36 protein-coding genes, 1 pseudogene and 1 riboswitch are annotated in these 47556 nt (G+C 59.6%); of the genes and pseudogenes, 27 read left to right on the top strand and 10 right to left on the bottom strand.

From position 1 onward, the window contains the following. The first annotated feature begins 164 nt into the window (after positions 1–164). The 3 genes from AC6I6H_RS17210 to AC6I6H_RS17200 are packed head-to-tail and all read left to right on the top strand — an operon-like array spanning position 165 to position 2619. On the top strand, positions 165–881 hold the full coding sequence (locus AC6I6H_RS17210) for an ABC transporter ATP-binding protein (protein WP_497955218.1): 717 nt from the start codon (positions 165–167) through the stop codon (positions 879–881). Continuing rightward, on the top strand, positions 878–2146 hold the full coding sequence (locus AC6I6H_RS17205; RefSeq protein WP_497955217.1) for an ABC transporter permease: 1269 nt from the start codon (positions 878–880) through the stop codon (positions 2144–2146). Before AC6I6H_RS17210 ends, AC6I6H_RS17205 begins: the two co-directional genes overlap by 4 nt. 47 nt (positions 2147–2193) lie before the next feature. Next, entirely contained in the window at positions 2194–2619 is a 426-nt protein-coding gene (locus AC6I6H_RS17200; protein WP_497955216.1) for an HIT family protein, read from the top strand. An 82-nt stretch (positions 2620–2701) separates the two neighbouring features. On the opposite strand, the gene AC6I6H_RS17195 is transcribed toward AC6I6H_RS17200, so the two are convergent. Continuing rightward, positions 2702–3967, bottom strand: coding sequence for a BaiN/RdsA family NAD(P)/FAD-dependent oxidoreductase (locus tag AC6I6H_RS17195; RefSeq protein ID WP_497955215.1), 1266 nt, complete (start codon positions 3965–3967; stop codon positions 2702–2704). A gap of 240 nt (positions 3968–4207) precedes the next feature. Here AC6I6H_RS17195 and AC6I6H_RS17190 point away from each other — a divergent pair, with 240 nt between their 5' ends. Beyond that, positions 4208–4648, top strand: a complete 441-nt coding sequence (locus AC6I6H_RS17190) for a BrxA/BrxB family bacilliredoxin (RefSeq protein WP_497955214.1) — start codon at positions 4208–4210, stop codon at positions 4646–4648. A 680-nt stretch (positions 4649–5328) separates the two neighbouring features. On the opposite strand, the gene AC6I6H_RS17185 is transcribed toward AC6I6H_RS17190, so the two are convergent. Further along, positions 5329–6081, bottom strand: coding sequence for a tyrosine-protein phosphatase (locus AC6I6H_RS17185; protein WP_497955213.1), 753 nt, complete (start codon positions 6079–6081; stop codon positions 5329–5331). A gap of 168 nt (positions 6082–6249) precedes the next feature. On the opposite strand from AC6I6H_RS17185, the gene nadE reads away from it, so the two are divergent. From nadE to glpK, 3 genes are all read left to right on the top strand, one after another. Further along, a complete protein-coding gene (gene nadE / locus AC6I6H_RS17180) occupies positions 6250–7059 on the top strand; it encodes an NAD(+) synthase (protein WP_497955212.1) in 810 nt (269 codons plus the stop codon). Positions 7060–7100: 41 nt separating this feature from the next. Further along, a complete protein-coding gene (gene acpS, locus AC6I6H_RS17175; RefSeq protein ID WP_497955211.1) occupies positions 7101–7517 on the top strand; it encodes a holo-ACP synthase in 417 nt (138 codons plus the stop codon). A 71-nt stretch (positions 7518–7588) separates the two neighbouring features. Then, positions 7589–9067: a glycerol kinase GlpK gene (gene glpK, locus AC6I6H_RS17170; RefSeq protein ID WP_497955210.1), complete on the top strand. Its 1479-nt coding sequence runs from the start codon at positions 7589–7591 to the stop codon at positions 9065–9067. A 360-nt stretch (positions 9068–9427) separates the two neighbouring features. Here the strand turns inward: glpK and AC6I6H_RS17165 are convergent, their stop codons facing one another. The 3 genes from AC6I6H_RS17165 to AC6I6H_RS17155 all read right to left on the bottom strand — a co-directional run bounded on the left by AC6I6H_RS17165 (position 9428) and on the right by AC6I6H_RS17155 (position 13511). After that, positions 9428–10129: a DUF421 domain-containing protein gene (locus AC6I6H_RS17165; RefSeq protein WP_497955209.1), complete on the bottom strand. Its 702-nt coding sequence runs from the start codon at positions 10127–10129 to the stop codon at positions 9428–9430. Positions 10130–11811: 1682 nt separating this feature from the next. Further along, the gene (locus AC6I6H_RS17160) at positions 11812–12624 is read right to left on the bottom strand and encodes a hypothetical protein (protein ID WP_497955208.1); all 813 of its coding nucleotides are present in this window, start codon (positions 12622–12624) and stop codon (positions 11812–11814) included. Positions 12625–12656: 32 nt separating this feature from the next. After that, positions 12657–13511 carry a helix-turn-helix domain-containing protein gene (locus tag AC6I6H_RS17155; protein ID WP_497955207.1) on the bottom strand — a complete coding sequence of 285 codons (855 nt, stop codon included), beginning with the start codon at positions 13509–13511 and terminating at the stop codon, positions 12657–12659. Between the two features lie 174 nt (positions 13512–13685). On the opposite strand from AC6I6H_RS17155, the gene mutY reads away from it, so the two are divergent. Further along, positions 13686–14897 carry an A/G-specific adenine glycosylase gene (gene mutY / locus AC6I6H_RS17150; protein ID WP_497955206.1) on the top strand — a complete coding sequence of 404 codons (1212 nt, stop codon included), beginning with the start codon at positions 13686–13688 and terminating at the stop codon, positions 14895–14897. 1054 nt (positions 14898–15951) lie between these two features. After that, positions 15952–16680, top strand: a complete 729-nt coding sequence (locus AC6I6H_RS17145; protein WP_497955205.1) for a hypothetical protein — start codon at positions 15952–15954, stop codon at positions 16678–16680. Between the two features lie 466 nt (positions 16681–17146). Here AC6I6H_RS17145 and AC6I6H_RS17140 read toward each other — a convergent pair whose 3' ends face one another. Continuing rightward, entirely contained in the window at positions 17147–17755 is a 609-nt protein-coding gene (locus tag AC6I6H_RS17140) for a superoxide dismutase (RefSeq protein ID WP_497955203.1), read from the bottom strand. Positions 17756–18069: 314 nt separating this feature from the next. Here AC6I6H_RS17140 and AC6I6H_RS17135 point away from each other — a divergent pair, with 314 nt between their 5' ends. The 7 genes from AC6I6H_RS17135 (at position 18070) to folE (ending at position 23092) form a co-directional block, all read left to right on the top strand. Continuing rightward, positions 18070–18498, top strand: coding sequence for a GNAT family N-acetyltransferase (locus AC6I6H_RS17135; RefSeq protein ID WP_497955202.1), 429 nt, complete (start codon positions 18070–18072; stop codon positions 18496–18498). A 98-nt stretch (positions 18499–18596) separates the two neighbouring features. After that, positions 18597–19160 carry a DUF402 domain-containing protein gene (locus AC6I6H_RS17130; RefSeq protein WP_497955201.1) on the top strand — a complete coding sequence of 188 codons (564 nt, stop codon included), beginning with the start codon at positions 18597–18599 and terminating at the stop codon, positions 19158–19160. Positions 19161–19178: 18 nt separating this feature from the next. Continuing rightward, a complete protein-coding gene (gene rnhA / locus AC6I6H_RS17125) occupies positions 19179–19637 on the top strand; it encodes a ribonuclease HI (RefSeq protein WP_497955200.1) in 459 nt (152 codons plus the stop codon). 269 nt (positions 19638–19906) lie between these two features. Further along, on the top strand, positions 19907–21040 hold the full coding sequence (gene queG, locus AC6I6H_RS17120; RefSeq protein ID WP_497955199.1) for a tRNA epoxyqueuosine(34) reductase QueG: 1134 nt from the start codon (positions 19907–19909) through the stop codon (positions 21038–21040). A 37-nt stretch (positions 21041–21077) separates the two neighbouring features. Beyond that, a complete protein-coding gene (locus AC6I6H_RS17115; protein ID WP_497955198.1) occupies positions 21078–22106 on the top strand; it encodes an HD-GYP domain-containing protein in 1029 nt (342 codons plus the stop codon). Between the two features lie 90 nt (positions 22107–22196). After that, on the top strand, positions 22197–22448 hold the full coding sequence (locus tag AC6I6H_RS17110) for a YneF family protein (RefSeq protein ID WP_497955197.1): 252 nt from the start codon (positions 22197–22199) through the stop codon (positions 22446–22448). 53 nt (positions 22449–22501) lie between these two features. Next, a complete protein-coding gene (folE, locus tag AC6I6H_RS17105) occupies positions 22502–23092 on the top strand; it encodes a GTP cyclohydrolase I FolE (protein WP_497955196.1) in 591 nt (196 codons plus the stop codon). A 110-nt stretch (positions 23093–23202) separates the two neighbouring features. Here folE and AC6I6H_RS17100 read toward each other — a convergent pair whose 3' ends face one another. Then, a complete protein-coding gene (locus AC6I6H_RS17100) occupies positions 23203–24408 on the bottom strand; it encodes a superoxide dismutase (protein ID WP_497955195.1) in 1206 nt (401 codons plus the stop codon). A gap of 157 nt (positions 24409–24565) precedes the next feature. Here AC6I6H_RS17100 and AC6I6H_RS17095 point away from each other — a divergent pair, with 157 nt between their 5' ends. Further along, complete coding sequence (locus tag AC6I6H_RS17095; RefSeq protein WP_497955194.1) at positions 24566–25315, top strand: IclR family transcriptional regulator; 750 nt, start codon at positions 24566–24568, stop codon at positions 25313–25315. Between the two features lie 257 nt (positions 25316–25572). Here AC6I6H_RS17095 and acnA read toward each other — a convergent pair whose 3' ends face one another. Then, on the bottom strand, positions 25573–28305 hold the full coding sequence (gene acnA / locus AC6I6H_RS17090; protein ID WP_497955192.1) for an aconitate hydratase AcnA: 2733 nt from the start codon (positions 28303–28305) through the stop codon (positions 25573–25575). A 1461-nt stretch (positions 28306–29766) separates the two neighbouring features. On the opposite strand from acnA, the gene AC6I6H_RS17085 reads away from it, so the two are divergent. The 6 genes from AC6I6H_RS17085 (at position 29767) to AC6I6H_RS17060 (ending at position 35519) form a co-directional block, all read left to right on the top strand. Further along, positions 29767–30960 carry an amidase domain-containing protein gene (locus tag AC6I6H_RS17085; RefSeq protein ID WP_497955191.1) on the top strand — a complete coding sequence of 398 codons (1194 nt, stop codon included), beginning with the start codon at positions 29767–29769 and terminating at the stop codon, positions 30958–30960. 140 nt (positions 30961–31100) lie between these two features. Beyond that, entirely contained in the window at positions 31101–32258 is a 1158-nt protein-coding gene (locus tag AC6I6H_RS17080) for a D-alanine--D-alanine ligase (protein ID WP_497955190.1), read from the top strand. A gap of 5 nt (positions 32259–32263) precedes the next feature. Then, entirely contained in the window at positions 32264–32596 is a 333-nt protein-coding gene (locus AC6I6H_RS17075) for a hypothetical protein (RefSeq protein ID WP_497955189.1), read from the top strand. A gap of 169 nt (positions 32597–32765) precedes the next feature. Further along, positions 32766–33737 (top strand): UV DNA damage repair endonuclease UvsE, encoded by a 972-nt coding sequence (gene uvsE, locus AC6I6H_RS17070; protein WP_497955188.1) that lies wholly within the window; start codon positions 32766–32768, stop codon positions 33735–33737. 177 nt (positions 33738–33914) lie between these two features. Continuing rightward, complete coding sequence (locus tag AC6I6H_RS17065) at positions 33915–34772, top strand: inositol monophosphatase family protein (RefSeq protein WP_497955187.1); 858 nt, start codon at positions 33915–33917, stop codon at positions 34770–34772. Between the two features lie 125 nt (positions 34773–34897). Further along, positions 34898–34986, top strand: a riboswitch (cyclic di-GMP riboswitch). Between the two features lie 74 nt (positions 34987–35060). Continuing rightward, positions 35061–35519, top strand: a complete 459-nt coding sequence (locus tag AC6I6H_RS17060; protein WP_497955186.1) for a chemotaxis protein CheX — start codon at positions 35061–35063, stop codon at positions 35517–35519. Between the two features lie 289 nt (positions 35520–35808). Here the strand turns inward: AC6I6H_RS17060 and AC6I6H_RS17055 are convergent, their stop codons facing one another. Continuing rightward, positions 35809–38244, bottom strand: coding sequence for a glycoside hydrolase family 94 protein (locus AC6I6H_RS17055; RefSeq protein WP_497955185.1), 2436 nt, complete (start codon positions 38242–38244; stop codon positions 35809–35811). A gap of 121 nt (positions 38245–38365) precedes the next feature. Beyond that, positions 38366–39421, bottom strand: coding sequence for a LacI family DNA-binding transcriptional regulator (locus AC6I6H_RS17050; RefSeq protein WP_497955183.1), 1056 nt, complete (start codon positions 39419–39421; stop codon positions 38366–38368). Between the two features lie 496 nt (positions 39422–39917). Here AC6I6H_RS17050 and AC6I6H_RS17045 point away from each other — a divergent pair. From AC6I6H_RS17045 to AC6I6H_RS17030, 4 genes and pseudogenes are all read left to right on the top strand, one after another. Then, positions 39918–41063, top strand: a pseudogene (locus AC6I6H_RS17045) (glycoside hydrolase 5 family protein); the annotation flags it as partial. Further along, positions 41049–42056: a cellulose binding domain-containing protein gene (locus AC6I6H_RS17040; protein WP_497955219.1), complete on the top strand. Its 1008-nt coding sequence runs from the start codon at positions 41049–41051 to the stop codon at positions 42054–42056. The pseudogene AC6I6H_RS17045 and the gene AC6I6H_RS17040, both read left to right, overlap by 15 nt. 113 nt (positions 42057–42169) lie before the next feature. Further along, positions 42170–45142 carry a glycoside hydrolase family 9 protein gene (locus AC6I6H_RS17035; protein WP_497955182.1) on the top strand — a complete coding sequence of 991 codons (2973 nt, stop codon included), beginning with the start codon at positions 42170–42172 and terminating at the stop codon, positions 45140–45142. Positions 45143–45373: 231 nt separating this feature from the next. Further along, positions 45374–46525: a metallophosphoesterase gene (locus AC6I6H_RS17030; RefSeq protein WP_497955181.1), complete on the top strand. Its 1152-nt coding sequence runs from the start codon at positions 45374–45376 to the stop codon at positions 46523–46525. Positions 46526–47556 lie beyond the last annotated feature (1031 nt).

The raw sequence follows: 47556 nt of genomic DNA, 5'->3' as shown, positions 1-47556 counted from the left end.
GATAGCCCGGAGCCCCCGGCTTCACGCGAAACGCTGAACGCTCCGGAAGCCCGGAGCCCCCGGCTTCACGCATCTTCATATGTTGAGCCTCACGCACGTACGCGTTTGGTTCCGCGCGGCTACGATTCCGCGCATTTTTACAGCAAGCTCATTGGAGGCGCAACATGACGGTTTTACAGGTGAATCTCGAATCCGCCGGCTACCGCGACAGGCCGGAGGTCATCCACGACATCCGGTTCGATGTCCAGCCCGGACAGCTCGTCGGGCTGATCGGCCCGAACGGGGCCGGCAAAAGCACCACCATCAAGGCCATCCTCGGCCTCCTGCCCGACGTAAAGGGAACCGTCGCGTTCGGGGAAGGGGAAAAGCACTACTCCTACGTTCCCGAGCACCCGGTGCTCTACGACGAGCTGACCCTTTGGGAGCATCTGGAGCTGGCGGCGGCGGCCATGGGACTGCCGGAAGAAACCTTTGAAGCGCGGGCCGAGGAGCTGCTGCAGCGGTTTCGGCTTTCGGGGGTGCGTCATCAGCTGCCCTCCAGCTTCTCCAAAGGCATGCAGCAAAAAATCATGCTGGTGCTTGGCTTTTTGCACAAGCCGAAGGTCTATATCGTGGACGAGCCCTTTATCGGGCTGGACCCGAAAGCGATGCGCGACTTTCTCGACATGCTGAACGACGAGCGCAAACGGGGCGCCGGCATTCTGATGAGCACCCACGTGCTGGATACAGCCGAGCGGATTGCCGACACGTTCCTGCTTGTCTCAAACGGAACGCTTTTGACGAAAGGGACACTGGCGGACATCCGGGAGACCTGCGGGCTGCCGGAAGCGACGCTGTTCGACTGCTTTACGGCGCTGACGGAAGGAGAGGACGAAGCGTGACGGCGGCGCAGCGGTATTTTCGCCGGCGCGTGCTCGCCAATCTCGCTTTTCAATGGAGGGTGCTTCGGCTGGTCGTCGACTGGACCGTGGCCGTGTACGTTGTTCTCCCCGCGGCCGCCATTGCGGCGTATCACTATGCGCTCTGGTGGAACCAGCCGCCGGAATGGTTCTCCGTGATTCCAGAAGGCGCAATTCGGGTAATTCTATATTTGTACATAGCATCGGGAACAATGAGGTGTTTTCTGGAAGAAGGCGACCAGCTGCATTTCCTGCAGGGGCAGGGATGGGCCGGCAAGTTCCGGAGATGGGGGGCGGTCTATTCAGGTATTGCGGCGGCTGCGGGAACGCTTGTAACCGGCGCTCTGCTGCTTCCGCTTCTGGTTCGGCAGTTTGGCTTTGACGGTATGACGATTGCGGCCCTTCTGACGTTTGTCTGGCTGCTGAAGCTGCTGCGCCAGCTGGCGAGCCAATTGCTCGACGTCCGCTTCACCGGGTGGAAGCTTTACCTGCTGAATACGCTGCTGTTTCTGGCGCTGGGCACAGGCTTTGCCTTCGCCGTGCACGTAATCATCGCGGGCGGTCCGGCCGGCTGGCTGTTTTCCGCCGGGGCATTGGCCGTTCTTCCGTTCATGTTCGCATGGAGAATGAAGGACAGCGCTTCTTTTCTTCAGGATGTCCGCCGGGACGGCAAAGCAAAAACGAAGTACCTGGCCCTGGTTCTGCGGGATTTTGCCGTCCGAAAACCGGCTTATCCGCGCCGCCGCCCGTTTCTGTTCCGCTCGTCGAACCGGCTGTTCCGCAAGCGCACGCCGGAGAACAAGCTGGCCGAGGCCGTGCTCAAAACGCTTGTGCGCAGCGGGGCGAGAATGAAGATTTATTTTCAAATGACGGGGCTGTTTACCTTGGGCGTTCTGTTTACCCGTCTGACCCCGGCCGATACGGTGCTGTTTGCCCTGATCTGGATTTTGTCGGGCTTTTTGCTTTCGTATTTTGTCCGCCTGCAGTGGAGCGACTTCGAGGAGCACGGGCTGTTCCGGCTGTTCGTCTGGCCGCCGGACGTCCGGATGGGGGCGCTGCGCAAATATGTATTTGTTTCCATGCTGCCGGGCTTTTTGATCATCGGGGCGGGGGTATGGCTGCCTGTACTGCCTCCGGCCCAAGCGGTTTTGGCCATTCCGCTCGCCGTGGGAGCCGGATACATGATCGCATCGGTTTATTCCGGCTTCGCGGTCCTTCGAATGGACAGAGGAAAAGGAATTCGCTAGTATAGAAAGACAACACAGAGAGGGATCTGCGGGCAAGGAGGTCGCTTATGCAGCGGGAGTGCATTTTTTGCAGCCGTGACGAACGGCTGGATCATTTGATGATCGAGATTTGCGAGCTTGGGGTGTCCACGCTTTACCTGTACAAAGAACAAACGTATTACGGCCGCTGCGTCATCGCATTAAACGAGCACCAGCGCGAGCTGTTCCACCTTCCGGAGGAAACCCGGGCGAAGCTGATGGAAGACATCGTCCGTGTGGCGAATGCCATCGAGAAGGCGTTTTTGCCGGACAAGATCAATTACGGGATGTATGGCGACACGATGCCGCACATTCATTTTCACATCGTGCCGAAATACAAGGACGGCGATCATTGGGGGCTTCCGTTCGACGCGAACCCGAACCGGGTTTACTTCAACGACGAGCAGTACATGGGCATGATTGAAAAGCTGATCAAATACTTGGAGCTCCCTTGACCCATACATAACGAAGCAAGGACGTTCCGGCGGAACGCTTGCCGGACGATGGCCGGCCCGGCGCCGTCTCCCCGCTCCCGGTTTAACCGGAAGCGGCGGAGGCGGCGTTTTTTCCTGCCGTGTATCCCGTTGAAAATGCCGCAGTGATGTTGTACCCGCCCGTGTACCCGTGAATGTCCAGCACCTCGCCGCAAAAATACAGCCCGTGCATCACCTTGGACTGCATCGTTTTCGGATCGATTTCCTTTAAATGGACGCCCCCGCCTGTAACAAAAGCCTCTTCGAGAGACAACGTGCCGTTTACGGAAACCGGGAACGCTTTGGCCGCCTTGGCGAACGCCAGCATCCCCTGCTTGGGTAGGTTGGCGAAGGTGAGGTCGTCCCGGAGGCCGGCCGTTCCGAATAGCAGCGGCAGCAGCTTGTCCGGGTACTCGCTTTTCAGCACATTGCGCAGCGCCTTGCGGGGATCGGCCTCGCACAGGGCATACGCTTTGCGGTACACCTCATCCTCCGTTTCATCCGGCCTCAGGTCGATGGTCAGCTTGACCGCGTCAAGCTTTTGCTTGCGGAGCAGCTGAACGACAAACTGGCTGCAGCGGAGCGCGATGGGCCCCGATAGCCCGAAATGGGTGAAGATCATGTCCCCTTCATGCGAAATGACCGCCTTTCCTTTCGGATTCCAGACGGTCAGCCGCACCTGGCGCAGCGAAAGCCCCTGCAGCTCGCGGCTGCGGATAAAAGGCTCGTCCGAGGTAAGCGGCACTTCGGTCGGAAACAGCTCGGTAATGGTATGTCCCGCCTTTTCCGCCCAGGCGTAGCCGTCTCCGGTGGAGCCGGTCTGCGGAACGGACTTCCCGCCGGAAGCCACAATGACGGAAGGGGCTTCGATGATTTCCCCCGAACGCAATTCCACGCCGCGCACCCGCCCGTCTTCGTAAAGCACCTCGCGGACCGGGCTGTTCACCCGGATGGCGACCCCCTGCGCCCGCACTTTTGCCACCAGCGCGTCCACGACGGTCTTCGCTTTGTCGGATACGGGGAACATGCGCCCGTTGTCCTCTTCCTTCAACCGAATGCCCATGTCCTCAAAAAACCGGATGATGTCCCGGTTGCCGAATACGGCCAGTGCGCTGTACAAAAACCGCCCGTTTCCCGGAATATGGCGGATCAGCTCGTCCAGCTCTTTCGCATTGGTGACGTTGCAGCGGCCCCCTCCGGAAATGCCGAGCTTCCGGCCCAGCTTTTCGCCTTTGTCGAGCAGCAAAACCCGGGCGCCGTGCCCGCTTGCGGCCACGCTTGCCATCAGCCCTGCGGAGCCTGCTCCGATAACAATCACGTCGTAAGACACATGCATCTTCCTTTTGTTTGAAAATAGGGCGGAGCCCTTGTGCTCCATCCAGTATAGCCGAAATGGAAAGAGGATGATAAGCGGCAAACAAATGGAGGCCTTGCGGAACGAAGAGCGGGAAGCGGGGGACGGTACTAGCGGAAGGGGCGAGCAAAGGCGGTTTGGTTTTCATCTTGCGGAGCAACGTGTATAATATGTCATAGACAATGCTTTTGACTAAGTGATAAGGAAGTGACTTCGATGATTATGTCTTTTGACCAATACATGCGCGATACCGTACAGCCGATGCGGGACGAGCTGACGAAGCTGGGCGTGGAAGAGCTCCGCACGCCGGAGGAAGTGAAGGAAAAGCTCGGGTCCGCCGAAGGCACGGCCCTGCTTGTCATCAACTCCGTCTGCGGCTGCGCCGCCGGCCAATGCCGCCCGGGCGTCGCCAAAGCGCTCGAGAACGAAGCCAAACCGGACCACCTGTTCACGGTGTTCGCGGGACAGGACAAAGAAGCGACCGCGGAAGCGCGCGCCAGCTTCCTGGCTGAATATCCGCCTTCGTCTCCTTCGATCGCGCTGTTCAAGGACGGCAAGCTCGTCCACTTCATTCAGCGTTATCAGATTGAGGACCGCAGTGCGGACATGATCGCAAACGACCTGGTCGGCGCGTTTAACACCTACTGCGCCAAGTAAGCAAAAACGAGCGGCGGCCCTAAGCGGGCCGCCGCTTTTTGCTGCTTTCGCGCGGACGGCGGGCGGAGAACCGGCCAGCGGATGCGATTGCGGAAACCGGATGCGGTGTAGAGCCGACGGAGGGTGCGGCTCCTGACCGGCCGGACCGGATCGGATGCGGGGAAGGGCCGGCAGCGGCTGCGATTGCCGGATCTGCCGAATCGTGCGGGGGAGGGCCGACAGCAGGTGCGATTGCCGGATCTGCCGAATCGGATGCGAGGAGAGAACACCGAACGGGAGATAAAAGCTGCAAATCTGCATTATTTTATGCGCCAATTGGAGAGATTGGACGAAAATACTGCGAAAATACAGCAATCGCCAGCTGTTTGAAGGCATTCCGACTGAAAACGGCGAACTATCCTGCATAATCGCAGCATTCTCGGGAAAGCGGTTCGTCTACTCAGGAGAATGCTGCATTTTTGCTGGATTGGCGGCACGGCGGTGTTCCTCGTAGAACAGCTTATCCTTCTATAACCGAAGCATTTTCGGGTAAAAGGCTGTTCGGCGCAGAGAAACTCTACGCAGAAAATAGCTGCATTTTTGCAGGATTGGTGCACGCGGTTGATCGATACACGTCGGCACCCCGTATCAATGGCGCGGTTTGGCACGCGCCGGTTGACGCAGCAAAAATTTCTCCCGGCTCAGGCCAGCCGGCTGCCGGTTTTCGCGCTATGGGCACCGTCCGCGGTGTCCAGAATCAGCTGCATCCTTGCAGCGATCTCGCGGGCGCGTTCCGCTCCCGCCAGCTCGGCGACAAGCCGGAAGCCTTCGGACAAATTCGGCTTGCGTACCACGTTGTGGGCGTCGGTCGCCAGCGTGGAGACGAGATCGCGCTCCAGCAGCCAATGAGCGAAAGCGAGCGCTTCTTCATTGTTCTTGCCGAGCAGGCTGTCGACCGACACTTGCGTCCAGGCCCCCGCGTCGAGCAGCTCGGTCAGCAGACCGGGATTCGCCCGGAAAAAGCCGTGGCGCTCCGGATGCGGAACGATGAGCGTCACGCCGCGCCGCCGGAGCAGCTCGACCGCTTCCAGGCTGCGCGGGTGGTAGTCCGTCCAGCTTTGCTCGACCAGCGCGAACGCTCCGTTTTCTCCGCCCAGGAAGCAGTAATCGCCGCTTTCCGTCGCGGCCGCGAATTCATACCAGTTTTCCAGCCGGACTTCGTTGCCCGGGTAGATGCGGACGCCGATTCCCTGCTCGTTCAGCCGGCTTTGCAGCTCCGCCGTTATTCCTTTGACCAGCGGCGTTGTGACGCGGAAGGTCGAATTGAAATGAGGCGTGGCAATAATATCGCGAATCCCGTCCGCGTAGGCGAGCTTGGCCATTTCAAGAGCGATGTCTATCGTTCCCGCTCCATCGTCGACGCCGGGAAGAATATGGCAGTGAATGTCGATCATAAAGGCATAACTCCTTCCGCTTCATCGTTTTGTTTATTGCCCATGCTAGCAGAGCCCCTGAGAAAAATCCACCCCTCCGCGTCGGGTGCCCGTGTCAAGTTTCAACGGCGATTTTTTGGTATAATAGGGATTAGCCTATACGTTAGAAAGAAAGAAGGAGGAGTGAAGATGAGCTTGCAGGAGCAAATTATCGCCGAACTCGGCGTCAAACCGAGCATTAACGTGGAGGAGGAAATTGCCCGCCGGGTCGGCTTCCTCAAGGAATATGTAAAAAAGGCCGGCGCCCGGGGACTTCTGATTGCGATTAGCGGCGGGATTGACAGCGCCGTGGCGGCGGGACTTTGCAAAAAAGCGACGGACGAGCTGACCGCGGAAGAAGGCAAAGAGTACATAACCCTCGGGGTGTTCCAGCCATATGACCAACAGGCGGACATTTCCGACAGCTACGCGGTTGCGGAGGCCTTCCGGTTGACGCACAAGGCGGAGACGAACATCAAGGAAGCGGTCGACCGTACCGCGGCGATCGTGGAGCAGGGGCTGGCCGATTCCAAAACCGGCGATACCCTGGCGAAGGAAGGCAAAGGGAACATCATGGCCCGCACCCGGATGGTGATCCAGTACGCGCTCGCCGGAGCGAACAACCTGCTGGTGGTGGGCACCGACCATGCTTCGGAGGCCATTACGGGCTTTTTCACAAAATGGGGCGACGGAGCGGTCGACATCACGCCTCTCAAAACGCTGAACAAACGGCAGGTCCGCCAGCTGGCCCAAGCGCTCGGCGTACCGCAAAGCGTGCTGGACAAAGCGCCGACGGCCGGCCTTTGGGCGGGGCAAACGGATGAAGGCGAGCTCGGCATCACATATGCCGACAACAGCGACTACCTGGAGGGCAAAACGATCGACCTGAAAGCCCAGGAGAAGCTGGAAGCCATCTATAAACGGACGACCCATAAACGGGTGGAAATTCCCGGCATCTGACCGGACCCCATCGGTAAAATGAAGCGACAGGCGGCGAAATCTTGATCATCGGCATCGGAATGGATATGACGGAAATCGATCGCGTCTCGCGGATTCTGGCGGGAAGCGCGGGCCCGCGATTTGTGGAGCGGGTGCTGAACGAAACGGAGCGGAGCGTGCTGGCCTCGCGCCAGAGCCGGGCGGCCGAGCATGTGGCCGGCCGGTTTGCGGCCAAGGAAGCGGTGGCCAAGGCGTTCGGCTGCGGCATCGGCCGGCTGCTGGGCCTGCACGACATCACCGTCGTCCCCGGCCAGGACGGCCGGCCCGTATGCCGGATCGAGCCCGCCGCCCTGCGCCGGCTCGGGTTGCCGCCGGAGCAGGTGCGCGTTCATCTCAGCATCACCCATACGGCTGTTTCCGCCGGCGCGTTTGCCGTCGCGGAACGGCTGGCATCATCGGAACGGGACCCTTCGGCATAACGCCGGAGGGTCCCGATGTTCGGCGGGCGCTTGCGGGCGGCCCGAAGTCGGAAAGGGGAAATCGGATTCGCATGCAAAAACCGTCCTACATATTGGCGCTCGATCAGGGAACGACCAGCTGCCGGGCCATCCTGTTCGACCGGGAGGGCCGCTCCGTCTGCACCGCCCAGCGGGAGTTCGCCCAGTCCTTTCCCGCGCCCGGCTGGGTGGAGCACGACGCGGAGGAAATCTGGGACACGCAGCGGCAGGTGATGCTGGAGGCGGTATCCCGCTGCGCGGGCCGTATTGAGGCGATCGGCATCACCAATCAGCGGGAAACCGTGGTCGTTTGGGACCGGCACAGCGGCAAGCCGCTGCATCCGGCCATCGTGTGGCAGTGCCGCCGGACGGCGGAGCACTGCGCAGAGCTGAAGGAGAACGGGTGGGAGGCGGAAATCCGGTCGCGTACCGGTCTGGTCATCGATCCCTATTTTTCGGCGACGAAGCTGAAGTGGCTGCTTGACCGGGTGCCCGGCCTCCGGGAAAAAGCGGAGCGGGGGGATGCCTTGTTCGGCACCGTCGACAGCTGGCTGATCTGGAAGCTGACGGGAGGCCGCGTCCATGCGACCGATGTTTCCAACGCATCCCGGACGATGCTGTTCAACATCCATACGCTGGCTTGGGACGAAGAGCTTTGCAGGGCCTTCGGCGTTCCGGCGGCTATGCTCCCGGAGGTTCGTCCGTCGGGCGGGATGTTCGGCGTCGCGGAGGGAATTCCCGGCTATCCCGGGATTCCGATTTGCGGCGCAGCCGGGGATCAGCAGGCCGCTTTGTTCGGCCAGGCCTGCCACCGGGAAGGCATGCTGAAGAACACCTACGGAACGGGCTGCTTTCTGCTGATGAACACAGGCGCCGAGCCGAAGGCTTCGCAGCAGGGACTGCTCACAACCGTAGCCTGGCAGGCGGAAGGACAAACCGAATACGCGCTGGAGGGAAGCGTATTTACGGCGGGAGCGGTGATTCAATGGCTGCGCGACGGCATGGGCCTGATCGCCAAAGCAGCCGAGTCGGAGGAATTGGCGGTTCGTGTGCCCGACAGCGACGGGGTTTATTTTGTCCCGGCCTTTAACGGGCTCGGGACCCCGTACTGGAACCCGGACGCGCGCGGGATGATCACGGGCATCACCCGGGGAACGCGCAAAGAGCACATCGTGCGCGCCGCATTGGAAGCGGTTGCCTATCAGACGGCCGACGTTACCCGCCTGATGGAGCGCGAGTCCGGCATCGCGTTAAGCGAGCTGCGCGCGGACGGCGGTATGGTGCGCAACCGGTTCCTGATGCAGTTTCAGGCGGATATTCTGGGCCGGGCGGTCAGCCTGCCCGAGGAAAGCGAAACGACGGCGCTCGGCGCGGCTTATTTGGCCGGGCTCTCCGCCGGCTTGTGGAGCGGCCGCCGGGAGCTCCACAAGCTCTGGGTGGAACGGGAGCGGTTCCGCCCCGAGATGGAAGCCGAACACCGGGAAGCGCTGTACCGCGGCTGGGAACGGGCGGTGCTGCGGCAGCTTCGCTGACCGGTTGCACTGTGCTGCAGGGGCGGGCGGAGTAACAGCGCGCTCGAGCGAAGCTACCGCGCAGGAGAGGCGGTGCTGCGGCAGCTCCGCTGACCGGACGGACCACGCGATGAGGCGGGGCCGACTAACAGCGCTCGAGCGAAGCTGCGATTCGGCACAAGAAGCGGCCGCCGGGAGCGGGCTGCGTGTACCGCCTGCGATGTGCGATAGCCAGCCCCCTGCGATGTGCGAGCAAGCCTCTTTTCCCGCGCCCTCTATCCCCGCCTTTGACTTGAAATCAAACAGCCGCCCCTGACGGGAACGGCTTCTCACCGGACAGGTCGTCCGATAGGGAGCCGGTCTCCGAAAGGGCGGCTGTTCTTATGGCCTTAACTGCCGGTCGGCTTTGCCGGCGGGCATGACGAACAGCCCGTTTTCCTGGTCCCACTCCGCGTACAAAACGTGGCGGGGGTTCGGCTCGCCCTGCTCGGTCAGCAGATTCAGCAGCCAATTGCGGTCTTTTCCGATCCGGGCCAGACGCTCGTCCTGAATGTCTCCGTTTTCGACCAGGCCGACCGGGAAACTGGCTTTTTTGGGAGGAAGCTGAAGGTCCCCGCGCTGGACGGTTTCGTATTCCGGCTTCTTGAGAATGCTGAGCGAGCCGTTTGTTTCAAATACGGCATACGCCACTTCCCGCAGCGAAAAGACGCTCTGGCCGCGCAGCATCATGCGGAGCTGCTCGAAATCCAGCTTGTTTTTCTTCATTTGCTCCCAGTCAACTTCTCCGTCCTCGATCAGAACCGAAGGTTTTCCGTCAAGCGGCCCGCGGAGCCGCTTGTTTTTTTGCGTAATGAGTTCAAAAGCATAGGAGAGGGCGGCCCAAACTGCAAAAGCGAACAGCAGCTGGCCCGCGTTCACTTCTTTCTGATAAATCGTATTCCCCACAATCTCGCTCAGGATCAGGGAAGAGACGAAATCGAAGGGGGTGAGCTGGGAAATTTCCTTTTTGCCGAGAAAGCGGGTGATGAGCCAAAGTCCGACAAATCCGACCGCCAGCTTAATGCCGATGTAAGCGAAGTCCATGGTACACGTCACCTTCTTCTCAGGTAGTGGGAAAAAGGCGGATGCATCCTCGGCACGAGAACGTCCCGGAACGGAGGCATCCGCTTCAAATGTTTTACCCTTTTCCCAATCGGTGTGAATCCGGTGATGCAAACAGGAAAAAACCTGCCGGCGGTCAACCCGGCAGGTTTTGTTCCAAATCTATATCATTAGGGGGGCTAGTAGTAGATTACCCCTTGAAGATTAAATGAACCTGAAAAACAGATTTCATTTGTGTTACAAATCAATGAACGAAAATGACAGCCGGAAAAGACAGCGGACGCAGCAGGAAGAAAAAGCTAGTGGAGCTGCGCCGGCTCGGCAGTGCAAGCGGCTGGAGAGGCGCAGCAGTGTGGAAGGCTAGCGTTGGAGCGCAGGAGAAATTTGCGGTGTGAACAAAGGCGGAGGAACTGCGGGGGAACGACAGGAACTGCGGATGAAGGCAGTGGGAGAGACTTTTGGCCGGTTACTGCGAGTGAAGGGCGGCTGGACAAGTATACGGAATGAAGGTTGGCTGCGGATGAGGACGGGCGGGAGAGAGTAAGGGGAGCGGTATGGGTAGCGGGGAGATAGGCGCGATTATTAATAGGCTTGGCTGCGTTTGCAGTCGGGGAGTAGCCGGAATGGATTGCAGTAGGTAGGGGGGGCGAGAGTAGCCGGAACGGATTGCAGTAGGTNGGGAGAGAGTAAGGGGAGCGGTATGGGTAGCGGGGAGATAGGCGCGATTATTAATAGGCTTGGCTGCGTTTGCAGTCGGGGAGTAGCCGGAATGGATTGCAGTAGGTAGGGGGGGCGAGAGTAGCCGGAACGGATTGCAGTAGGTAGGGGGGCGAGAGTAGCCGGAATGGATTGCAGTAGGTAGGGGGGGCGAGAGTAGCCGGAACGGATTGCAGTAGGTAGGGGGGCGAGAGTAGCCGGAACGGATTGCAGTAGGTAGGGGGGGCGAGAGTAGCCGGAACGGATTGCGAAAGGTTGCTGGGTTAAGGGACGACGGGAAAGCAGCAGTATGGCTGGCGGGGATTTAGGTGGTAGGAGCGATTCGCAGTAGGCTGGGCTGCGAGTTGGGGAGTAGCCGGAATGAATTGCAGTAGTTAGACTGGGGCTTTCGGAGCGACGTAAGGTTTTAGCGTTGGTTAGCCGTGTGTAAGGAACGTTGAAGTGATTGGCGACGGGCATGATACGGGGACAATCTCGCCGGAGAACGAAATGCTGCTTCGGTTTGCTCGAATCCTGCGAAAATGCATTATTCTGACTGGCTTTTTAGCTACCTGGCGAGAAATGATGCATTTGTGCAGGATTCAGAGGCTATATTCGCTGAAAATGAGCGAGAGGGAGTAAAAATACTGCACATATGCAGTAATCTTCGTCACGGCGCCTCTTTTTCGGATAAATCATGCATTTTCGCAATATTCGTAGGCGGGAGAGCTCTATTTAAGGCGGCATCTTCTCAATTAGAAGATGCCGGCAGTGAAGGGAGCGGTTTTGGTCCCGCTCGCAGCTGGTTTTTCGGCGAAAACGAGAGGTTGACCTAGCGGCTAGCCTGGCTGAAGTAGGAGATAAGTTAGACGTCGTATACAAAAGGCCAAATGCTTAACGCAGACGTAGCACCGACGCAGCGGACATAGTGTCCGGCTCAGCGAGCATACGGCAAGCGGAGGCTGTAATTACGAGTCGGCCGACCTGGTGAGCCGTCTGAGCAGCAGCCGGAACGCAATCAGGGCGCAACCCCCCATAAACCCGAGCACAAATGGGGCGAAGCCGAGATAGAACGCTGAGGTCACCAGCGTGAGCGCCAGCATCCAGGCGGTGAGCGCGTAAAAGCTCCGGTGCAGGCCAAAGCCGGCCAGGAAAAAGACCGCCGTGAGCAGTGAAGCACGGCAGAGGTCGGGCCAGTAGGCGATGCCGGTCCGCAGCGCAAAAGGAAGCGCCATCGGAAGGAGCCAAAGCAGCGCCAGCACGCCAAGGCCAAGGCCGGCCGCGAAGCTGGGTTTGTCGGCATTGGCCGGAGCTGCTTCGCTGGCGGATGAAGCGATGCTGCTGTCGGGTGAAGCGGTGTTGTGAATGGCCGGAGCGGCTGCGCTGACAGGTAAAGCGGTGCTGCGGGTGGTCGAAGCGGCAGCGCTGGCGGGTGAAGCGGTGCGGCTGGGCGAAGCATCTGGGGCGTCGGCTGGAGCCGCGGGCCGACGCAAAACGGCCGGAGCTGCTCCGCTCCGGCTTCTGCCTGCCCGTGCTCTGCGACGAAGTCCGGCAAGGATGATGAGCAGGCTGACGGCCGCAGCGGCCCAAAACGACAGGGCGGAAGCGCGGCGGGAAAGCTCCAGGCTCCAGAAAGAAAAGCCGGCCAGAGCCAACTGGCCGAAGCTTGCAGCCGCGATCCATTGAAGCCCCCAGACGGTGAGCAGGCTACCGTAGGGGAGGGCTTTTTCGGCTTCCCGCCGGATGGATTCGCGCAGCGGGGATGAAGATTGAGACGACAATTTTGATTCCTCCGTAGCCGGATCAAGGTTTATCAGTTGTTGCTTTTGATCCGGTGTTTTTTGGCGTACTCCCGGGGGGACACGCCCTCAATCTTTTTGAAAAGGCGGCTGAAATAAAACTCGTCCGCATAGCCGACGCTTTCGGCGACGGCTTTCAGGCGGTAATCGGACAAGGCCAGCAGTTCCTTGGCGCGGTCGATCCGCAGATGGGTCAGGTAGTCAATGGGGCTGTAGCCGATCGTTTTGCGAAAAAGCCGGGTATAATGGCTCGGACTGAGGCCGGCCATTGCGGCCAAAGTCTCTACGGTCAACGCTTCCCGGTAGTGGGCGGTCATGAAGTCCTGCGTTTGCTCGATGGCGGCCGTTGCGTCACCGGCGATTTTTTGCGCCCGAAAGTCAAGAACGAGCGATAGCATCAGCTCCTGCAGCAGCAGTCTGCGCCGCATGGCGGTGATATGGCCGCGCTGCTTCCACAGCCGGTGCAGCTGCTCAAACAGATCGACCAAATGCGGGACCTGCTGAACATTGTACATGCCGCTGAGCGGAAAAGGGGAGATCCGTTCTTCCGGCAAAACCCAGGTTTCCTTCTCGTCGTAGACTTCCGTATAATGAAAGCGCAAAAACCGGTATTCCAGCGGCTCGTCCGGGTCGGTCGTCCTTTCCACAATCATGCCAGGGGTAAACGAAAACAGCTTTCCGGGCTCGGCCGGGTAGCGGATTCCGTCGATGAAAAAGGTTCCGCGGCCTTTTACGACCAGCCAAAGCGAATGATATTTCAGCGTCCAGGGCCCTTGCCGCCAATCCGGCTCGACGCGGCTGTGCCCGACGAGTAAAATAGACAAAACCAGCCTGTTCAGCCTTGCGGCCAATTCGCCCGGCGTCAGCATGAGGGCGGTCCCTCCCGTAGGTGTGTATGCGGCGGCGTGCCGCCGACGGCTTGTCTTTTTACCAGTATACCAGATCCTGCCCGCCGGGACTTCCCGCGCGAAGCGGTTGTTTTAATAGAGGGAGAGGGGTTCGTCAGACGGTCTGTCGGAGCCCAAAAAGAAAGGGGAGCGCACGTGAAGGAAGCTTTTCGGTTGGACGATGCGGACAAACAGTATTATACCGATCAAATTTTGCAGTGGTACCGGAGGGGAAACCGGGATCTGCCCTGGCGCAAGAACCGGGACCCTTACCGGATTTGGGTGTCGGAAATCATGCTGCAGCAGACGCGGGTGGAAACGGTGATTCCGTATTTCAACCGGTTTATGGAAAAGTTCCCGACCGTGGAAGCATTGGCGGACGCGCCGGAGGACGAGGTGCTGAAAGCGTGGGAAGGGCTCGGCTACTACTCGCGGGCCCGCAATTTGCAGGCCGCCGTCCGCGAGGTGAAAGAGGAGTACGACGGTGTCGTTCCCGACGATCCGACAGCGGTGGCCGCCCTGAAAGGGGTGGGCCCTTACACCGCGGGGGCCATTCTAAGCATCGCGTACGACAAGCCCGAGCCGGCCGTGGACGGGAACGTGATGCGGGTGCTGTCGCGTTTTTTTCTGCTGGAGGACGACATTGCCAAGCCCGCGACGCGGGTAAAAATCGAGAGGCTGGCCCGTTCGCTGATTCCCGCCGAAGGGCCTGGCGATTTTAACCAGGGCCTGATGGAGCTGGGCGCTACGGTTTGTACACCCAAGTCTCCTTTTTGCCTGACTTGCCCGGTGATGGAACGCTGCCGGGCCAGGCTTGCCGGACGGGTGGACGAGCTGCCGGTGAAGACGAAGGCGAAGCCCCCGGCCTTGCAGGAGCGGGCGGCTGCGCTGATCGTGGAGGACGGCCGCCTGCTGATCCGCCGCCGGCCCGATTCGGGCCTGCTCGCCGGCATGTGGGAGCTGCCCCATGTCGAGCTGGCCCGGCCCGAGGGCACGTACGGCGCGGGGGAAAGCCCGGGCCGAGGCCGGGGCGGCCGGCGCAAAAACGCGCGCGGAACCGCCGACGCCGCGGTCACGCCGGCGGAAGCGGCCCTTCGCGAGGAGGCGGCCCGCGCGCTGGCGGCCGGGCTCGCGGAGGCCGACGGCCTGCGCGTCGTTCCCGCGCGCTGGCTGGCCGATGCGGAGCACGTCTTCAGCCACCTGCGCTGGGAAATGCGGCTGTTCCGCTGCTCGCTGGCGGAACCGGGCGGCGGCGCGGCGGGCCTTCCGCCGGGCTATGCCTGGATGGCGGCGGACGAGATGGAACGCTACGCGTTCCCGAATCTCTTCCTCCGCCTGATTGCTGAATTCGGCCCTGCGCCCGCGTAGGGCCACTCGGAGGAACGCGCCGTCTGTTCACGCAGGCCCGGATTTCATGTTGCTTTAGCGGCAGTCCGAATCGGTTGGTTGCTCTAGCGGCCGTCCGATTCCCGGGTTGGTGCATTACCTGCAGTCCAATCTCCAGGTGGTTGCTCTAGCGGCCGTCCGACTTCATGGGTTGGTACATTACCTGTAGTCCAATCTCCAGGTGGTTGCTCTAGCGGCCGTCTCTTCCTATGGTAGGTGCCCTAATGGCGGTCCGATCCCGGGGAGGGTTCTACGCCAGTCCGATCCCCAGATAGTTGGTCTAGCGGCGGTCCGATGCTCCGGTCGGTGCACTCAACGCCGGTCCGATGCTCCGGCCGGTGCACTCAACGCCGGTCCGATGCTCCGGTCGGTGTTCTACCGGCTTGATCTTCTGGTTGGTGCACAAGCGGCAGCCGATCCTCCGGTTGTTGCTCTACCGGCAGTTGATCCTCTAGTGAGCTCTTTAGCGTCAACCCGATCCTCCTGTGGGTTGCTCTCGCGACCGTTAGTTCACGGGTCGGGCTGCACTGCACCAACGGCCATCATATACTACCGGGTTTCTCTAACGGTTGCCACAGCGGCTATTTGCCCCAAAAAGCGGACTTTCAATTTCTAACGGTTGCCACAGGGCTTATTTTCGCTTTTTTACTTGTTTTCGCCCGTTTTTCCCCGAAATAAGCGCTGTGGCAACCGTTAGCGAAAAAATAAGGCGATTTTAGAGCGAATAAGCCCTGTGGCAACCGTTAGCCAACCACGACCCCTGGGCCCACGGATGATGAATGTATTTAAGCGACAGAGCGTGATGGTGGCTGAAAGGAGCATCTCAAACGGTAACCGAAACAAACAGCGCTCGAAAGAAGGCTCCGAAAGGCTGCATTCCCGTCTTTTCGCGCAGTCTGGAGCAGGAGATGAAACTTTTTGTAACCGTTTACGTATTTTTAAGCATCCTTTAAGCTTAGCCTAAGCAAATTCGGGTAGACTAAAGGAAAGAAAGACCATTCCAAATCGTGGCTTTACATAGAAAGGATGGGGTTCCATGCACATCCAGTCGAAAACCTTTATCGCTGGCGGCATCGCCCTGTCGCTTGCGCTTGGTGGCGCCGCCGCGGCAGGCGCGCAAACCCGGACCGCTCCCGCAGCGCTGGAGCAGCCGGCGGCATCGCCGGACTCCGCCTCCAAGGAAGCCATTCCGGTAAAACCAGGCGTCTCCCAGCGGCGGGGAAAAACGGCGGAGCGCGCCATCGGTCGGATCTATGCGGACGCGGCGGAAGCGCTCGAGCTGACCGAGCAGGAGGTCAGGACGCAGCTTTCAGCCGGAAAAAGCCTTTCGGATATTGCGACCGGACAGGGAATCGCAAAAGAGACGCTGCTGGAACGGCTCAACGCCAAAACCGGCGCGCGATTAGATGAGGCCGTCAAGATCGGAAGGATCTCGGAAGAGACCGCGGCGCGGATCAAAACGCGGCTCGCCTCTTATTGGGCCGAGCAAGTCGACGTAAAAGGGCTCTATGAAGCCGGAAGACCGGATGGACGGCATTCGGGCAAACACGGAGGCCAATTCAGCCGGATTGCCGCCATGATCGGAATCTCCAAAGAAGACCTGGAGAAAGAGCTGGCGTCCGGCAAATCGCTGGCGGAAATCGCCCAGGCGCGCGGCATCAGCCGCGAGCAGCTGATTGAAAAGCTGAAGGACGGGCTGACCCCCACGCTGGAAAAAATGATCGACCGCAAGCGCCCGGCAACCGAAAGCCGCAAAGCACAATAAGCGGGTAACCACTGGTAAACCGTAAAAATACAAAAGAAGCAACCGTCTGCCAGCGGCCGCCTAACGAGAGGTGGGTCCCGGGGGGTTATACTGCAATTTCTGCGTCTCGCAGCCCCGGGGGTAACGCGGTAATTCCCGCGCGGCGTGGCCCGGAGGTTATGCTGCAACTCCCGCGCGCCGAGGCCCCGGGGCTGCGCGGTAACCCTGCACGGCGCGGCCCGGGGGTTATGCTGCAACTCCCGCGCGCAGAGGCCCCGGGGCTGCGCGGTAATCCTGCACGGCGTGGCCATGGTAAGTCCCGCGTGCCGAGGCCTCCCAAAGGTTCTACGCCGCTGATACTCAAGCGGCAGGCTTCTTTTTCCGCGCCTCGCTCGGCATCGGCCCAAGGCGGCAGCCGTAAAAAAGGCCTTCACCGGAACATTCCGGTGAAGGCCTTTTGCCGTCGGAGCGGATACGCTCCGGGGGGTTATTTTGCGGCTTCGTAGCGTTTGTTGACTTCGTCCCAATTGATCAGGTTCCAGAAAGCGGCGATGTAGTCGGGGCGTTTGTTTTGGTATTTCAGGTAGTAGGCGTGCTCCCAAACGTCCAGGCCGAGAACCGGCGTAGCGCCTTCCATCAGCGGGCTGTCCTGATTCGGGGTGCTGGTGACGGAAAGCTTGCCGTCTTTGACCACAAGCCAAGCCCAGCCGCTTCCGAAGCGGGTCGTCGCCGCTTTTGTGAAGTCTTCCTTGAACTTGGCGTAGCCGCCCAGTTCGCTTTCGATGGCTTGCGCAATTGCGCCGGTCGGCTCTCCGCCGCCGTTCGGGCTGAGCAGCTGCCAGAACAGGGAGTGGTTGGCGTGGCCGCCGCCGTTATTGCGTACCGCGGTGCGGATGGCTTCCGGCACGGCGTTGAGATCCGCGATCAGCTCTTCGACGGCTTTGTCGGCGAGCTCCGGAGCGCTTTCCAGCGCAGCGTTCAGGTTGTTCACGTACGTCGCGTGGTGACGGTCGTGGTGGATTTCCATTGTCTGGGCGTCGAAATGAGGCTCCAGCGCGTCGTTCGAGTAAGGCAAAGCAGGCAATTGATGGGCCATGGTGAATCCCTCCTGAATATGTAAATTTGGATTGTAAAAATATCCTTGCCTTTATTATAAACAATCTGCCTGTCTGTTGCAAAAATCATTGACTTTTCCGATCGGACCGGTTTCTTAAATCCCTTCATTTTCTGGTGAATACAAAATGCTGGAAGGCGCATTCTTGCAAGCGCTTTATATAAAGCGTTTACATAAATTTATGATTAAAAAGTTAATAAAATTTCATTTTTTCCTGCAAAAGGGGAGGAAATTATCTTTAAGATGGCGTAAAATAAACTCCGTATCGGATAATCATCTTCTGGGGAGAGACCTGCATGCACATTCGTTCTTTTCGGCTGTCGGATTATTTGTTCATAAACCGGCTGCTGGCTGAAGCTCTGTCCGAAGCCCTCTACGAGGAGACCAACAGCGCCCTCGCCAAGCAGTTGTCCTGGGACAGCGAGCTCGTCCTGGTTGCTGAAGAAGATGAGGAGATCGTTGGCGTCATTATCGGCACCATCGATCACAACAAAGGGTACTACTATCAATTGGCGGTCGACTCCGGCTATCGCCGGCGGGGAATCGGCAAGGAACTGATCCGCTCCCTCGAGAAACGCTTTCGCCAGCGGGAAGTCAGCACCATCCTTATCGCCGTGGACGAGGCTGACGACTCCAAGGAGCTATCGGTGTTCGACGCGGTCGGGCGGTTTGAGCGTTTTCTGCCGATCGGCAACCGCGCCCTGGCTATTGCGTCATCCAACTGACCGCATCCCTTTTGAAGCATATCGGTTCGCGATTGGCGCGCCGATATGCTTTTCTTGTATACTTGGAGGAAAGGTAAAAAAAGAGGCCGGTGTTCCAAATGACTCATGATGCCGATAACTTTATTATAAAAAGCTTCAAACATAACGGCCGCCTGCACCGCATGTGGATGGAAAACCGCCGGGTCCCCCAGGAGCTTCTGCATCCGGATCACGCGGCGCTGAATATGATCGTCACCGTCAACTGCCGCACCCGCATTGTGGAAGCGGTCGGAAACGAGTGGTACAGCCGCAACCCGGGCGTGTCTTTTTTTATTCCGGGGGCGTGGTACAATGTGGTCGCCCTGATCGAAAACAGCGGAATCCGGTATTATTGCAATGTGGCATCTCCGCCGTATGTGCACGAGAATGTGCTGACCTACATCGACTACGATCTTGACCTGATCGTAACGCCGCGCGGGGAGCGGATTCTGGTGGACCAGGACGAATACGAGCGCCACAAGCTATGCTATCACTACTCCACCGCCGTGGAGAGCAAGGTGATGGACGGGCTTTCCGAGCTGATGAAGCGCGCGGAGCGCAATGAAGAGCCGTTTAACCGCAGCCAGGTGAATGTCTATTACGAATGGTGGAAAGACCGGTACGGAAACGGCCGGACGCTATGAAACGACAGGGGCGAATTCATGAAAGAGGTTGAAATTTACACGGACGGCGCATGCTCCGGCAATCCCGGTCCCGGCGGCTGGGGGGCGGTTTTGTTTTTTGCGGGCCACCGGAAGGAGCTTTCCGGCGCGGAGCCGAACACGACCAACAACCGGATGGAGCTGCTGGCCGTCATCGAATCGCTGGGGCGTTTGAAGGAACCTTGCAAAGTGAAGGTTTACAGCGACTCCGCTTATTTGGTGAACTGCTTTCAGCAGGGATGGCACCGCGGCTGGGTTAAGAACGGCTGGGTCAACAGCAAGAAGCAGCCGGTCGAAAACCAGGACCTGTGGAAAAAGCTGCTGGCCCTCATGCAGACCCATCAGGTGGAATACGTCAAGGTCAAGGGCCACAGCGACAACGAGTGGAACAACCGCTGCGACGAGCTGGCCCGCGGCGCGATTGTGGCCATGACCAAAGGCGCGGCGCTTAATAATTGAGGCTGATAACTGTTCTCGTTTGTTGAATGCCGGAACTCATTTATCCGGAGCGAAGCGAGTGTAATAAAATCCAGTTTGGCGCAGCCGGCCCGGGAGGGTTTTGGAGCTGAAGGAGCACAGCGTTCGCCTTTGTTTTCAAATTTTCACCGCAGACAAGCGGGATTCATTGAACGAAATTTGAAAACAACAGCGACCGGAAGCCCAAATCCGGCAGGGTTGGCTGACCAGGCCAATTTTTTAGCAATGAGCTCATAAAGGAGGTACAAGCGTTGATCCGCAGCATACCGGATGCGACACCGACGGACTGGCTGCGGTTGAAGCAGGACATCGTTGCCGCCGCGCCGTCGCTCGGCATCGACAAAATCGGGTTTGCGTCCGCAGACCCGTTTACCGAATTGAAGCAGGCGCTGCTTACCCGAAGAGAAAAGGGCTACGAATGCGGCTTCGAGGAAACGGACATCGAGAAGCGTACCCGTCCCGAGCTGCTGTTTGACGAGCCGCGCTCGATCATCGCCATCGCCGTGGCTTATCCATCGAAGCTGCCGGACCCGCCGCGCTCAGAGCCCGGCGCGACCCGGGGCATCATCGCCCGGTCCGCCTGGGGCGAGGATTACCACAAGGCATTGCGCGACCGGCTTGCCAGGCTGGAGGAATTTCTCCGCGAGCGGGTGCCCGGCATGCGCACCGAAAGCATGGTCGACACCGGCGCGCTGGTCGACCGGGCCGTCGCGGAGCGGGCGGGTATCGGCTGGAGCGGCAAAAACTGCTCGATCCTTACGCCGGAATTCGGCTCGTGGGTGTACCTCGGGGAGATGGTGACCAATCTTCCGTTTCCGCCGGATACGCCGGTGACCGAGGATTGCGGCGATTGCACGCTTTGCCTGGACGCTTGTCCGACCGGAGCGCTGGTCGGCCCGGGGCAGCTTGATGCGACGCGCTGCATCTCGTTTTTTACGCAAACCAAGGACGAACTGCCGGACGAGGACAAGGAAGCGATCGGAAACCGGCTGTACGGCTGCGACACCTGCCAGGTCGTCTGCCCGAAAAACAAAGGGCTGAACTGGACGCATCACGCCGACTTGCAGCCGGACCCGGAGACGGTAAAGCCGCTTTTGCTTCCGCTCTTGAAAATCAGCAACCGCGAATTCAAGGAGCGTTTCGGCTCGGGAGCCGCCGCCTGGCGGGGCAAAAAGCCGATTCAGCGCAACGCCGTCATCGCGCTCGGACGGTTCCGCGACAAAAACGCGATTCCCGCGCTCGCGGAGCTGCTGGAAGCCGATCCGCGGCCGGAAATCCGCTCGGCCGCCGCTTGGGCGCTGCGCCGCATCGGAGGGCCGGAGGCGGAACAGGCGCTGAACCGTCAACCCGCACAGGGCGAAAGCGAATCGCCTCCAAAGGAATAACGACAACAGGGCAAGTCAAACGCGAGGAGGGGCCACGGTGAGATACGTAAGTCTGGATTCCGTTGAACCGGGACAATACTTGGGGAGAACCATTTTTGCCGGAAGCGGAGCGGTGCTCCTGGCCGAAGGCGTTCAGTTGACCGTTTATATGATCACCACCCTGCGGCGGATCGGAGTCGCGATGCTTTACATCCAGGACCCCGATTTTGAGGACGTCATTCCCGAGGAACCCGTTTCGGATGAAAACAAACGGATGATCATGAACCGGCTGGGCGAGGCGATGGAAGCCGTCCGGTCGGGGAAGGATTTTACCTCCAAAGCAGTCAGCGTCAGTGTAGACCGGCTGCTGGAGGACCTGTCGCACAATGCAGAGGTCATGATCCAGCTGACGGATATTCGCACCCGCGACAACGCTATGTTCGTCCATGCGCTGAATGTGGCGACCCTTTCGGTTGTAATCGGAATCAACATGGGCTACAACCAGATACAGCTGAAGGAGCTTGCCATCGGCGCGCTGCTGCACGACATCGGCAAGGTGGAGCTGATCACGGACGATGAATCGTCCGATCCGCATATGCATCATACCTGGCGCGGGTTTGAGCTGCTCAAGAACAAGCGCGAATTCAGCCTGCTGATCGCTCACGCGGCGTTTCAGCATCACGAGCGGCCGGACGGCGCCGGCATTCCCCGGGGGCTGGAAGCCGACCACATCCACCCGTACGCCAAAATCGTCGCCGTGGCCAACACCTACGACAACCTTCTGTACGCGCAGAACGGAAAAACGATGCTTCCGCACGAAGCCTGCGAAATGCTGCTTTCCATGGCCGGCACGCAGCTGGATCACGAGGTGCTGGTCCAGTTTATGAAAATTGTCTCCATTTACCCGACTGGCACCTCGGTCCGGCTCACCACGCGCGAAATGGGCGTTGTGGTAGGGCAGCACCGCGGACTGCCAAGCCGTCCGATTGTGCGGGTGGTCAAGCAGGCGTTTGACGGCGAAGTGGAAATCAAGGAAATCGATCTTGCGGTCCAGACCACCGTTTTTATCGAATCCGTCCATCCTTAACCGAAACCGCAAAAGGGATTTGTCCGTCTCCCGGCGGGCGTGGTATCATAGGTAGGTTCCAGAATCAGAAATTTGAGGTGACAAGCGAAAATGTGGGATTACATCATTCCAATCCTTACGTTGATCTTGGGAATCGTGATCGGGTTTGCCGTGGGCGTCTTCTACCTGCGCCGGCAAATGATGAAAATGCAGAGCGATCCCGAAATGCTGCAAAAGATGGCCAAGCAAATGGGGTATAACATGAACCGCCAGCAGCTGGCCAAGGCGCAGCAGATGATGAAGCAGCAGCAGGGCGGCGGCAAACCGCAGGCGCCGGGGAAACAACCGGGCCGCAAACGGTAAATCCGGACAAGCGCCGGCACAGGATTCAAAAAGAGACAGGAGAGTAACGCGAAATGGCATCCGAGGAGCTTCGCAACGACACGGTGGAGCGGAACCGGGAACAAATCGAAGAGCATGTCCGCGCCATTCTCCGCCTGATCGGCGAAGACCCCGACAGGGAGGGCTTGCGCGACACGCCCGCCCGGGTCACCCGCATGTACGAAGAGATCTTTTCCGGCTACGGGAACGACTACAAAGAAATGCTGGGCGTTACCTTCGACGAGCGGCACGAAGAGCTGGTGATGGTGAAGGACATCGTCTTCTACAGCCAATGCGAGCATCACATGGCTCCGTTTTTCGGGAAGGTGCACATCGCTTATATTCCGAGCGGCAAGATCGCCGGGCTCAGCAAGTTCGCCCGTCTCGTCGACGGAGTGACGCGCAAGCTGCAGGTGCAGGAGCGCATTACCTCCGAGATCGCGGATGTGATCATGGAGGTGTTGAAGCCGCACGGGGCGATGGTCGTGGTAGAGGCCGAGCATCTTTGCATGTGCGCCCGGGGCGTAAAGAAGTACGGAAGCAAAACCATTACCTCCGGCGTGCGCGGAATTTTCCGCCGCGATGTGGCGCTCCGGACCGAATTCATGTCGCTGATCAAAGAATAGACGCAAGCGCAAACAGGCAGGGGACAAGCCCCTGCCTGTTTTTTGCGGTATGCGCGCGGCCGGACCGCTTCGGCCCGATGGAGTTCGGAGCCGGCGGAAGCTTGCGTTCGTCAATACGGATGCCACTTGACCTGCCGGGCTTTGGCAAACCGTTCGTTCACATGGGGCCAGTAGACGACGTTCCACCAGGCGTCGATGTATTTGCCGCGTTCGGTCCGGTATTTCAGGTAATAGGCATGCTCCCAGACGTCAAGCGCGAGCAGGGGAATGACGTCCCATTGGGACAGATTCTGGTGCTTTTCGGCCTGGAGAATTTCCAGCCGGTGGCTGCGCGGGCTCCAGACCAGGATCGCCCAGCCGCCGCCTTCGACCTTTTCCGCCGCTTGGGAGAAATGCGTTTTGAACGCGTCGAAGCTTCCGAAATCCCGTTCAATTTGCGCCGCAATGGGGCCGGTTGCCTTGCCGCCCCCTTCCGGGTTCATGATGTTCCAGAACAGCGTGTGCAGGTAATGTCCCGCTCCGTTGAAGGCCGCTTCGCGCTCCCAATGCTTGATGAGGTCGAATTGGCCGGTTTCGCGGGCCTGCTGCATCATCTGTTCGGCCTTGTTCAGATCGTCGACGTATTTTTTATGATGAATGTCATGGTGCAGGCGCATTGTGGTTTCGTCGATGTGCGGCTCCAGCGCGTTGTAGGCATACGGCAGGGGCGGCAGGGTATGCCCTCCGATGGGAACGGGAGGCTGATCGGGAACGGGCGGAGCGGACCAGAGCCCTTCTCCCGTAGCGGTGCGCGGAATGCTTGACGGCTCTTCGGCATTCGCGGCGGCGAGCGCTTCGTCATCCCCGGTTCCCTGGACAGTATCGTTTTGCTCATCGGTGAGGTAAGGGCGGAGCGTGCGGACAAAATCTTCGGATTGGCGGCTCATCCGTACCGCCTCGGAGCGCAGAGCCGTTTCCGCGGAAGGAGCGGCCCACGGGTTATCCTCGTCGTCTTCGCCGGCAAAAAGCATCTGCAAATGGGAGGAGAACCGTTCCGACTGGGCCAGCGAGACGCGGAGCAGGTCCGCCGTGCGCGCCGCCAAATCCGGCCTGTCCTCCCAGGCCGCGGTCCCGGACACCGGCTGATTCAGCCGTGCGGCATATGCGCCGGTTTTGGCAAATTCCTTTTCCCACCGGATCAACAGCTCCTCCGCTTCGGGCTCCAGCTCCGGGGCGAGCGCCCGGAGCAGGGCGGCGTGTTCCTTTTCCCGCTCCTTCCAGTAACGGATTTCTTCAATGATCCGCAGCCGCCAGGCGGCGCGGGGTTCTTGGCTCATACGTTTGTCTCCTTTCGGCTGATCTTCCATCTGCCATTATATTTGCGCCGCCCCGGTTTCATGCCGGATGACCACTCCGCCTTTGCCAGGCTGTGCCCGCTGAGGTATACTGAGCGTAACAGGGTTTCATTCAATGAAACGAAAGGCGGTTCGAAAAATGGAAGATGCCAAGCTGACGGTGCGGGCCGTCGAACGAGCGCTCGATCTGTTGTTGTGCTTTGCGGAGGACAGCGATCTGAGCCTGACCGAAATGGCCGCGCGGGTCGGGCTGCACAAGAGCACCGCGCATCGTCTTCTTGCCTCTCTGGAGGGAAAAGGGTTTATCCAAAGAGACCCGGCGACCGAACGCTACCGGCTCGGCTACCGGATGTGGGAACTGTCCGCCAACCTGTCGCGGGAGGGCGACCCCGCCGTGCTGCTGCTTCCGGAAATGGAACGGCTTCGCGACCGGATAGGAGAAACGGTCAGCCTGTACATCCGGGATGACCTGGAACGAATCCGCGTGCAGGCGGTGCAGAGCAACCAGCCGATCCGCCGCGTCGCTCCGGTCGGGGTTCGGCTCCCCCTGCATGTGGGCGCAAGCGGCAAGGTGCTGGTCGCTTTTGCCGGTCCCGAGATCGGCGAACGCCTGCTGGCGTCGAAGGTGTGGGCCGGAAGCGGGCAAAAGAAAGCCTACCGGCAGCAGCTGGAGGAGACGAAGGCACAGGGATACGCGACCAGCATGGAGGAGCGGGAGGAGGGAGCGGCGGCCGTGGCCGCGCCGATCTTCGACCGCGCGCACCGGCTGGTGGCCGCCCTTGCCGTGTCCGGGCCTTCCAACCGGCTCACGGAGGACAAAATGCGCGAGGATGCGGAGCTGATTATGGAAGCCGCCAAGCGGATGGGGAACATGCTCAGCCCGCAATAGCGGCCGCCGCGCGACCGTGCAAGGATCGCAGAATCCTCAAAACCGCAGAGGATTGCAAACGGTGAAGCTTGCAGATATAGAAAGCTTGCAAACACGGAAGCTTTCAAACGCAGAAAGCTGCAATCGCAGAAAGCTGCATAATGCAGAAGGCTGCAAAATGCAGAAGCTTGGCAACGACAAAAAAGCCTTCGTCCGCTTGATTCGCGGACGAAGGCTTTCTTTGCGTTATGCTTTGCATTCCGCAGTCGGGACCGGCTTTATGCCTGCTCCACCGGCTTGTTCTGCTGCATGATTTGCCGCAGCACCGTCTGGAGGATGCCGCCGTTGCGGTAGTAATCCACTTCCACCATGCTGTCGAGCCGGACGACCGCCTCGAATTCGAAGGTGGAGCCGTCCTCGCGGGTTACGGTAACGCGCAGCTTTTGCCCAGGCTGTACCGCGTTGTCGAGCCCGGCGATCTCAAACGTTTCCGTGCCTGTGATGCCGAGCGTCCTCCAGCCGAAGCCTTCCGGGAACTGAAGCGGCAGCACGCCCATGCCGACCAGATTGGAGCGGTGAATTCGCTCGTAGCTCTCCGCAATAACGGCCTTCACGCCGAGAAGATAAGTGCCTTTGGCGGCCCAGTCGCGGGAGCTTCCCGTGCCGTATTCCTTGCCGGCCAGGACGAGAAGGGGAACGCCCTGCTCCTGATAGTTCATGGAGGCGTCGTAGATAGACATGACTTCTCCGGTCGGGAGATAGGTCGTGACGCCGCCTTCGGTTCCCGGCGCAACCGCGTTGCGGATGCGGATGTTGGCGAAGGTGCCCCGCATCATCACTTCGTGGTTGCCGCGGCGGGAGCCGTAGGAGTTGAATTCCTTGCGCTCGACGCCGCGCTCCAGCAGGTATTTCCCGGCGGGGCTGTCCGCCTTGATGTTGCCTGCCGGCGAGATATGGTCGGTCGTGACCGAGTCGGACAGCTGGGCCAGCACCTTCATGCCCTCGAAGCCGGCGATGTCGCCCGGTTCGCCTTCAAGACCGGCAAAGAAAGGCGGCTCCTGGATATACGTCGATTTTTCATCCCACTCGTACAGCTCGCCAAGCGGAACGTCCAGCGCGTTCCAGCGTTTGTTGGCCGTGAAAACATCCTTGTACTTGTCGTGGAACATGGCCGGGCTGACCGCCGTGCGGATCGCCTCGGAGATTTCGCGGGAAGACGGCCAGATGTCCTTCAGATAAACCGGCTGGTTGTCATGTCCATAGCCGATCGGGTCACGGGTAAGGTCAATGTTGACCGTTCCCGCCAGCGCATAGGCGACGACCAGCGGCGGGGAAGCCAGATAGTTGGCTTTCACCTGCGCATGGATGCGGCCTTCAAAGTTGCGGTTGCCGGAAAGCACGGCGGCGACCGTCAGATCGTTATCGGCAATCGCCGCGGAGACTTCGTCGGGAAGCGGTCCGCTGTTGCCGATGCAGGTCGCACAGCCGTAACCGGCGATATGGAAGCCGAGCGCTTCGAGCGGCTCCAGCAGCCCCGCCTTTTTGAGGTACTCCGTAACGACCAGGGAGCCGGGGGTCAGGCTGCTCTTGACGTATTCCGGCTTCACCAGGCCAAGCTCCACCGCTTTCTTGGCGACCAGGCCCGCGCCCAGCATGACGCTCGGGTTCGAGGTGTTCGTGCAGCTCGTAATCGCGGCGATAACCACCGCACCGGTTGCCAGCTTGCTGGTTTTGCCGTGCGGATGGACGACCTCCGCTTCGGCGGCGATTTGCTCCTCGGTCAGGCCGTAGCCGCCTTTGTCCAGCGGTGTGCGGAGGATCGATTCGAACGCTTCCTTCATCGCGGTCAGCTCTACGCGATCCTGCGGGCGTTTCGGCCCGGCCAGACTCGGCACGACGGTGGAAAGATCAAGCTCGATCGTGTCGGAGTAAACCGGGTCTTTCGTTTCCGCGTCGCGGAACATGCCCTGCTGCTTGTAATACGCTTCGACCAGCTCGATCTGCTCTTCGCTGCGCCCGGTGCTGCGCAGGTAGCGCAGGGTTTCGGCGTCAACCGGGAAAAAGCCGATGGTCGCGCCGTATTCCGGTGACATATTGGCGACGGTCGCCCGGTCGGAAAGGCTGAGGCTGTCGAGCCCGGGGCCGAAATATTCGACGAACTTGCCGACGACGCCTTTTTTGCGGAGAATTTCCGTAATCGTCAGCGCCAGGTCGGTTGCGGTTGCGCCTTCCGCCAGCGAGCCGGTCAGCTTGAAGCCGATCACTTCCGGGGTCAGGAAGTACAGCGGCTGTCCCAGCATGCCGGCCTCGGCCTCAATGCCGCCGACGCCCCAGCCGACAACGCCAAGGCCGTTGATCATCGTGGTGTGCGAGTCGGTGCCGACCAGCGAATCCGGGAAAACCTCGATCTCGTCCCCAACCGTTTTCGTGGCCGCGACGGAAGCGAGGTACTCCAGGTTAACCTGGTGGACGATGCCGGTGTCCGGGGGGACGGCGCGGAAGTTGTCGAAGGCGGTCTGGGCCCACCGGAGAAACCGGTAGCGCTCCTCATTCCGCTCGAATTCGATCGCTTCGTTGTAGGCCAGCGCCTCCGGGGTGCCGAACTGGTCGACCATTACCGAGTGGTCGATAACCAGGTCCACCGGAACCAGCGGGTTGATCCGTTTCGGGTCCCCGCCCATCCGCTGCACGCTCGAGCGCATGGCTGCGAGGTCGGCGACGACCGGCACGCCGGTGAAGTCCTGCAGGACGATCCGCGCCGGGATAAACGGGATCTCCTTGTTCAGCTCGGGGGTTTCCGCCCAGCTTGCAATCTGTTTGACATGCTCGTTGGTAATCGCCCGTCCGTCGAACTGCCGGACCGCCGCCTCCAGCAGCACTTTGATGGAGAAGGGGAGCCGATGGATTTTGCCGAGCCCCCGTTCTTCCAGCTTTTGCAGGCTGTAGTAAACGTACTCACGGCCGCCGGTCTTCAGTGTGTCTTTGATGTTGAAGTGGTCTTTTCTTGCCATTCGGTCAAGCCTCCTTGTCGTTCTGGTCGTCATTTCCGTACGAGATCGCTTTGTTTCATACCGTGAAACACGATTTCAAAATAATCATCTTCTTTAGTATACCGAGTTTGGGAGGGGGATTGCAACTTTTTTTAGCCTGTTTTGACGGTTAGGCGGGCTTCCTTTTTTAGGAGGCGGGCAGTCGCTGCGGCAGGAGGGAGAAGGCTGCGGCGGCTGTCGGGATTCCGGAGGCAGGGGCTGCGGCGGCATGATCATTTTAGCAGGCGGGGGGTCGCGGCGGTCATCATTTTTCGGGCCGTTTTGTAATAAAATGCAATAGTTCGGGGGAGCGGGTGTCAAGGCTTATTTACTCAAGCGCAGCACAGCTGATGGCGAAACGCGCCTAATCCGGCAACATCAAATGATAGGCTGGAGCTACAGGGTACGATCGATTGGAGTTTCACGGAGACGATAGGCTGGAGCTTTCAGGGCGCGATCATTGGGGTTTCGGGAGACGACAGGCTATAGCTTCAGGGCGCGATCATTGGAGTTTGACGGAGAGATAGGCTGGAGCTTCAGGGCATGATTGATTGGAGTTTCACGGAGACGATAGGCTGGAGCTTCAGGGCGCGATCGATTGGGGTTTCAGGAGACGACAGGTTGGATTTTAGTTGGTATATGTTAGGGTTGCCGCTATCCATTCGGGGAGAGGGGGCTTCAAAGCCCGTTTCTCGAGGGATAGTTGGTATTCGTGAGAGTTTCTTTGGGTGCAGGATGTTGGGATCCGACTACGCTCGCCCCTTTGCGGGGCCGCCTTACCGTTAGTTGCTTTTTCCTGATTGGCCTCGTATGAAAATAACGCAAAACCAACTCCTAGTCATCATGGTGTACGGCAGGCAGGATGGTGGTGCAGGAGCTAACGGTTGCCACAGCGGCTATTTGCCCAAAAAAGGGAGGTTTGAAAATGTAACGGTTGCCACAGCGCTTATTTTCGTTTTTTTGCCGATTTTGCCCGGGTTTTTCTCGAATAAGCTCTGTGGCAACCGTTAGCTTTTAAAAGAGTCAGTTTTGGCGTGAATAAGCTCTGTGGCAACCGTTAGCCCTCAGTGCTCTCCCGCACCACTTGCCACCATGAGAAATTGGGGGCTTGCTTTTTTAGGACAGAGAAAAAAATTAAGGGGCGGAGAAAATTAAAGTGTGAAATAAAGGGTGAAAAGGGGTGTGAAAAAGGGGCGAAGAAAAAGACGGCGGCTCAGAAGCGATAGACGCAGCGGGAAGTTTTAGCGAAAGGACGGTCCGGGCGGTAAATACACGTGGCAGCAGCCATTTGTGGGAGTCGTACAAACAAAACGGGAAGGAACGAAATAGCATTCGGGCCGCCGGCCTGGTTTCATTTATGCAATTGGTATCCGAAAGCGGAACGGGGAACGGCCTGCTCGACAGGCTGGGCGATAGCAGGAATGCGGATTGGGAGGGATGCCGATGGACCGGAAAACGCTTATGCGGGAATACGCCCGCGCCTGGGGCCGGATGGAAGCGGACTGCGAGCCGGAACGGATTGCGGCGTGCATTGAAGACGAGACCTATTACCGCCTGCAGGTTCCGCGCCTAACCCGGCTGCGCCGCCAGCGGGAAGAGCGCGGAGTGACGCCTCTGGGCAGCGAAGTCCGGCTTCGCCTGCTTGCGGAACGGCCCGCCTCGCGGGAGCGCGCGCCATACGCGGAAGAGGCGGTTTTGGCAGCCGTCGAGCTCCGCACCCGGCACGAATACCGGCTCGATGGCATTCCGCATTTCGAGGAGCGGGCGGAGCGGGAGACGCTTTTGCTTGCGCGGCGCTCCGGCGGCTGGCGGATTTCCGCCGTGCTCCCGGCGCGCGAAACCGGCGCCGCGGGGCTGCCTTGGCCGCCTGCGCCTGAGCGGGCGGCGGACACGCGCGGATTTCCGCCCTTCGCTCCGGCGGGTTCGCTGCTCCCCTTGGCGGGGACCGGTGCCGTTTGGCCGGCCGCAGCCGGGAGCACCGGCTCGGGGTGGCCCGTCCTGCCGGCCGCAGCGTGGAGCACCGGCTCGGGGTGGCCTGACCAGCCCTCCGCAGCGTGGAGCACCGGCTCGGGGTGGCCCGTCCTGCCGGCCGCGACCGAAACCTCCCGCCCGGAATGGCCCGGCCGGGCGGCCGTCTACGACCGGAAAAGCGCCGTCGCTTACGCGGACCGCTGGTGGGAAAGCGCCAACCCCGCCTATCTTGCATTTGAAGTGGATTGCTCCAATTATGTCTCGCAGTGCATCTTTGCAGGCGGAGCGCCGATGAACTATACTGGAAGCAGAGGCTCCGGCTGGTGGTACCGGGGCATGAGCGGCCGGCGCGAGCTGTGGAGCTACAGCTGGGCCGTGGCCGACAGCCTTCGCCGGCATCTGACGGCCAGCCGGACCGGTCTTCGCGCCGAAGCGGCGGACGGCCCCGACGGGCTGACGGAAGGGGATGTCATCTGTTATTGCTGGGACGGCGACGGCCGGTACGGACACAGCACGATCGTCACGGCGCTTGACGCCAAGGGCATGCCTCTGGTCAATGCGCATACGGTCAGCAGCAAACGCCGCTACTGGGACTACCGCGACTCGCACGCCTGGACCCCTCGGACACAGTACCGTTTTTTTCATTTGACGGACCGCTTTTATTAACCGTCCCCCTTGCCGGAATGCAGCGGACGGCTTCGACCGGCTTCGTTTTCATAGCTTTATGTTCATTATATCCAGACGCTCCGCGGCACGCGTTCAGGCAGCGCCGCCGGAAAACGCGCGATACATATCGGGAGGTTTTCATGACGAATAAAGTTCGGGTTGGTCTTGTATACGGAGGCCGTTCCGGGGAGCACGACGTTTCCCTGCAAACGGCCCTGGCGGTAATAAAAGCGTTTGACCACGAGAGGTACGAAGTTCATCCGTTTTACATTGACCGCAGAGGGGGCTGGCAGGCGGGGGCTGCGCTCCAGGGTCCTGTGGAAACCGTCGCCGAGCTGACCTTCGGCCGGCCGGAAGCTCCGCTTCCGGGCGAAACCGCCGCCGTGGTGCAGGCCGCTTCAGACACGGCGCCGCAAACGCTGCGGCCGGGCCCGGTCGCGTCGCTGTTCGCCGGTGCCGGAGAAGCCGAACGCAAGCTGGACGTGGTCTTCCCGCTCCTGCACGGCACCTTCGGCGAGGACGGCACGATTCAGGGGCTTCTGGAGATGGCCGATATCCCTTATGTCGGAGCAGGCGTTTTGGCTTCGGCGGCCGGCATGGACAAAGTCGTCATGAAGAAGCTGTTTGCCCAGGAGGGCCTGCCGCAGTGCATGTACCGCCATTTTACGCGCAGCCAATGGGAGAAGGATCAGGTTTATTTTCTGATGGAAATTGAAATCGCCCTGGGCTATCCCTGCTTTGTCAAACCGGCCAACCTCGGCTCCAGCGTCGGCATTTCCAAGGCGTCCAACCGGGAAGAGCTTCTCGAAGCCGTCAAGCTGGCTTTTAAATACGACCGCAAAATCATTGTAGAGGAAAACGTGGACGGCCGTGAAATCGAGGTGGCGGTGCTCGGCAACGACGACCCGCAGGCATCCGTTCCGGGAGAAATTGTGTCCTCAAGCGATTTTTATGATTACAAGGCGAAGTATGTGGACGGCAAATCGACGATGGTCATTCCGGCGGAGCTGGACCCGGAAACGGCGGAACGCATCCGCGAGCTTGCGGTGCGGGCCTTCTGCGCCATTGACGGAAGCGGCTTGTCCCGGGTCGATTTTTTCCTCGGCCGCAAGGACGGGCAAATTTACCTGAACGAAATCAATACCATGCCGGGCTTCACCCCGTTCAGCATGTACCCGCTGCTCTGGAAGGAAACGGGCAAGCCGTACGGCAAGCTGCTGGATGAATTGATCCAGCTCGCTCTCGACCGGCACGCGGAGAAGCAAAAGCTGCAATTCACATTTGAAATCGGCGGGTGATTGGAATGGGCTTTGCCACGGAGATCAATTCGATCTGCAAGTTCAAATCGCAGCGGGAGCTGGACGATCTGCTGGAATACGGCGTTTGCAAAATGACCAAAACCGGCTTCCGCATTTTCCCGACCGGCCAGAAGGCCATCGCGTATGCCCCGGACAACCGGGCGGTCGCCATCGTCAAGATCGTCGTTTCGATCGCCGAAATTGATTTTCAGGGAAACGAAGTGACCGGGGTGGAAATGGAGCTCGTCCGGCTGCTGACGGAGCAGGAGGCCGAGGTGCAGACCGTGCTTGCCTACGAGATGTATTTCCGCGATCAGGAGGAAGGGGCCGGAAGCTGAGCCTTTTCCGGGTAGCGCATCAATCCGCGTAAATGCGGCGCGGCGGGACCGCTTCGACGCACCGGCCGGCAGCGATGAAGAGAGCGCTTATTGCATAAAATGCGTGTTGTCCGGGCGGAGAAGGGGCAGACTAACGGGAAAGAATCGGCATTCCCGGGAGGGCTTCCCCATGATTGTACGCTTCGGATATGTCGCCATGTCGGTAGAGGTGGCGAACGCCTCGCCGTCCAAAACGATGACCGCCACCCAGTTCGCCAAAATCCCGGACCGGGCGGCCGCCCTGCGGAAGCTGGAACGGATCGCCGCCGAAAACCTGCACAACACGCTGCGGCTTTTGCGGCACAACCGGGCCCACGACATCCGGGTGTTTCGCTTCTCGTCCCGTCTTGTGCCTCTTGTCACACATCCGGAGACGGAAGGCTGGAATCCGCTGCCCGCGCTGGCGGACAGCTTTCGGGAAGTCGGGGATTACGTCAAGCTGCACGGCATGCGGACGAGCTTTCATCCCGATCACTTCACCGTTCTGACCACTCCCAAAGAGGATGTGCTGCGGAAATCGTTGCAGGACCTGCATCATCAGGCGGGCATGCTTGCGGCCATGGGGCTGGACGAGCGGTCCAAATGCAACATCCATATCGGAGGCACCTACGGCAGCAAAGAGACCGCCCTGGCCCGGTTCCACGAGCGTTTTGCGGCCCTGCCGGACGAGATCAGAAACCGGCTTACGCTGGAGAATGACGACAAAACATACACGGCGCTGGAGACGCTGGAATGCGCCGAGCAAGTCGGCGTCCCGATGGTGCTCGACATCCATCATCACCTGGTTAACCCGGGGGGAGGCGAGCGGGCGGAAGAGCTCTGGCCGAGAATCCGGCGCACCTGGGAACGGGACGGGGCGGCTGCGATCCCGCCCAAGATTCACGCCTCGAGCCCGAAATCGGAGTCCGATATGCGGGCGCATGCCGATTATGTAGATCCCGGTCCGCTGCTGGAGTTTTTCCGCCGGGTAGCGGAAGGCACCCCCCGGCTGGACGTAATGATCGAAGCCAAGCAAAAGGACGGAGCTTTGTTTCGGCTTATGGACGAGCTGACAAAGATGGAGGGCGTCCGGCGCCTGGACGGCGCGTCCGTCGAGGTTTAAGCCGGGCGGGCGGCGGACGGGCCGCGGCATGGCAGCCGGATAGCCGGGGGCCATGCCTTTTCCGTTTTGCGGGTTTGTCAGGAGTAACGATAATTTTTGGCTACTGCTCCGTGGTTTTTCCCGGGGAACTCTTTTATACTAAATGAAACGCAAAACTACCGGAAATGAGTGATCCTTTTGGCAGACCAACCGAACGTGCATTTTTCCCCGAGCGGCAAAAGCTATACGGCCGTCGCCATCAACACGGCGGCGAAGGCGGGAGAATGGATCAAAAGCAAGCTGGGCGCCTTCACCTCGCTTCAGGTAAAGACCTCGCAGCACGACCTGGTGACGGAGATTGACAAAGGGTCGGAAAAGCTGATCAAAAATTTGATCCTGACGCATTTCCCGACGCATTCGTTTTTGGGGGAGGAAGGCGTGGAGCCCGGTCCCCTGGCCTCCGCCAAGGCGCTGGAGGAAGCAAGCTCCGCGGAATACCTGTGGATTGTCGATCCGATCGATGGAACGACCAATTTTGTGCATACGTTTCCCTTTTATTCGGTTTCCATCGCCCTAGCCTATAAAGGACAAGTTATCGTAGGTGTGGTTTATGACCCGTCGCGGGATGAGCTGTTTGTAGCCGAAAAGGGGAAAGGCGCCTATCTTCGCGGGCGGCCGATCCGGGTGGCGGAAGAGAGCACCCTGGCCACGAGCCTGGTTGCCACCGGCTTTCCGACCGACCGCAGTCTGGCCGAAGCCAACATGAGAGGACTTACGGCCATGGTTCCAAAGGTGCGCAATGTCCGCAACGGCGGCTCTGCCGCCCTTCATTTGGCCTATGTCGCGTCGGGACGCCTGAGCGCTTTTTGGGAAGTAAACCTCAATGCCTGGGATCTGGCGGCCGGCGCTCTCCTGGTGCAGGAGGCGGGCGGACGGATCAGCGATACCCGGAACACCGACTATCATCTCGGCGTCCGGCATGTCGCTGCCACAAACGGTCATATTCACGACGAACTGATTTCGGTTCTCCAGGAAGCCGATGCGACCGGCTACTAGGAAAGAAGTCTCTCAAATGCTGAAGATTTGTAAAATTGTGTCGGGCTCTGCCTTGTGCTATTGCTAATTATTGCTTGGGACCTTATACTTGTAATATCGACAAGGACTGTGGTCCTAACAGCAGATAGCGATAAGGGCAAACCCGCCGAAAGACGGGGACGCAAAGCCTCGGGCCTAAAGGAACAGAAACTCCCATGGCAGCCGGGTTGCCGAACAACATGTTGCGAACTTGTTGGGATGACCGGTATCGCTTGATTCGCAGATTTTTTTGGGAGTGAGGCGAGGAAAATGCAGGCAGAGTACATCAACCCGTTTCTAATGTCTTCCTGCACGGTTATCGAATCGTTGATTCAGGTGAAGCCGACGCTGGGAGAATTGAAGATCAAACTCATTGAGATGCAGGACAATCACGTCTGGCTCAAAATCGGCATTGTGGGCGGAATGACCGGGGACATCCTGTTCGGCTTTCCCGAACCGGTTGCGCTGAAGATCGCCTCCGCCATGATGGGCGGTTACGCTCTGACAGAGTTTGACGAAATCAGCCGCAGCGCCATCTCCGAGCTGGGCAACATGATCAGCGGCAATGCAAGCACCCTTTTGTATAACCAGGGCATTGTCGTCGACATTACGCCGCCGTTTTTTATGGAAACCGGCAACTTGCCCGGCAACGGCAAGCTGAAGTCGATGGCGATTCCGCTGAATCTTCAATCCTACGGGCAATTTGATATTTACGTGGTCGCGGTTTAACCGCCCGGCAGCCCGTAATCCGTAACCCGGCATCCCTCTCCCGCAGGCGGAGAGGATTTTTTTTGCCCGGAGCAAATGGGCCATTCGCGAAAAGGAATGGCTACGCCCCGAGTAAAAAGGAATCGTAACCTGCATCAGGGGCGTAAAGAGTGCGTTCCGCATGCAGGGGCGCATTGTCTGAGCGGATCGCAGGAGTGCGAGGGAAGTACACAGCCGCTACGGAAAACAAAAAAACCGGCATCCTGCCCAATAAGGGCGGAATGCCGGTTTTGCTGTTTCCGGAATCGGCTTAGCCGAGGACGACTTCCACCTGATGGGTGCCGCCATCGCCGATAACCGGCAGGATGTTGCCTTCGATTTCCTTGCCGTCTACCGTTACCTTGGCCACGCCTTTTTGGACATGGTTCGGGTTCGACACTTTGATTTCAAACGTGTCGCCGCGGAAGACGCGGGTAATCGTGTAACCGTCCCATGCCTGCGGAATGCAGGGGTCTACCATCAGCCCGTCAAACTCCGGCTTGATGCCGAGAATCGCCTGGGTAATGGCGACGAAGTTCCAGGAGGCCGTGCCGGTCAGCCAGGAGTTCTTGGCTTCGCCGTGGCGAACCGCGTCGCGTCCGGCGATCATTTGCGAGTAGACGTACGGCTCCATGCGGTGCAGGTCGCTGATCTCTTCGCGGTATGCCGGTGCAATCTTGCTGTACACCTCGAACGCGCGGTCGCCGCGGCCGACAACCGTTTCCGCGATCATGATCCACGGGTTGTTGTGGCAGAAAATCCCGGCGTTTTCTTTGTAGCCCGGGGGATAGGAAGAGATTTCGCCCAGGTTGATGTAGTACTTGGAATAAGGCGGCTGCTGCAGCACGATGCCGTGCTTGGTTTCGAGCTTCTCGACGACGGAATCGAGGGCTTTTACGGCGTCGCCCGTTTCCACCCCGATGCCGGCCATGACGCACATGCCTTGCGGCTCAATGAAGATTTGACCTTCTTCGCATTCCTTCGAACCGATCTTGTCGCCGAAGTGGTCGTAGGCGCGGAGGAACCAGTCTCCGTCGAAGCCGTGCTTCATGGTCGTTTCTTTCATGCCGTTGATGAGGGCTTCCGCTTCGGCGGCGTCCTTATCCAGGCCGCGGCGGCGGCAGAGCTCGATATAGTCGGGGCCTACGAACACGAACAGGCCGGCGATGAACACGGATTCCGCCACTTTGCCTTCAATGTTCTCCGTCGTCTGGAACGATTCGCCCGGCGTGTTGGAGAAGCAGTTCAGGTTCAGGCAGTCGTTCCAGTCGGCGCGGCCGATCAGCGGCAGCCCGTGCGGCCCGAGGTTGTTCGGCACGTGGTAGAAGGAGCGCTTCAGGTGCTCGAACAGGGTAGCGGTGTTGTCCGGGTCGTTGTCGAACGGAACTTGCTCGTCCAGGATGCTGAAGTCGCCGGTTTCCTTCACGTAAGCGGCGGTTCCGCTGATCAGCCACAACGGGTCATCGTTAAAGCCGATGCCGACTTCGGTGTTGCCGCGTTTCGTGAGCGGCTGGTATTGGTGATACGCGCTGCCGTCCTCGAATTGGGTGGCGGCGATATCGAGAATCCGCTCGCGGGCCCGTTCCGGAATCTGGTGAACGAAGCCGAGCAGGTCCTGGTTGGAATCGCGGAAGCCCATGCCGCGGCCGATGCCGGATTCGAAATAGGAGGCGGAGCGGGACATGTTGAACGTAACCATGCATTGATACGGATTCCAGATGTTGACCATCCGGTTCAGCTTTTCGTCGCCGCTTTGGATCATGTATTTCGAGAGCAGGTTGTTCCAGTAGGAAGCGAGCTCGGCCAGGGCGGCGTCCACGTCTTCGTCCTTCGCGAACCGGGCGATCATGGCTTCCGCGCGGGTCTTGTTGATGACGCCGAGGGATTCCCATTTCTCTTCCTGCGGGTTTTCAACATAGCCGAGAATGAAGATGAAGGTTTTCTCTTCGCCGGGCGCGAGGGAGATGTCCAGGCTGTGCGAGCCGACCGGATACCAGCCGCTGGCGACGGAATTGGACGATTTGCCGGCGGCCACCGCTTGCGGGTTATCCAGGCCGTTGTAAGCGCCGAGGAACGTGTCGCGGTCGGTGTCAAAGCCGGTTACCGGCGCGTTTACGGAATAGAACGCAAAATGGTCGCGGCGCTCGCGGTACTCGGTTTTGTGGTAGATGACCGAATCCTTCACTTCCACCTCGCCGGTGCTCAGGTTGCGCTGGAAGTTGGTCATGTCGTCGTAAGCGTTCCAGAGGCAGAACTCGGCAAACGAGAAAAGGGTAACCTTCTTGTCCGCATTCGATGTATTGCTGACGGTCAGCTTGTGGACTTCGCCGTTGTAGCCGAGCGGCACGAAAGCGAGCTGGTTGACTCGGATTCCGTTGCGTTCGCCGGTGATCGAGGTATAGCCGAGACCGTGGCGGCATTCATAGAAGCTGAGCTCCTTCTTGACCGGCATCCAGCCCGGCGTCCAGAAGTCCCCTTGGTCATGCAGGTAATAGTAGCGGCCGCCGTTGTCCAGCGGGATGTTGTTGTAGCGGTAGCGCGTCAGACGGCGCAGGCGGGCGTCGCGGTAAAAGCTGTAGCCGCCGGCGGTGTTGGAAATGAGCCCGAAGAAGTTTTCATTCCCCAAATAGTTGATCCAAGGATGCGGGGTTTGCGGCGTGTTGATGACGTATTCCTTCCGTGCGTCGTCAAAAAATCCGAATTTCAACAAACACAACTCCTCTCATGATAGAAAGCTGGGGGGTGGAGCGTTTATAAACGCGCGTTCACGACGCGCGCGGGATGAACCCCTTGCGGGGGCATCTTCGGCGGAGCGCCCGGCCGGCAAGCTATCGGGCGGCCGGCGGACAGCAGGAATCCCGCACCACCAGGCTGGTGGGGAAGCTGGAGTAGCTGAAGGAAGCGTTTTCTTTGCTGCACATCGCAATGACCGTTTCGGCGGCAGCGCGCGACATTTCGTATATTGGCAGACGCACGGACGTGAGGGCCGGGGTCAGCCGGGAAGCGATCGCGGAATCGTCGAAGCCGACGACCGAAACATCTTCCGGGACGCGCAGCCCGCGCTCCCGCAGCGCTTCGATGGCGCCGATCGCCATTTCGTCGTTGGCGGCAAAAAAAGCGGTCGGCGGCGGTCCTTCGTCCAACAGCCGCAGCGTTTCGCGGAAAGCGGTCTGGCGCAGGAAATCGCCTTCGACAATATGCCGTTCCTCCGCCGGAAGTCCGTGCTCTTCCAGCGTGGAGCGGTAGGCCAGGTAACGCTCGCGGCCGGAATACGTGCTGAGCCGCCCGCTGATGAAGCCGATGCGGCGGTGGCCGAGTCCGATCAGATAGCGGACGGCCTCGACGCTGCCGGCGTAGTCCTTCGAATTGACGACCGACACGGTGTTGCTGTCCAGCCGGTGCTGCGTAAGCTCGGCCGGATCGAAGTCTGTCAGCACGAGCGGGTTTCCAAGCTGCACGATGCTGCGGATTTCCTCGATGTTCTTCTGGGTTCCGACAATGACCCCGCCGTCAATCCGCTTTTGCAGAAACGCCTGGCGGATCTTCTGATAGTCTCCGGTCGAGTAGACGGTGTGGATCAGGACGTAGTAGCCCATGGCGTTCACCGTATCCACGAGCGCATCGACGAACGGAGCGAAATAATCGTTTTGGTAAATGCGGTTGGCGGGCGCTTTCTCCGCCGTGCTCACCACGAACAGCCCGATGGTTTCGCTGCCCTTGCCCGCAAGCACGCGGGCGGAGGTGTTCGGTTCGTAATGATATTCTTCGATGACCTTCATTACCTTGCGGCGCGTCTCTTCCGGCACGTTCCGGTAATTATTGATCACCCGGGAAACCGTGCTTCGGGAAACGCCCGCGAGTTTGGCAATATCTTCGCTGCGCATGGCACCCTCCCCGTTTTGATAAACGCGCGTTCACAATCATTTTAGTGCAGACTTCCAAAAAAAACAATCTTTTTCTGATGGAAGCCCGCCTCCGGCAGATGTCTGCTCAAAGGCGGCACGAAAAGAAAGCGGAAAGGGAGCCAGCCGACTTTTTCCGGTAAGGCGTGCGCACCCTTTTGTTCACTCGATCGACAAAAAAGAAGTCGGGATTGGCTATAGAGAGCCATGAAAACTAGCGGTAAAATGGATAAAAATACAAGAATTTCTTTCATTCGGAAGAGAAAAAGAGAGGAGCCTTGCTCGAAAAAGGTAGAGAAGGAGGTCGGCTTTTGCGGCGCTCCGGCAGGAGCCGGAAGGAGAAACAACCGAAACCGGCGGCAATCGGCAGAGGAGGTGGGGCGGTAACGTTGCCTATTGAAGCGGACAAGCGTCCGCGGGCGTGAGACAGGAACGTTTTGCAAGCGGTTACTTTACCCCGAAAATGGAGGAGTGAACAATGAAACGGTTGCTCCGGCAAGCCGCGGTGCTTGCCCTTGCGTTCGCGCTCGTTTTGGTTTCGTTCTCGCTCGGACGGCCCGCGCCGGCCAAAGCCGCCGCGTCGCCTTTTGTGGATACCGACGGCACCCGCTTTGTGCTGAACGGCAAAGATTTTTACTTCGCCGGCACGAACAACTATTACTTTCATTACAAGTCGCAAAAGATGGTGGACGATGTGTTTGCGGACATGGCCGCCATGGATTTGAAGGTCATCCGCATTTGGGGCTTTCTGGACGGAGCGTCCGCCGACGGCAGCGTCATTCAGCCGTCTCCCGGCGTTTACGACGAGAGCGGCCTCAAAAAGCTGGATTACGCCATTTACAAGGCCGGCGAGACCGGCGTGAAGCTTGTTCTGCCGCTCGTGAACAACTGGGACGACTTCGGCGGAATGAACCAGTACGTCAAGTGGTTCTCGGCCGGATCGCACGACGCGTTTTACACCAATCCGTCTATCAAGCAGGCTTACAAAAACTACGTGAGCCATTTGCTGAACCGGGTGAACACCTATACCGGGGTCAGATACAAGGACGATCCGGCCATCATGACCTGGGAGCTGGCCAACGAGCCGCGCAGCCAATCCGACAAAACGGGCAACACGCTGGTCGCCTGGGCGGATGAAATGAGCACCTTCATCAAATCGATCGACTCCAACCACCTGGTGGCGGTCGGGGACGAAGGATTCTACAACATTCCGGGCCATTCCGACTGGAACTACAGCGGAGGCGAAGGCGTCGACTGGATGAGGCTGACGGCTCTTCCGAACATCGACTACGGGACCTTCCATCTGTACCCGGACCATTGGAACCGGACAGCGGACTGGGGAACCCAGTGGATCAAGGACCACATCCGCGACGGCAAAACGCTCGGCAAGCCGGTCGTGCTGGAAGAATACGGCTTCCGCGAAAGCGGCACCCGCAACCAGGTCTACCAAACCTGGCTCCGTACCATTGAGGAGGAAGGCGGCGCGGGCAGCCAGTTCTGGATTCTGACCGGGATTCAGGACGACGGCAGCCTGTACCCGGATTATGACGGCTTCCGCATCGTCTATCCGAGCGCGGCGGCCGATGTCATTATCGCCCACGCCCAGGCGATGAACGCCAAATCGGGCCCTCCGGCGGTTCCCGCCGCTCCTGCGGGGGTCGTGGCATCCGCAGGCAGCGGCACGGCGGCGCTTTCCTGGAACGCGTCGGCCGGCGCAGCGGGCTACAAGGTGAAGCGGGCGGCAGTGAGCGGCGGCCCGTTCACGACGGTCGCCACGGTGACGAACGGCCGGACTTATACGGATACCGGCCTGACCAACGGCACGACGTATTATTACGTCGTCAGCGCCTTCAACAGCGCCGGTGAATCTCCCGATTCCGCCCCGGTCGGCGTGCTTCCGCAGCTGTCCGTGCCGGGCGGTCTCACGCTGTCGGCGTCGCCCGGAAACGCCAAGGTTTCGCTCTCCTGGACGGCTTCGGCGGGTGCGGCGAGCTACACCGTGCAGCGCTCGGCGGCAGGCGGAGCTTACACCGCGGTGGCCAGCGGGTTGACGGCTCTTGCCTACACGGACGCCACGGCGGCGAACGGCACGGCCTACTCCTACCGGGTGCTTGCCGTCAACGCCGCGGGCTCGACGGCATCGAACGCCGTTTCCGTTACGCCGGGCACGGTGAGCTCCCTGAAGCTGGAGTACCGCGCGGCGGATACCACCGCGGCGGATAACCAGATCAAGCCGCATTTCAATATCCGCAACACGGGCACGGCTCCGGTCGACCTGTCCACGCTGAAAATCCGGTATTACTTCACGAAGGACGGCAGCGCCGGAGTCAACGCCTTCATTGACTGGGCGGCTGTCGGCAACGCAAACGTAACGGCGCTGACCGGAAGCGCGTCGGGCACGAACGCAGACACGTATCTGGAGCTCGGCTTTGCCGCGGGCACGCTCGCACCGGGGACGCAAACCGGGGATATCCAGGTGCGTCTGGCAAAAGCCGACTGGACGAACTTTAACGAAGCGAACGACTATTCGTTCGATCCGACCAAAACGGCTTACGCCGAATGGAATCGTGTCACCTTGTATCAAAACGGCCTTCTGGTCTCCGGAATCGCGCCCTGACGGGCCGCTCGTTCGGAAGTAACGGCCGGAAAGGAAACGATTCGCACGAGGGAGGCTGTTGGAGCGAAAGCTCAAAACGGCCTCTCCTTAACCAATTTGGAGGGATGACGATCATGAGGAGAAACTGGAAAAGCAAGACCGCCACGGCGGCTTTGGCGGCGGGGCTTGCGCTGACGGGCGTTTCGTCCGCCTACGGCGCGCCCCAGGCCCAGGCGGCGCCCGCCTATAATTATGCCGAGGCGCTGCAAAAATCGATGTATTTCTACGAAGCGCAGCGCGCCGGGGAATTGCCGGCCGGCAACCGGGTGAGCTGGCGGGGGGACGCGGCGCTTCAGGACGGCGCCGATGCCGGGCTCGATCTGACGGGCGGCTGGTTCGACGCGGGAGACCACGTCAAATTCAACTTCCCCATGGCCGCCAGCACCACGCTTCTGGCCTGGGGCGGCATTGAATACGGTAACGCCTACAAGTCCACCGGGCAATTTGACGAGCTGCTGGGCAATATCAAATGGGTGACCGACTACCTGATCAAAAGCCATCCCGAGCCGAATGTGCTGTACGCGCAGGTCGGCGACGGAGGGGCGGACCATGCGTATTGGGGACCGGCCGAAACGATGACGATGGCGCGCCCGTCCTTCAAGCTGGACGCCGCTCACCCCGGCTCCGACCTGGCGGGCGAAACGGCGGCGGCGCTGGCGGCTTCCTCGATTTTGTTCCAGGAGAGCGATCCGGCCTATTCCGCCGTTTTGCTGACCCATGCGAAGCAGCTGTTCACCTTTGCCGACACCTACCGGGGGAAATATTCCGACTCGGTTAAAGCGGCGCAAGGGTATTACACATCCTTCAGCGGTTACTACGACGAGCTGGCTTGGGCGGGCGCCTGGCTTTACAAGGCAACCGGACAGGCTTCCTATTTGACGTATGCGGAGGACATGACGAAGAACTGGGCGAAGGAAAACTACGGCAACAGCCCGTATTGGGAATACAAATGGGGCCTTGCCTGGGACGACAAGCACTATGCCGCCCAGGTGCTGCTCGCCAAGCTGACCGGCAAAGAGGTGTACAAGCAAAACACCGAGCGCAGCCTCGATTACTGGACCACGGGCATCGCCGAAACGGGCGAGCGCATCAAGTATACGCCGGGCGGTCTGGCCTGGCTTGACCAATGGGGCTCTCTCCGGTACGCGGCAAACGCTTCCTTCCTGGCGTTTGTTTATTCGGACTGGCTGGCCGCCTCCAATCCGGCCAAGGCAAAAACCTATCAGGATTTCGCCATCCGGCAGATCAATTACGCCCTGGGCGACAACCCTGCGAAGCGAAGCTACGTGGTGGGCTTCGGCAGCAACCCGCCGATCAATCCCCATCACCGCAACGCGCACGGCTCGGTCATCGGAAGCATCCAGGACCCTGCCGACAACCGGCACATCCTGTACGGGGCGCTTGTGGGCGGACCCGGCTCCGACGACAGCTACACCGACGACCGCAGCAACTACTTCAACAATGAGGTGGCGACGGACTACAATTCCGGCTTCAGCGGCTCTCTGGCGAAAATGATCCAGCTCTACGGCGGCACGCCGCTCGCTTCCATTCCGGGCGAGACGGGGGCTATCGGCGACCAGTTCTTCGTGGAGGCGTCCGCCGCTTCCTACACGCCGAACATGACGGCGGTCACGGCTTACCTCAACAACCGGTCCTCGTATCCGCCTCGCGCCAGCAGCGGCCTGTCGTTCCGCTACTTCGTGGATCTCGGCGAGCTGCTCGAAGCGGGCTATTCCGCCAGTGACGTCACGGTCAAAATGGACAACGCGGCCGGCGGCAAGGTTTCGGGTCTTCAGCTTTGGAAAGGAACGGTGTACTACGTCACGGTCGATTTCACCGGAACGAGCATTTATCCGGGGGACATCAACAAATACCGGAAGCAGGCCAACTTCTCGCTGAATGCGCCTTACGGAGCGCCCTGGAACCCGGCAAACGACTGGTCCTATCCGGGGGCGGGGGCGAGCCAGACGAAAAACGCCAAGATTCCCGTATACGAAAATGGCATTCTGCTGGCCGGCCAGGAGCCTGCGGGCGGCGGCGAACCGACGGTTCCGGCCGCTCCGGCCGCGCTTGCCGCGACAGCCGGAAGCGGCACGGCTTCGCTGTCCTGGACGGCGTCGGCAGGCGCTGCTTCCTATAAGGTCAAACGCGCGCTGACAAGCGGCGGCCCTTACACGGCCATCGCCACCGTGACGAACGGGACCGCTTATACGGACACCGGATTGACCAACGGCACGAGGTACTACTATGTCGTCAGCGCCGTGAACAGCGCCGGCGAATCGCCCGACTCGCCGCAGGCAAGCGCTTTGCCGGAGGCGGTCTCCACCGTTCCGGGCCCCTTTACGCTTAGCGGCTCGGCTGGGAATGCTTCGGTCGCACTGTCCTGGACCGCTTCCTCGGGCGCTGCAAGCTATACGGTTGAACGCGCTGCGGAGGGCGGAGCCTTCGCGGTTCTGGCCAGCGGCTTGACGGGACGAACCTACAATGACGTCGCCGTGGCGAATGGAACCGCCTACTCCTACCGCATTACGGCTGTTAACGAAGCGGGCGCGACCTCTTCGAATGGCGTGACCCTGACGCCGCAGGCTCCCCCGGCGGGCGGCAGCCTCGTTCTGGAATATAAGGCGGGAGACATCAATGCGACGGACAATCAGATCAAACCGCAGCTCAACTTGAAAAATACCGGTACCGCGCCGGTCGATCTGACCAAGGTGAAAATCCGCTATTACTTTACCAAGGACGGCAGCCAGTCCGTCAACGCTTTCCTGGACTGGGCGGCCATCGGCAGCAGCGTCGTGACGACTGCTTTCGGCAGCGTGACAGCCGGAAAAGCCGACACGTACCTGGAAGTCGGCTTCGCTTCGGGAACGCTGGCGCCGGGAGCGCAAACCGGCGACATCCAGCTCCGGCTGGCAAAGGCGGACTGGTCGAGCTTTAACGAAGCGAACGACTATTCGTTCGATCCGACCAAAACCGCGTATGCCGCCTGGGATCATGTGACGGTTTACCAGGCCGGAACGCTGGTGTTCGGCGTAGAGCCGCAGTAAGCTTTCATCGGCGCTTGGTCGCCGCAGCAAACGGTCCGTCTGCTTCCGGGGTTTAGGGAAGCAGGCGGACCGTTTTGCGTTGGGGTTCGTGGAGGCAGCGGGCCGTTTGCTTTCGAAGTTCGTGAAGGCAGCGGGCCGTTATGCGTCTGTGCGGGGAGGGGCACGGGAAAGGTGGACGTGCCGCGGTTTGTGCTATAATGAGCGAAAACAGCCGCAAAGGGGTCTTCCTGCTTGAAGGTAAGAACAATCGCTCTGGTCTTTCTTTTTCTGCTGGTCTATGGTGGATTGAACGGCTATATCGGATGGAACGGCCTTGTTTTTCTGGACTATCTCGGCGTGGCGGTCTATCCGGCTGTGTACTGGTCGGTCCTCGCCGTTCTTGCCCTTTCGTATCTGATCGGACGTTCGCCTGTTCTGCAAGGACGGGTTACCCGTTTTCTGAAGGTGATCGGGTCGTATTATTTTGCCGTGCTGGAGTATGCCATCCTGCTCCTGCCCCTGGCGAACCTGATTTCCTGGGGACTGCGGAGCGCGGGAGCGGCGGAGAGCGTGTCCGTCGGCGTTGTCGGCTGGTGCGTGCTCGGTCTTTTGGCGGCGGTTCTTGTCTGGGGTTCGTTTAACGCCTGGTCGCCCGTTGTCCGCACCTACGAGCTCGACATTGAAAAGGACGCCGGGGAGCGGAAAGAGCTCCGCATCGCTATGGCCTCCGACATTCATCTCGGCAATATCGTGGGCAAGCGCCACCTTGGCAAAATGATCGAGCGCATCACCGCACTTTCCCCGGATCTGGTTCTGCTGCCCGGTGATGTGATCGACGACGATATCGAACCTTTTTTACGCAACCGCATGTCCGACGTCATGCAGAACCTTCGGGCGGAGCTCGGCGTTTATGCGGTGCTGGGCAACCACGAATATTACGGGGGGCACATCGAGGAATATGTCCGGCAGATGGAGCGCATCGGCATCAAGGTGCTGCGGGACGAGACGGCGGTTGCCGGAGGAATGATTCAGATCGCCGGGCGGAAGGACAAAACGGCCGAAAGCGCCGAGCCCGGGGGCCGGCTTCCCGTTCAGGAGCTGCTGGCTCCGCTCGACAAAAGCCGGCCGATTGTGCTGATGGACCATCAGCCGTACGCTTTCGGCCTGGCCGCGGAAGCAGGCGCGGATGTGCTGCTGTGCGGCCATACCCATCGCGGGCAATTCGCGCCCAATCACTGGATAACCGGCCGCTTGTTCGAGCTGGACTGGGGATACCTGCAGAAAGGAAAGCTGCACGTCGTCGTATCGTCCGGCTACGGCACTTGGGGCCCGCCGATCCGGCTCGCCAGCCGCTCGGAGATCATTCAGCTGAACGTCCGGTTTCGGCCGTCGGCGACGATCTAAAAGCTGCTGTACCGGAGGGGGCGGCTGAAATTAGGAAGGCCCTTCGGCGGAAATAATAGAACCGGCCAAGTTCGCTATGGCTTCGGATTTGTCTTCATGTTGCCGCTACACCGATAATAAAGCGAGCTACAATTTTTCGTATCTGTTGTATCCGTGCCTGGGCATGACGGCTACACGGATAAGGCAGCGGGCGGGCTACAATTTTTCGTATCTGTAATGTCCACGCCGTGGCGGGGCGGGCTACAATTTACCGTATCTGTAACGTTCACGCCATGCGTGGCGGGCTAACGGTTGCCACAGCGGCTATTTGGCCCGAAAAGAGGAGTTTAGAATTGTAACGGTTGCCACAGCGCTTATTTTGGCTTTTTTACTTGTTTAGGCCCGATTTTTTCGAAATAAGCCCTGTGGCAACCGTTAGCGAAAAAATCTAACGGTTTTGGCGTGAATAAGCTCTGTGGCAACCGTTAGAACTCCGAGGCGTGCAGTTTACCGTTGGTTTGCAGGTTGGGGGAGCTTTCTTTTTGTATCGGCTCAGCAACCGGATTTTTTCGTGCTTCCTCCTTTTAGTAATTTTTTGGCACTAGGCTCGGGCCTCCCGACTCAGTATTTTATAAAACTCGCTGCACATTCGAGATGATGCGGTATGCGGTATGCTGATCGGACTTGCGGTACGTCAAGAATCTAGGGGTTGCCTGACTTCTTTAATACCTCTGCCCGATCGAACGTCCTGTCGGGCTTCCCAAGTCTTTTGGCGGCGGGAGCTCTTTATCTTCCCAATGTCTCCTTCAGGCATTTGAAATCTTCCAGTCGCAGGTGGAAGGGGCCGGCACGTTCATCGTCAAGACCATGCTTCCTGTTCATGCAAAATTAACGATGCGTTATAAACGCGCCTCTTTTTCTTGGCTTTAAGCCAAGGAGAAGGGGCGTTTTTTCATGGTTTCAAGCAGCGTGCGAAAAGGTTTTAAGGAGCGCCCGGAAAAGCGCCCGAAAAGCGCCCGGAAAAGCGCCCGGAAAAGCGCCCGGAAAAGCGC

Source organism: Gorillibacterium sp. sgz306347 (assembly GCF_059735245.1).
Note: the sequence above shows the minus strand (reverse complement) of the source record. Positions and strands in the feature narration are given on the sequence as shown.

Bases quoted from the DNA above. Each gene is read 5' to 3' on its own strand.
- nadE (WP_497955212.1), top strand. From the start codon at position 6,250: ATGAGCTTGCAGGAGCAAATTATCGCCGAACTCGGCGTCAAACCGAGC.
- AC6I6H_RS17145 (WP_497955205.1), top strand. From the start codon at position 15,952: ATGCACATCCAGTCGAAAACCTTTATCGCTGGCGGCATCGCCCTGTCG.
- AC6I6H_RS17080 (WP_497955190.1), top strand. From the start codon at position 31,101: ATGACGAATAAAGTTCGGGTTGGTCTTGTATACGGAGGCCGTTCCGGG.
- AC6I6H_RS17085 (WP_497955191.1), top strand. From the start codon at position 29,767: ATGGACCGGAAAACGCTTATGCGGGAATACGCCCGCGCCTGGGGCCGG.
- rnhA (WP_497955200.1), top strand. From the start codon at position 19,179: ATGAAAGAGGTTGAAATTTACACGGACGGCGCATGCTCCGGCAATCCC.
- AC6I6H_RS17200 (WP_497955216.1), top strand. From the start codon at position 2,194: ATGCAGCGGGAGTGCATTTTTTGCAGCCGTGACGAACGGCTGGATCAT.
- AC6I6H_RS17135 (WP_497955202.1), top strand. From the start codon at position 18,070: ATGCACATTCGTTCTTTTCGGCTGTCGGATTATTTGTTCATAAACCGG.
- folE (WP_497955196.1), top strand. From the start codon at position 22,502: ATGGCATCCGAGGAGCTTCGCAACGACACGGTGGAGCGGAACCGGGAA.
- AC6I6H_RS17130 (WP_497955201.1), top strand. From the start codon at position 18,597: ATGACTCATGATGCCGATAACTTTATTATAAAAAGCTTCAAACATAAC.
- AC6I6H_RS17185 (WP_497955213.1), bottom strand. From the start codon at position 6,081: ATGATCGACATTCACTGCCATATTCTTCCCGGCGTCGACGATGGAGCG.
- AC6I6H_RS17165 (WP_497955209.1), bottom strand. From the start codon at position 10,129: ATGGACTTCGCTTACATCGGCATTAAGCTGGCGGTCGGATTTGTCGGA.
- AC6I6H_RS17035 (WP_497955182.1), top strand. From the start codon at position 42,170: ATGAGGAGAAACTGGAAAAGCAAGACCGCCACGGCGGCTTTGGCGGCG.
- acnA (WP_497955192.1), bottom strand. From the start codon at position 28,305: ATGGCAAGAAAAGACCACTTCAACATCAAAGACACACTGAAGACCGGC.
- AC6I6H_RS17110 (WP_497955197.1), top strand. From the start codon at position 22,197: ATGTGGGATTACATCATTCCAATCCTTACGTTGATCTTGGGAATCGTG.
- AC6I6H_RS17060 (WP_497955186.1), top strand. From the start codon at position 35,061: ATGCAGGCAGAGTACATCAACCCGTTTCTAATGTCTTCCTGCACGGTT.
- AC6I6H_RS17190 (WP_497955214.1), top strand. From the start codon at position 4,208: ATGATTATGTCTTTTGACCAATACATGCGCGATACCGTACAGCCGATG.
- AC6I6H_RS17050 (WP_497955183.1), bottom strand. From the start codon at position 39,421: ATGCGCAGCGAAGATATTGCCAAACTCGCGGGCGTTTCCCGAAGCACG.
- AC6I6H_RS17095 (WP_497955194.1), top strand. From the start codon at position 24,566: ATGGAAGATGCCAAGCTGACGGTGCGGGCCGTCGAACGAGCGCTCGAT.
- AC6I6H_RS17140 (WP_497955203.1), bottom strand. From the start codon at position 17,755: ATGGCCCATCAATTGCCTGCTTTGCCTTACTCGAACGACGCGCTGGAG.
- AC6I6H_RS17100 (WP_497955195.1), bottom strand. From the start codon at position 24,408: ATGAGCCAAGAACCCCGCGCCGCCTGGCGGCTGCGGATCATTGAAGAA.
- AC6I6H_RS17040 (WP_497955219.1), top strand. From the start codon at position 41,049: ATGAACGCCAAATCGGGCCCTCCGGCGGTTCCCGCCGCTCCTGCGGGG.
- uvsE (WP_497955188.1), top strand. From the start codon at position 32,766: ATGATTGTACGCTTCGGATATGTCGCCATGTCGGTAGAGGTGGCGAAC.
- AC6I6H_RS17075 (WP_497955189.1), top strand. From the start codon at position 32,264: ATGGGCTTTGCCACGGAGATCAATTCGATCTGCAAGTTCAAATCGCAG.
- AC6I6H_RS17210 (WP_497955218.1), top strand. From the start codon at position 165: ATGACGGTTTTACAGGTGAATCTCGAATCCGCCGGCTACCGCGACAGG.
- glpK (WP_497955210.1), top strand. From the start codon at position 7,589: ATGCAAAAACCGTCCTACATATTGGCGCTCGATCAGGGAACGACCAGC.
- AC6I6H_RS17155 (WP_497955207.1), bottom strand. From the start codon at position 13,511: ATGCTGACGCCGGGCGAATTGGCCGCAAGGCTGAACAGGCTGGTTTTG.